Origin of the sequence: Stenotrophomonas sp. PD6, assembly GCF_049199305.1 — a bacterium.
In the GTDB taxonomy this organism is placed as follows: domain Bacteria; phylum Pseudomonadota; class Gammaproteobacteria; order Xanthomonadales; family Xanthomonadaceae; genus Stenotrophomonas.
On record NZ_JBLZQD010000001.1, the window covers coordinates 460,110 to 516,327 of the forward strand.

A 56,218-nucleotide genomic window follows, 5' to 3' on the forward strand; every position below is an offset into this window, starting at 1 on the left:
TTTCATACGCACTCACCACCACGCCCACCTGGCCATCGCGCTCGACCTGCTCGTAGCTGATGCTGGCCAGCGTATCCATGCCGTAGGCACGCAGCAGCCCGGCCTGCATGGCCTTGCTGTCCAGGGGGCGCCCCACCTCCAGCGGCAGGTAGGAGAGCAGAAGTTCATCGGCATAGCCGGTGTGGTTTTCCACCTCGATGAATGCAATGTCAGCCGCCTCGCCCTGCACGGCCCGCTGCTCGCGGGCGGCAAGCCAACGCTGGTAGATCTCTGGCGGCTGAGAGAACGCGCGAAGTGCCGGCGCGGCGCGGTCCGCCGCCTGCTGGCCGATCTGCAGTGCCTCGGGCGCCTTGTCGAAATCGCCGGTCGCGACCTTGCCGGTCAGCTCCGGGGCAATCAACAGGTCCTGCGGCCCCAGCGTGGACAGCTGCTGGGCGGCGTTGCGCGTGGTCAGGAAGCCGCTGAGCTGGCCGATCACATCCACCAGGCTGGCATCGCGGTCCAGTTCGCTCAATGGCGTGCCCACGTCCACCGCGATGACCCGGTCAGCACCCATTGCACGCACCACGTCAATGGGCACCTGGTTGGCCACGCCACCATCCAGCAGCACACGCCCGTCGATCGCCACCGGGCGGAAGATGCCCGGCAACGACATGCTGGCGCGCATCGCCATCGGCAGGCTTCCCTGTGAAAGCACCACCGCCTGCCCGGTGTTGATATCGGTGGCGATGGCACGGAACGGAATGGACAGCGCGTCGAAGTCGCCACTGACCCGGCTGCCACCGGTCGCCCGCTCGAACAGGCCGATCAGCTTTTCGCCCTGCGACATGCCACCGGCCAGCTGCACGCGTTTGCCCTGGCCACCTCCCAGGCCGATGCCGATGGGGGCCAGCTGCGCGTAGTCGTCGGCCTTGCGCTGCAACGAACGATCACGGCGTGGCAGCGTATCGCTGAACATCGTCATCCATTGGGTTTCCAGCACCACCTTCTCGATCTGTTCCGGGCTGCTGCCGGAGGCATACAGCGCACCGACCAGCGCGCCCGCGCTGGTCCCGGCGATGCAGTCCACCGGGATATGCAGTGCCTCGAGCTGGCGCAGGATGCGCACGTGGGCAATGCCACGCGCGCCACCGCCGCCCAATGCCACGCCGATGCGCGGCCGCGTATCGCCCGGTTCGCGATGGCCACAGCTGTTGCCGGTGGGCATGTTGACGGTCTCCACCGCCTGCGCGGTGCCCGCCCAGCACAACGCCACCAGCAGGATCCATCGAATGGGGTTCAGCGCCATGGGCTGCCTACCTGGATGTAGAAGGTGTCATCTTCCGGGCCCCATGCGTAATCCACACCGACATGCATGCCCAGCTGACGCGCGATCAGGTAGCGCACCCCGGCGCCTTTGGCGACCTCGCTGCTGCCGTCGGCGAAACTGTTGTGCCTGCCCCAGGTTCGACCGGCGCCGACGAAGCCGATCAGCGCCCAGCGCGGTGTCAGGTTCCAGCGCAGCTCGGTTTCCAGTACCCCCACCCGGGTGTCCTGGTAACGCGCCGAGCCGATGCCACGCAGGTCGATGTACGGCAGCCGGTAGAACGGGATGTCACCGTTGGCCCAGCGCGCATCCACGCGGCCGCCCAGCACCACGCGCGTGCCCAGTGGCCAGTAGCCGTAAGCGTGGCCGCGGTAACTCTGGAAGGCGCTGTCGCTGCCGATGCCGGGCAGGTAGGCGTTGCCTTCGATCATGCCCAGCCAGCCGCTGGAGGGGGTGAAGGTGTTGTCGCGACTGTCGTATTCCAGCGACAGCCCCAACCCGGAACTCTTCGAGCCCAACTCGCGCGGGCTGAACTGGTCCCGGTCCGACGCCACGTCGAAGCCGATGTCCAGGTCCATGTAGATCCACGCCAGCCCGACGTACAGATCGCGTGCCCCGAGCCGGCGAAAGCCCTGCTGGAACGACATCACGCCGTCTACGTTGTACTCGATTTCCAGTGGCGGTCGCAGCGTCCCCGGGGTGTGGTAACCGAGGTTGATCGAGGTCTTGGCCAGCCCGCCACGGTAGCGCCAGCGGTCTTCGTCGAAGTGCAGCGATGCCCCTGCGCCGTACGCCTCGCTGCCGTTGGAGGTACGCATGGCACCCCCGCCATACAGGTTGGGCCGGGTCACGGTGACCCCACCGTCCCCATCGCCTGCCGCAGGCGCGCTGCCGTGCGGGCGCTGGAAGAAGGCCAGCGCCACCCCGCCGCCGTTGCCCAGCGCGGGGTCGGTGATGATGATGGGCACCGGCAGGAAACCGCGATGCTCAAGCAGCCAGCGCGACATGTCGAAGCGGCCGTCTTCGGCATCACGGAACATCGCGCGCGGCGGCGGCGGGTCGGCGTTCTGTGCGGATGCCGGCGCGCCACAGGCCAGCCCGCCCAGAACAAGGGCGAAGGCTTTCATCGCACGCGACTCCAGCGGGGTGGACAGGGGCCCAGCCTAGCGTCCGCATGCACACGGGGGCATCCGCATAACTACGCAGCCCGGCCAGAAAAACTACCGGTTGCCGGTCCGGCATGGGGCCAAGGGCCAATTGCTGCCCTGGCCCGCAACCGGCGATCTTGCACCACGATGACACAGCGAGCGCCAGTGGTTGCGGTGGTCGATGACGAGGACGACGTGCGGCTCGCGCTGCGCCGGTTGCTTCGTTCGGCCGGGTTCGACGTACTGGCCTACGAATCGGGGTCGGAGTTCCTGCGGCATGCCGCCCGTAGTCTTCCGGACTGCGTTGTGCTGGACCTGCGGATGCCCGGACCCAGCGGATTCGACGTGCAGGCGGCGCTGCACGCACAGCAGTTGTCGATACCGGTGGTGGTGCTGACCGGTGACGACAGCGCCGAGAGCCGCCGGCAGGCGCTGGCGCTCGGCGCCGATGCCTATCTGTGCAAACCGGTGGATGGCGACGCATTGATCAACGCGACCCAGGCCGCGATCGAGCGCCGCGCCCGCCACCGTTCCAGTCCCACCCACAGCCGGCAGGAGCCGCCATGAACCGCCCCGGGCCTTACGGCGCTTCCTTCCGTGCCACCGCGCTGCTGGCGGTCGTGGCGCTGTGCGCTGCGCCGGAGGCGCACGCATCGTTCCTGAGCGGCGAGGCGCTGGACACCGCGGCCAACGTCATTGCCTGGCTGGCGCTGCTGGTCGTGCCGGTGGTGTTGATTGCGGTGTTCTGGATGGTGCACATCCTGCCGGAGAAGATCGCCCACAAACGCCATCACCCGCAGCTGGATGCGATCAAGACCTTGTGCCTGCTGTCGCTGCTGTTCGGCGGCCTGCTGTGGCCGCTGGCCTGGCTGTGGGCCTACACCCGGCCGGTACTGCACAAGCTGGCCTACGGCACCGACACGGTGGACCACGGCGACGGCGACGCCGCGCTGGCGCCGCTGCACGACGCGCGGATCGACGAACCCGATCCGCTGCAGCCTGCACCGGTCGATGAGACCGTCTGGCGGCAACGGGTGGCGGCGCTTGAGCAGCGCCTGGCTACCCTCGAGGGCGCACGTCCGCGCCCGCAGAGGCAGGGGGAGGAATGAGCCATGGAAGTCATCCTGCTCCTCATCTATTCCTTCTTCGTCTGGCTGATCTTCTTCAAGTTCAAATGGCTGCCGTGGAACTTCGTGTCGCAGGTGGTGGTGATCTCGCTGCCCATCTTCGCGATGACCGCGCTGATCCTCATCCTCAATGTGGTGGCCCCCTCATCGTCGGACGTGCGCGCGATCAACTACGTGGTGCAGATCGTGCCGCGCGTGACCGGACGGGTCATCGAGGTGCCGGTGGAATCCAACCGGCCGGTGCGCAAGGGCGACGTGCTGTTCCGCATCGACCCGGTGCCTTACCAGCAGCAGCTGGCGGCATTGGAAGCAAAGCTGCCGGAGCTGTCGGCCAAGCTGGACAGTGCCGATGCCTACCAGCGCGAGCTGGGCGAACAGCTGCGTGGTGCGCGCGCCACGCGCGAGGCACTGGTGGTACGCCTGCAGCTGGCCGAACGTCGCCAGCGCCAGACCGGCGAACTGGCCAGCAGTGGCGCCGGCAGCCGCTTCGACCACGAGCAGGCGCAGACCGAAGCGGCCAGCCTGCGCGCCGACCTGGTGTCCACCACCGCACAGATGGCGCAGGTGCAACAGAAACTGTCCGCCCAGACCAACGAGGGCGAACTCTCCGAGGTGGCCCAGGCCCGCGCCGGCATGGTCCAGCTGCAGGCGCAGATCGTCGAGGCGCGCTGGCAACTGGAGCAGACCGTGGTGCGGGCGCCGGCCGACGGCAGCGTGATCAACCTGCAGCTGCGCGAGGGCTCGTATGCCGCGAGCCTGCCGCTCACGCCGGTGATGACCTTCGTCGAACGCGAACAGTGGATCCTGGCCATGTTCTCGCAGAACGAACTGGGCAACGTCGCGCCAGGAAACGAGGCGGAGATCGCGCTGAAGGTCTACCCGAACCGCATCATCAAGTGCCGGGTCGATTCGGTGGTCTGGGCCTCGGGCACCGGCCAGCTCCCCATCAGCGGCATGATTCCGCAGACCGGCGCCACCCCGCTCCCGCCGGGACGCATCGCGGTACGCCTGCGCCCGGATGGTCGCGACCGCGACGTGTTCATCGCAATGGGCGCGCAGGGCCAGGGCGCCATCTACACCGACCACGGCAAGCTGATCCACATCGTGCGCCGGGTGATCCTGCGCGTGGGCAGCAAGCTGGATTGGCTGGTCCTCAAGCTGCACTGACATGACACCGTCGCGCCGCCACCATCGCCCTACCCTGTCCCGCCAGTTCGCGCTGGTGCTGGCCGTCGCGCTTGGCGGCTGCGCCACCGCGCCCGAGCCCGGCAGCGACCAGATCCGCGCCGACGCGCTGGCCACGGTCGCGATCCCGCCGAACTGGTCGGCGCAGGCCAGCCAGGCGCAGGTCGACCGCGGCTGGCTGGACGCCTTCGCCGACCCGCAGCTGACGGCACTGGTGCATGAGGCGCTGGCGCGCAACCCGGACCTGTTGATTGCCGCAGCGCGGGTCGAGCAGGCCAACGCGCAGGTCGACATCGCGCAGGCGCAGCTGCGCCCGGCGATCGGGCTGATCGGCCGTGGAGGCTCCAAGCCCATCGCCGACCTGGTGCCGCTGCTGAGCGGGCTGATGCTGCGCCTGAGCTGGGAGATCGACCTCTGGGGCCGGCTGCGCTATGCACGCAACGCCGCCATGGCCGCCAGCGACGCGCAGAGCGCCGACTACCGCTATGCCCAGCAATCGCTGGCGGCGAGCGTGGCGCGTGCCTGGTTCACCGCCACCGAGGCACGCCTGCAGTACGACATCGCCGGGGAAATGGCTGCCGGCGGCGAACAGCTGGTCGGCCTGGCCGAGCAGCGCGAACGGGTCGGTGCCGGCAGCGCCAATGAAACCCTGGCCACACGTGCCGCCGCCGGCAGCTACATGGACGCGCGGCAGCAGGCCGACCTGGCCACGCACAGCGCCGCGCGTGCGCTGGAGATCCTGCTGGGCCGCTACCCCGGCGCCACCCTGGCCGCGCCGGCGGCGCTCACCCCCCTGCCCGCCGCGGTGCCGGCCGGCATGCCGATCGACGTGCTCAACCGGCGGCCCGACCTGTACGCGGCCGAACGCCGCGTCGCCGCCGCCTTCGACCGGGTCGGCGAAGCGCGCGCGGCGATGCTGCCCACGCTCACGCTCTCGGCCGGCTACGGGCGGCTGAGCAATGCGGCGGTGCGCACCCGCGACGACCTGGAACAGACCACCTCCAGTATTTCGGCGACCGGCATCATGCCGCTTTACACCGGCGGCGCGCTCACCGGCCAGGTGCAGCTGCGTTCGGCCGAGCAGAAGCAGGCGGTGGCCGACTACGCCCGCCGTGCCCTGCTCGCGCTGGGCGAGGTCGAGGATGCGCTGACCGCCGAGCGCGTGCTCGCGCAGCGCGAACAGCTGCTTGGCGATGTGCTGGCCAACAACGAGCAGGTGTTGGAGCAGACCCGCGCATCCGAGCGGATCGGCCGCGCCGACCACCGCGCGGTGACCAGCCAGGAGATGCAGGCGCTGGCGGCGCGTTCGGCGCTGCTGGGCGTGCGCCGCGAGCGGCTGAGCCGCCGTGTGGACCTGTACCTGGCCCTGGGCGGCGACCACGCCGCGCAGGACCCGGTGGCGCCCAGCGCGCCGCCTTCCCCGTCACCGGACTGAGGTGCACATGTACTGGATGCTGCTGCTGGTTCCGCTGGCGATCGTCCTGCACCATCTGATGCCGGGCAACGCGCTGCTCGTGTTCGGCGCCACCGCACTGGCGATCGTGCCGCTGGCCGCGCTGATGTCGCGCGCCACCGGGGCGTTGGCCGCCCGCCTCGGCCCCAGCATCGGCGGGCTGTTGAATGCCACCTTCGGCAACGCGGCCGAGTTCATCATCGCGCTGGCCGCACTGCGTGCCGGCCTGCATGGCATGGTCAAGGCGTCCATCGCCGGCACCATCATCGGCAACATTCTGTTCGTGCTCGGCCTGTCCATGGTGCTGGGCGGGCTGCGCCACGGCCAGCAGCGCTACGACGCCGCCAACGCGCGCATGCAGGCCACCATGCTGACCCTGGCGGTGATCACCCTGATCCTGCCCGCGGCCTACCGCGCGGTGGTGCCCGGTGCCGAGGCGTCGCTGCAGTCGATCAGCCTGGTGCTGTCGGTGTTGCTGCTGCTGGTGTACCTGGCCACGGTGGTGTTCACCCTGCGTGGCGCCGGCGGTGACAGCGGCGGCGGGCACGACGCCGGCCATGCGCACGATGCCAGCCTGTCCAATGGCCGCGCGATGCTGCTGCTGGCCGGCACCAGCATCGGCATCATCTGGCTGAGCGAGATCCTGGTCGGCGTGGTCGAGCCGGCCAGCCACCAGCTGGGGTTCTCCGACGCGTTCACCGGCGTGTTCGTGCTGGCGGTAATCGGCGGTGCGGCCGAACAGGCTACCGCCCTGGTGGCCGCGCGCCGCAACCAGATGAGCCTGAGCCTGTCCATCGCACTGGGCTCGGGCGTGCAGCTGGCGCTGCTGGTCGCGCCGCTGCTGGTGCTGCTCAGCTACGTCATCGGCCCGCAGCCGATGAGCCTGCTGTTCGGCCCCGGGCTGGTGCTGAGCGTGCTGGTGGCGGTGATCATCACCGGCCAGGTGGCCACCGACGGCCGTGCCGACTGGCTGCGTGGCGTGCAGCTGCTGGGGCTGTACGTGATCCTGGCGACGCTGTTCTGGTTCGTGCCGGACGCGGGAACATGACCGCGCATGCGCCCCGCCCTCGCCCTGCTGATCCACCGGCATCGCTACAGCTTCCTGTTCGGTGCGCTGCTGGTGACGGTGACGCTCGGCCCGTTGCTGGAGGCACTGTCGTTCGGCCACCGGCTGATGGAATTTCTGCTCTGCGCCAGCCTGCTGGCGGCGCTGTTTCCCATCGCCCAGCGCCTGCAGCGCCATGTGCTGCTGGCGCTGGTGGTGGTGGCGCAGGTGCTGCGCTGGTGGGCCAGCGACGCCGGCGGCGCGGTGGCCATGGCCGGCGCGGTGCTGTGGGGCGTGCTGGCCACGGTCGCCGCCTGGCACGCGGTGCGCTTCTCACTATCGAGCACGCGCGTGCGCAGCGAACACCTGGCCGCGGCACTGAGTGCCTACCTGCTGTTGGGCGTGTGCGGCGGCGTGGTGTTCGCCGCCCTGTCGGCGATCAGCCCGGCATCGATGGCCGTTGCCGGCCAGACCACGCACAGCGGCCTCGGCATCGGCACCGCGATGTACTTCAGTTTCGTCACCCTGGCCACGCTCGGCTACGGCGACATCACCCCGGTCAGCCAGGTCGCACGCGGGCTGGCCACGCTGGAAGCCATCACCGGCCAGCTCTACCTGGCCCTGCTGGTCGCCCGCCTGGTCGGCCTGCGCAGCGCCGACCGGTCCCCATGACCCACCGCGCACCCGGGAGCCTGTCATGAAACATCCTTACCTGCTGCCCTCCTTCCTGCTGTTGTTCGCCAGCAGCCCCTGCTGGGCGGTCGAACCCCTGGACACCTTCAGCGTCCGCGTCGGCGGTTACATCACCGATTTCGACACCCGCGTGCGCGCCGACGGCCAGACCGGCGAAGGAACCCGCATCGACCTCAACCGCGATTTGGGCCTGGACAACAACAACGCCATCGGTGTGGTCGCGCTGTCCTGGCGTCCCTGGGAAAAGCATGAGTTCGGCCTGTCCTGGTACCGCGACAGTGCCGACGCCGAGCGCAATACCGACCGCGACATCGACTTCAACGGCGAGCACTACGCCACCCATACCCGCATCCGCGCCAAATTCGATCTGGACGCCTACGAGGGCTACTACACGTGGTGGGCCTGGGGCGACGAACGCTGGGCGCTGGGCCCGCGCGTCGGCCTGATCTGGTACCAGATGGACCTGGACCTGTCGGCCACCGCCGACGTCAACGGCAATCCGCTCAGCGCCCGCGCCGGCAACGACGTCAACGCCGACCTGCCGGCACCGACCATCGGCGGCAGCTGGCGCTGGGCGCCCGGTGAACACTGGCGGCTGAGCGCCGACGCCGGTTACTTCAGCGCCAGCCTCAACGACGTGGACGCGGACGTGACCTTCGGTCGCGGCGGCGTGGAGTATTTCCCGTGGGAGAACTGGGGCTTCTCGCTCGACTACACGGTGCGACGCATCGAAGCGGATGTGGATGCCTCCCGCCTGGACGGCAACCTGCGCTTCATCGACAGTGGCGTGCGGGTCGGTGTGATCTACCGGTTCTGATCGCCATGAGGTCGCCCGGCATGCTGCTGCGCGTCGCCCTGGGGTGCTGGCTGCTGGCCTGCAGCTTCATCGCCGGTGCCGCGCCACCGCCCGCCACGGCACGCTGGTTCAACCGCGACCTGGTGACCTTCCGCGCGCCGCTGTATGGCAACACCCCCGCGATGCGGGCGCGCGCGACCGAGGCCAACCTGGACCGGATCGTCGACCTGCCCGGCAAGGCCTCGCTGCAGACCCAGCCGGTGGCGCAGGGGGTGGTGATCCTGGCCGGTGGCCAGCTGGTCACCGTGCTGACGCCTGCCGACTGCAACACGCTGCGCAACGAGACACTGCCCGAACTGCGTGACCGCACCGTGGCGCGGATGCAGGCGGCACTGAGCGCCGCCGAACAGGCGCGCCTGCCGCAACGGCTGCTGGCCGGGGCCGCGTGGGCGTTGCTGGCCACGGCCGTCGCCGGCAGCGTGCTGTGGCTGCTGCGCTGGTGCAGCCGGCGCCTGCGGCGACGCGTGGACGGCTGGGTCCAGCAGCGCGTGCACCAGCTGCGCAGCGTGTCGGCGCGGCAGCTGCTGCTGGGGCTGGTGACCAGCGCCCGCAGCCTGGGCCGGCTGGTCGGCTGGCTGGTGGTGCTGGTGGTGCTGGAGGAGTGGCTGCGCTTCGTGTTCGGTCGCTTCCCCTATACCCAGCCGTGGTCGCAGGCGATGGGCGGCTGGATCGCCGAACGGTTCGCCCGGTTCGGCCGTGGCGTGGTGGAGGCCCTGCCCGACCTGTTCACCGCCGCCCTGATCTTCCTGGCCGCGCGGCTGGTGGTGCAGGCGGTGCGCATCGTGTTCGACGGCGTGGCCAGCGGCCGCTTCCAGTTCGTCGGCATCGACCAGCCGCTGGCCGAACCCACCCGCCGCATCATCACCGTGATGATCTGGCTGTTCGCACTGGCCATGGCCTACCCCTACCTGCCCGGCGCCGAGACCGACGCGTTCAAGGGCCTGAGCGTGTTCGTCGGCCTGATGGTCTCGCTGGGTGCGTCGAGCATCGTCGGCCAGGCCGCCAGCGGCTTCACCCTGCTGTACTCGCGCACCATGATGGTCGGCGATGTCGTGCGCGTGGGCGACACCGAAGGCGTGGTGCTGCAGATCGGCCTGTTCACCACCCGGCTGCGTACGCCGCTGGGGGTGGAGATCAGCATTCCCAACAACGTCGTGCTGTCGGGCGAGCTGCGCAACTATTCGCGCGATCCCCAGGGGCCGGGGCTGTGGCTGGAGAGTGCGCTGACGATCGGCTACGACGCGCCGTGGCGGCAGGTGCATCGGCTGTTGCTGCAGGCCGCCGCCGCCACCGATGGCGTGCTCGCCGAACCGCCGCCGCACGTGGCGCAGTCCGAGCTGGGCGAGATGGCGGTGCGCTACGTGCTGCGTGTGCGGGTGACCGAGGTCGAGCGTCGCTGGCAGGTGCGCAGCGCGCTGCACGCGCATATCCAGGATGCGTTCAATGCGGCGGGGGTGCAGATCATGTCGCCCAACTACGAAGGCGATCCCGAGCAGGCCAAGGTGGTGCCGAAGGCGTACTGGGAAGGACGCCCGGCGCCGTCCAACGACGACGCCTAAGCGCCTGTCCTCAGGGCGCGTCACCATCGGCGGTATCGACCTCGGTCCAGCTGCTGTCCGGGTCGAACAGCGTCATGGCGCGTGCTTCCGCATCGGTGTCCGGGCCGAGGTCTTTTTCATAGACCTGGCCGGCATGGCTGATGGTAAAGCTCATGACGCCGCTGTCGCCGTAGCGCGCCGGCCAGGCGACCAGCGCGAAGCCGCGCGTCATGGCGCCGGCCACGGTGTAGGGATAGGCACCGCGCGGCGCGGAGGGCCCCTGTCCCAGCAGGATTTTGTAGTGATAGCCATGCCATTCGTCGTCCGGAGTCTCGCCACCGAACAGCGGCCCCAACGGGCTCTCGCCCGCCGCATCCGCCGGCCAGTACAGGCCATCGTGCTTGCCGGGGGTGCTGCGCAGCCGGGTGGCGTATTCGGGCAGTGAATCGTTGTTGCGGTCCTGCCGCGCGTACTCGCGCTGTGCATCCTGGTAAGCCAGCACGGCCTGCACCGCTTCGCGCTCGTTGCGCCCGATGCGGCGCGCACGCAGCTCCGGCGCTCCCGCGGCCAGGTCGAAGGCCCAGCCGGCGGTCTGCTTCACCAGCGGTACCGGCAGGGTCCAGCCCTCGTTGCCCACACTGAGCAGCGCGTGGTCGTTGTCGACCGGTTTGATCGCGTGACGACGCTGGTACTGGCTGATGAAGGTGTCCACGTCCTTGCGCTCGATGTCGTCGCGCGGCACGTAGTCCTGCCAGTCGGCGCCCAGCACGACGGACACCTGTTCCGGGTGCTGGTCGCGCGCCTGCAGCGCTGTCACCAGCGCGTCGGCCGCGGCGGCGGCACTGGGATAGGCCTGTTGTGCCCAAGCCGGCGCAGCCAGCAGCAGGCAGGCCACGGTCAATGCGGAAAGACGAACACTCATGGCAGATCTCCGATCAACGACGGCGCCCGCCGCCACCACCACCACGGGGAGCGGCCGGCCGGCTCATTGGCCGCCCCTGCGGGCGCGCGGCGGCGGGACGCTGCGAACTCTGCACGCTGCGATGCCCGCGATTGGCGTCGCCCATCGACTGACCGGGATTGCGCGTGCCACTGAAGGCATTCTCAGGACGACTGCCCGGCGGGCGACCGTGGTTGGCCCCGCCCTGGTTGCGGAACGCATTGTCACCGGCCTGTGCCCGCCCCTGCGCACCGGCGGGGCGCTGGCCCAGCTCACGCTGCGAGGCGCCGGCACGATCACGCGCTTCGCGGTTGCTGGTGGCCGGGGTGTCGAAACCACGCTGCTCCAGCGACTGGCGCGCACGGTCGCGGTCGGCGGCGCGCGCATCATCGCGGCCACGGTAGCCCTCGCGCTGGGCAGCGCCATTCCGGGCGCCGTCGCGCGCGCCGTCGAAGCGTTCGCGGGTGGCGCCGTCACGATACGGCACGCCATCGCGGTTGGCCGCGTTGTGCTTCCATTTGCTGTCGTTGCGGTTGATCTGGCGGTTGCTGTTGAACTCGTTGTAGCGGTTCACGTCGATATCGATATCGCCGTGCCCCCAGTCCAGGTCGCCCCACAGCGCACCGCCCACCGCCACGCCGATACCGAAGCTGAGCAGCGCGCCACCCGGGTAGTAGTACGGCGGCGGCGGGTAGTAATACGGCGGATAGGCCGGGTACGCCCAGCTGCCGTACACCACGCTGGGGTTGTAGCTGGGCACGTACACCACCTGGGGGTCGGCCGATTCGATCACGATCGTCTGCGGGGCGGACGCGGCGGCAGGCTGGGTACTGACCTTCTGCTGTTCATTGGAATCCAGGTGGCCGGCGCTCTGTGCCTGCCGGCGCAGCCGCTGCACCGCGTCCATCACCGCATCCGGCTGGGCCAGGAACGCATCGCCCATCTTCTGTACCCACGCCGGGTCCTGCCCCAGCACCGCCAGCAGCTGCGGGAACGCGACCAGCGACTGCACGCTGGGATCCCAGCTCTGGTTGGCCACCTGGCGTACCGCGTCTTCGCCCTTGGCGTCCGGATGCGCCTTCGACCACGCCACCGCGTCGGTGACATCGCCGGGATAGCTGGACGCCATCAGCACCTGGGCCAGCAACGCGTCCGGGTACAGCGCCACCGGCGCCAGCATCTGGTCCAGCTGCTCGCGCGTGAATGCGGCTTGGCCGGTCGCCGCCTTGGCGGGCGCCGGTGCGGCGACAGCATCGGGTGCAGCCGCCAGCGACGCGCACAGCAGCGCCAGCAGCAGCGTGGGCACCTTCGCCCATGTCAGGTAGGTAAGCATGCGACCTCCACTCCAATGCGCAGTGCACCCGCGGCGCGGGGTCAGGGTTTGACGCCCGCCTGTACACCCTTGTCGACCACCAGCTTGGCCACGACCTTGCGCGCCGCGCCGTTGCTGCCGCTGCCGGCATCGGGCGCAACGCCCATGCCGTCGCCGGCACGCACCCGGCCCGGGGCCAGCCCGGCGTTCTGCTGCGGGTAGTTGGCCACCGCCGCGGCGCGCTGGGTGCTCAGGCGCTGGTTGGCGGCGGCGTTGCCGGTGGAATCGGTGAAGCCCTGCAGCACCACGGCGTAGTTGTGGGTCTGCTTGGCCTTGGCGGCGAACGCATCAAGATCGCCTCGCGCCTTGGCCGAGAGCGCGGTGCTGCCCGAGGCAAAGGTCACCTCGGCCGCGTCCAGCTGCTCATAGGTGCCGAACTCATCCATGCGCTGGTTCATCGCGCCGACCTCGGCCTTGGTCGGTGCCATGCCCGCCTGGATCTGGCGGGTGGTACGCAGATCCTCGGAGCGGAACCGGATTTCGCTTGCCGCCAGCGCGTTGCCGTCGCCGCTGCCTTCCACGGTCACCGGCAGGCCCGGCGCCAGCACGCTGGCGTCGGTCTTCTCGTGGATGACATTGGTCAGTCCTTTGGTCTTCTTGTACACCGTGTCGGCAGACACGTGCACCGCGTGCGCGGTGTGGCTCTGGTCGACGACTGTGATGGTGTCGCCCTGCACGGCCGTGATGACGCCCTTGAGCTTGGTCCTGTCCGCATCCGCCGCGGCCGCGGTCAGCGCGGTGAAGGACGCCAGCAGCAACAGCATGCGGGCAGTGGCGCGGGGCAAGGTGCGCGTGGACATGGGGCGGCTCCGTCAAGGGGATGGTGGACCACGCTAGGCGGGGTCCGGCGCACCCGCAATTGGCCCTTGGGGCCATAGCCCGGCATGGCCCCAAGGGCCAATTCCAGCGCACGTGGGCGGGGACTAGCCTGCGCCCCGTAGTGGCCGCCGCGCCCGCATCGTGGCGCGCGCTCGATTCCTTCCGTCACCTCACCGGAGCCTTGCCATGAATGCCGACCCTGCCGCCCTGCCGGAACTGTCCACGGTGCTGGCCGCCGCCTCGATGCGCGCCGACCACTGGCGCCAGCTCAATGCGTACGCGCGGGCGTGGGCCGACGGGGGCACCGACAGCGGCGGGCGGCGTGCCGCCTGCGCCAACGCCCTGGCCGATCTGCGCCCCCTGGAGCAGTGCTGGGCGTATCCGGGCGAACGCCTGCTGGCGGCATTGAGCGCCGCGCTGGACGGCAACGATGCCGTGCAGTTCGCGCGTCTGGCACGCAAGCTGTCGGCGGCGATCCTGTCGGGCGATTACCGGCGCGACGAGCAGGCCTGGAACGCCGACGAGGACGGCGACCGCACCCTGCTCGACGCGGTGCCGCCGGACCTGCTCGGTGCCCCGGACAAGCCCTACTTCGAAGTGCTGATCGTTACCCCGAACGAGCCGGCACTGTGGCAGCGCGCCCGCGACGAGATGCGCGCCCTGCGCCGTGGTGATGACGCCTTCCATTACGCCGTCGCCCACGCCGGCAGTTACGAGGACGCCGCGCTGGCCGCCATGGTCAATGCGGACCTGCAGGCGGTGGTGATCGTGGATGGCTTCCGCTACGCCTCGCTGCTCGATGTACCGGATCTCAAGCAGTACCTTGCCCGCAGCCTTGGCGATGATCCCGAACCGTCTGCGGCCGGTGCGTTGTCGACGTCGCTGGCCGGCGCCATCAAGCGCTTCCGCCCCGAACTGGACCTGTACCTGCTGACCGACCGCTCGCCGGAGCGGCTTGCCGGCAGCGACGAAGCCGCGCCCCTGCGCCGCGTCTTCCACCATGTGGAAGAGCCGATGGAAGTACACCTGGCACTGCTCGATGGCATCGCCGACCGTTATGAAACGCCCTACTTCGACAATCTGAAGAAGTACGCGCTGCGTCCGATCGGCACCTTCCACGCGCTGCCGATCGCGCGCGGCAAGTCGATCTTCGGCTCGAACTGGATCCGCGACATGGGCCAGTTCTACGGGACCAACATCCTGTTCGCCGAGTCCTCCGCCACCACGGGCGGCCTGGACAGCCTGCTCGAACCCACCGGCACCATCAAGCGCGCCCAGACCGCCGCCGCGCGCGCGTTCGGCGCCAAGCGTGCCTACTTCGGCACCAACGGCACCTCCACCTCGAACAAGATCGTGGTGCAGGCCGTGTGCAAGCCGGGCGACATCGTGATCGTCGACCGCAACTGCCACAAATCACACCACTACGGCTTCGTGCTCAGCGGCGCGCAGCCCTACTACGTCGAGGCGTTCCCGCTGACCCAGTACTCGATGTACGGCGCGGTGCCGCTGCGCACCATCAAACAGGCGCTGCTGGACTGCCGCGCCGGCGGCAAGCTGGACCGGGTCAAGGTCATCGACATGACCAACTGCACTTTCGATGGCCACATGTACAACCCGCAGCGGGTGATGGAGGAATGCCTGGCGATCAAGCCGGACCTGATCTTCCTGTGGGACGAGGCCTGGTTCGGCTTCGCGCGGTTCAGCCCGCTGCACCGTCGGCGGACCGGCCTGGGTGCAGCGGCGGCACTGACCGAACGCTATCGCAGCAAGGCCTATCGCGAGCAGTACGACGCCTGGAAGGCGCGCCGGGGCGAGGTTGACCCGGGCGATCCGACCCAGCTGGACGAACACCTGCTGCCCGACCCCGACCGGGTGCGCATTCGCGTCTACCAGACCAACTCCACGCACAAGTCGATGTCCGCGTTCCGCCAGGGTTCGATGATGCTGGTGTGGGACGAGGACTTCCATGAGGTGGAAGGCCCGTTCGAAGAGGCATTCTTCGCGCACACCTCGACCTCGCCCAACCTGCAGCTGATCGCTTCGCTCGACCTGGCGCGCCGGCAGATGGAGCTGGAAGGCTATGGCCTGACCCTGAAGATGACCGACCTGGCGCTGCGCCTGCGCCGCACCATCAACAGCCATCCGTTGATCTCGAAGTACTTCCACGTGGCCACGCCGGAAGACATGATTCCGGCCGAATATCGCGCCTCCGGGCTGCGCGACTACGGTCCTCCCAATGCCAGCTGGGTGGACACCCTGCAGGCATGGAACGAAGACGAGTTCGCGCTGGACCCCACCCGCCTGACCGTGATCTGCGGCGCGGCCGGCTTCGACGGCACCCAGTTCAAGGGCCTGCTGGCCGAGCGGTTCGACATCCAGATCAACAAGACCTCGCGCAACAGCATCCTGGTCCAGACCAATATCAACAACACCCACAGCGATGCCGCGCTGCTGATCAAGGCGCTGGCCGACCTGTCGCGCGAGATCGAATCGCGGCTGGCGCAGGAGGGCGCAGGCGGGCGCCAGGTGTTCGCCGACCGGGTGCGCGCCTTGATGACCGATGTTCCCGACCTGCCCAACTTCAGCCGCTTCCATGACGCGTTCCGCGAGGCGCCGGACGGGGCCAGCAACGAAGGCCACATGCGCCCGGCCTTCTTCATGGCCTACGAAGAGGCCAACTGCGAATTCGTGCGGCTGCACAGCGAGGAGGTGGACCGACGCCTGGCCGAGGGGCCCGAGATGGTCTCGGCCAACTTCGTGATCCCCTACCCGCCGGGCTTCCCGATCATGGTGCCCGGCCAGGTCATCACCGCCGACACCATCGCCTTCATGCGCAAGCTGGACGTCAAGGAGATCCACGGCTACCACGCCGCGCAGGGAATCAAGCTGATCAAACCCGATGCGCTGGCCGGCCTGCGCGCCGGTTCCCTGCAGTGAATCGCCGTCCCCGGACAGGAGCACACCGTCATGCAAGGCTATTTCCAGTTTCTCGCTGACAATCCCTACATTCTGTTGTTCTTCACCGTCGGCATGGCGGTGCTGGTCGGCAAGTTCTCCGTCAAGGGCTATGGCCTGGGCATGGTCGCCGCTGCGGTGGTGGTCGGCTGCTCGCTCGCCACCTGGGCCTCCACCTACGGTGTGAAGCTGCAGCTGGACAACTTCGCCAAGTCGCTCTTCTACTATCTGTTCATGTACGGCGTGGGCCTGCGGGTCGGCCCCGCGTTCTTCAACAGTCTGAAGAAGGACGGCATCACCTTCACCATCCTGGCCGTTATCTGCGCGGTGCTCGGCCTGTTGCTGGTGGTGCTGATGTCCGGACTGCTCGACCTGCCGTCCGGCGCGGCCGGTGGCGTGCTGGCCGGCTCGCAGACCATGTCCGCGGCGATCGGCACCGCCGAGATGGCCGTCGAACAGGGCGCCTACAAACTGCCACCCGGCACGACTGCCGAGCAGGTGTCGGGCATGATCGCGCTCGGCTACGGCGTCACCTACATCTGGGGCACGGTGGGCATCATCCTGATCTGCAAGTACCTGCCGCGCTGGTGGGGCGTGGATGCCCGCAAGGCGGCGCGCGAATACGAGCAGGAACACGGCGTGCGCAATGTGGACGACGCCGCACTGTCCGGCTATCGCGGCGGTGGCCTGCGCGCCTACCGGCTCGACAACGCCGGCACCGCCGGGCAGAGCATCGCCGACTTCCGCCGCAGCTACCCGCAATACCGCATCGTCAACGTGCGGCGCGGCGAAGAGACGCTGGGTGCCGATCCCGGGCTGGTGCTGCTGCAGGGCGACGTGATCGCGCTGGGCGGCCGCCTGCAGGACCTTACCGCCAACATCGGCCTGCTGGGGCCGGAGGTGGATGATCCGCAGGCGCTGAACATTCCGCTGGACCAGGCCGAGATCCTGGTGACCGAGAAGGACTTCGTCGGCAAGCCGCTCAAGAGCTTCTCCGAGGAGGACTTCGCCGGGCAGCTGCAGGTGACCCGCCTGGAGCGCTCCGGCGAGCCGATTCCGGTCGGCGCGGAAACCGAACTCAAGCGCCTGGACGTGGTGTTCGTCACCGGCCTGAAGACGGCGGTGGATCGCGCCGCCGGCCTGCTCGGCAAGATCGCCCGGCCCAGCAGCGCCACCGACCTGCTCACCCTCTCGGCGGGCATGGTGCTCGGCCTGCTGATCGGCAAGATCAACGTGCCGATCGGCGACTTCTCGGTCGGGCTGGGCAACGCCGGCGGCCTGCTGCTCTCGGGCATCCTGGTCTCCTCGGTGGTGTCGCGGCTGCGCTTCTTCGGCAGCACGCCCAACGCGGCACGCAACATCCTGGAGGACCTGGGCCTGGTGACCTTCATCGCCATCGTCGGCATCAACGCCGGCGCCACCCTGCTGGAACAGTTGACCGGCGCGATCGCGATCAAGATCTTCCTGGCCGGCTTCGTCGCCAGCACCGTGCCGCCCTTCATCACCTGGGCCGTCGGCTACCACTTCTTCAAGATCAATCCGGCCGTGCTGATGGGCGGCGTGGCCGGCTCGCGCTCGCACTCCGGGCCGGCGCGCGAGGCCGCCAAGGAGATCGACAGTACCGTGCCATGGGTGGGCTTCCCGGTCGGTTACGCCGTTTCCGGCGTGCTCTACACGGTGTTTGGTTACTTCGCGATGGTGCTGTCGCACTAGGAGACCGACATGAAGGCGATCGCATGCATGCTGGCAGCGGCCGCAGCACTGCTGCCGGCCCTGGCCCGGGCGCAGGCCACCGCGCCCGGAGACGAGCCACCCGCCGACCCGCAGCCCAGTTCCACCGAACAGGGCCAGACCCCGTTGGACGAAGCCTTCGCCCCCCGCGATCGCGCCGCCTGGATCCGCGAAACACGGCGCCAGGCATGGAAAGACACCGCCTTCGACGTGCAGGCGCGCACGTTCTACCTGGATCGCGACAAGTACGACGACAGCCAGAGCAGCGCCTGGGCGCTGGGCGGTTCGGCGGGCTTCAAGACCGGCTACTTCCGCGAGCGGTTCGCCCTCGCCGCCACCGGCTACACCTCCCAGCGCCTGTACGGCCCCGACGACAAGGACGGCACGCTGCTGCTCAAGCCCGGCCAGAAGGGCTACACCGTACTGGGCGAGGCCTACGGCGAATTCCTCATCAACGAAGACACCCGGCTGAAGCTGGGCCGCTTCGGCATCGACACCCCGTACGTGAACCGCAACGATGCGCGCATGACCCCCAATACGTTCCAGGCGCTCGCCATCCAGGGCGTCTACGGGGGCGACGACGGCGCGCCACAATGGAAGTTCGGCGCCGGCTACTTCGACAAGATCAAGGAACGAAACTCGGATACCTTCGTTTCCATGGCCAAGGACGCCGGCGCCCCTGCGTGGGTCGACCGCGGCGTGTACACCCTCGGGGCCAACTATACCCAGGGCAGGCTCAGCGCCGGTGCGATCTACTACCACAGCAACGACATCATCAGCATCTTCTACACCGAGGGCAAGTACGCCATCCCCGTGGGCGACACGGCGCGGCTCAACCTGGCGCTGCAGTATTCCGACCAGGACAGCGCCGGTGACAATCTGCTGAAGGGCGACGAATTCTCCGCCCACCAGTGGGGCGGCAAGGTGGAACTGGCCTACAAGGGCGCGTTGTTCACCACCGGCTATACGCGCGCCAGCGGCGGCACCAACATGCAGAACCCGTGGAGCGGCTATCCGGGCTACACCAGCGTGCAGGTCGAAGACTTCAACCGCAGCGGCGAAGGCGCCTGGCTGCTGCGCGCCTCCTATGCCTTCCAGTCGGTCAAGGGGCTGAGCCTGTATGCGCTGTATGTGGATGGCTCGGATCCGGACGCCCCCAACGAATACGCCAAGGACGAATACAACCTCAATGCGCAATGGGCGGTGGCTGACGGGCCGCTCAAGGGCCTGATGATGCGGCTGCGCTATGCGCACGTCACCCAGAAGGGTCCGCAGTCGAGCGACCTGGACGACCTGCGCCTGCTGGTCTACTACGACCCGCCCGGCCTCTGATCCGCGCATCGTCCGGGAGGCATGAATGGACGCATTCGCATCGCTGCTGAACCGCTATCCCGAGCTTGCCGTGTACCTCTCGCTCGCGCTGGGCCACTGGTTCGGCGGCATGAAAGTGCAGGGCTTCAGCCTGGGCGGCGTCACCGGCTCGCTGCTGGCCGGGATGCTGCTGGGCTGGGCCTTCCATGTTCCGGTCGCGGCCACCGCCAAATCACTGGTGTTCCTGCTGTTCCTGTTCGGCATCGGCTACGAGGTCGGCCCGCGCTTTCTCGCCGCGATGAAGGGCGACGGCTGGCGTTATGCCGTGCTGGCGGTCTTCATGCCGGTCGTTGGCCTGATCGCCGCGTTGGTGGTCGCCTATGCGCTGAAACTGGACCCTGGGCTGGCGGCGGGCATGATGTCCGGCGCGCTCACCGAATCGCCGGCGATGGGCACGGCGACCGAGGCCATCCAGCGCCTGCCCATCGACGAGACGCTGAAGGCACGCTACCTGGCCCACGTCGGCGTCGCCGACGCGCTGTGCTACGTGGCCGGTGCGCTCGGCGTGATCCTTACCTGCAACGTGATCGGGCCGCGCCTGCTACGCGCCCGGCTGGTCGACGAAGCGCTGGCGCTGGAGCGCACGTACGGCATCGAGCGCGTGCGGGCCGGCATCGCGTCAGCCTGGCAGCCTTTCGACACCCGCGCCTACCGAATCGCCCCCGGCACCCGCATCGCCGGGCTGCGGGTCGATCAGGCCGAATGCCTGCTGCCGGGACTGCGCCTGTTCGTGTACCGCCTCCGCCGCGGCCAGGCGCTGCTCGACGCCGGGCCCGAGACCCACCTCCACGCCGGCGATCTCATCGCCATTGGTGGACCGCGCCAGGCACTGGTGAACGTCCTCGGCGATCGCGCCGAGGAGGTGGACGACCCCGAACTGCTCGACATCCCGATGGCCTCGCACCAGGTCCTGGTCAGCAGTAGAGCCTGGGCGGGACGCCGCCTGGAGGAGATCGCGCGGGCCGATGCCGTGCGCGCGGTGTTCCTGCGCACGATCCGGCGCAACGGCCAGTCCATGCCGATCGGCACGCAGACCGTGGTCGAACGCGGCGACCTGCTGGAGCTGATCGGACCCGAACCCGCGGTGGCGCGCGCCGCGGCAGAACTGGGCGAGATCATGCACGCCTCCGATGCCACCGACTTCACGGTGGTGGGCCTGGCGATTTTTCTCGGTGCGGTCTTCGGCATCATCGCGGTGGTACCGCTGGGCCAGGTCTCGGTCAGCATCGGCAGCAGCGTGGGCGCACTGCTGGGTGGCATCGCGGTCGGACACCTGCGTGCGCGCAGGCCGCTGTTCGGCCGGGTGCCCGACAGCGCCGTCAAACTCATGCAGTCTTACGGCCTGTCCGCCTTTGTGGCCATGGTCGGGCTGGGCGCCGGGCCGCACTTCGTCGCGGCCGTGCAGGAGCATGGACTGGGCCTGTTCCTTGGCGGCATTGTCGTCACCATGACCCCGCTGTTGAGCGGCCTCTGGTTCGGCCACAAGGTGCTGAAGATCCCGTCAGTGCTGCTGCTGGGCGCGATCTCCGGCGCACAGACTTTTACTGCCGCGCTCGCCGCGCTGCAGGAGCGCTCGGGCAGCTCGATCGCCGTCATCGGCTATTCCGGCTCGGTCGCCATTGCCCACGTGCTGCTGACCACGTGGGGCACGGTGATGGTGCTTGCGTTCGCATGAGCGCGGCGCGGACCTCATAGATTGCGAGGGTCCACGTGCGCCAGTTCGGCCGCGCGCACCAGCGCGGCCACCGAGCGTACGCCGAACTTCACCATGATCCGGCTTCTGTGCACCTTGGTGGTCTTCAGCGAAATGCCCAGATCGCCTGCAATCTGCTTGTTCAACCGCCCGGCGATGATGTGCGGCAGCACCTGGCGCTCGCGCGGGGTCAGGGTCAGATAGCGCTGCTCTGCACCGTGTTCGCCACTGCGGCGGGTGCGCGCGGTGGCGTCGGCATCGATCCCCCGCAGCACCGCCTCCAGCAGCACGCCGGCATCGACCGGCTTGGTCAGGAAATCCAGCGCGCCGGCGCGCATCGCGCAGGCGCAGCTGGCCACGTCGGCCTCACCGCTGACGAAGATCATGACCGGTGGCTCGCCGCGATCGCCGAGCAGGCGCTGCAGGGCCAGGCCGTCCATCCCCGGCATGTTCAGGTCCAGCACCACGCACCCGGCGCGGCTGGGGTCGTAGTGGGCAAGGAAGTCCTCGGGTGACGCGCTGAGCGCGACCTCCAACCCGTCGGCCTTCAGGGTACGTCCCAGCGCGACCAGCACGCGGGGATCATCGTCGATGATATGTACGACAGCGCTCATGGCATCACTCCAGCAAAGGAAGTTCGATACGGAAGCAGCCCCCGCCCTCCGGCAGGTTGCCGGCATGGATATCTCCCCCATGGGCCCGCAGCAGCGTGCGGCAGATCGCCAGGCCCATGCCCATGCCATTGGGCTTGGTGGTGTGGAACGGTGCAAAGATGGTTTCAAGCCGGTCCACCGCGATGCCCGGCCCGGTGTCGCGCACCTCGATGTGGATGGTGCCGGTCACCAACGTATCGGTGCGCACGGTCAGCACCCGCCGGGGACTGTCGGCCATGGCGTCGCAGGCGTTGATGATCAGGTTCAGCAGTACCTGCTGCAGCTGCACGGCGTCGCCATGGATGCGGCTGAACGGCACGGCCAGGTCCAGCCGGTACTCCACGCCGCGGTTGATCAGATCGTTGCGGATGATGCGTATCGCGTCGTGCACCAGGTCGTTGACCGTCAACGTGCCGAAGCTGCGGCATTCGCGTCGCAGCAGACCCCGCAGGCGGCTGATGACCTCGCCGGCGCGCTGGTCGTTGTCGACGATGTCCTGCAGGATCTCCCGGATTTCCGTGACATCGCCCGGGTCGCGGCGCAGGATCCGGAGCCCGGCCTGGGCATTGCTCAGGATCGCCGCGAGCGGCTGGTTGAGCTCATGGGCCATCGAGCCGGAGATCTCCCCGATCAGGGTGACCCGCGACATGTGCGCCATGCTCTCGCGCTCAAATGCCAGCTCCTTCTCGGCCCGGCGCTGCTCGGTCAGGTCGTTGACGGCGATCACCACATACAGCGTTCCATCCAGCTGAACTGTATTGAACAGCAACTCCACGGGGAACAATGCGCCACCGCCCCGCAGCGCCGTCGCGTCGTGGCAGCGGTCATGCCCGTCGGCGGGCTTGGTCCTGACGGTCTGCGACCAGCACTCGCCCGTGGCGTCCGGCAACAGCGTCGCCACCGCCGTTCCTGCCATGCTGTCGCGCGCATGGTCGAACAGCGCTGCCGCGCGATGATTCGCGTACCGTACAACGCCCTGGCGGTCGACCAGCAGCAGCGACATGGGCAGTGCATCCAGCAGTGCCCGCAGCTGCTTCTCATCGCGCGTGCCCTCACCTGCCTTGCGGCTCAACGCGACCATTCTGGCCTCCCAGCCCTGTACCCGTGCAGGAAAACGTGCATGTGGATCCTCCGGTGACTACCCCCTTCGCAACGTGATCGCCCGCATTTGATGTTCTGCCGCGCTCAGCGTGGTGGGTTGATCACCACGTATTGCACCGTGGTGCCGCTGTAGCGGGGCTGGTACCAGGTGCTGCCGCACTGCTGGTAGGCCATGCCGTCGATCACGGTGGTCACGCAGCTGGGCGGCACCGAATTGACGATGGAGCCGATCACCGCCGAGGTGATGGCCACCCCGGCGGTCACCGCGGCAGCCGTGGCGACCGGATGGTCGTCCCAGCGGTTCCAGTGGTCGTCATGGTCGTGGTAATCGACGTTCACGTTCACATTGCGATTCACGTTGCGGTCGACGTTCCGGTCTACGTTTCGGTTTACGTTGCGCTCGACATTGTGGTTCACGTTGTGGTCGCGATTGCCCATGCCGCCCTGCGGGCGCTGCACCTGACGGTTGACGTTGGTGTGCGCGCCGGCCCGTGCCGCACCGCCGCCGCGGTGGCCGTGCTGGGCCGTGGCCGGCTGGATGCCGGTGGCCAGTATCAGCACCACGCAACCGGATCCCAGCAGCAGTGCGTTTCGAATCGTCTGCAGTGCGCGCATGTCACTTCTCCTCGCCATTGTCGGGCGCCACGGCCGCCACTTCCGCAGGAGCCAGCGTGATCCGCGCGGCGTCGGCCGGCGGACTGAACTGGAACGCGGTGGTGTCCACGGGCGTCCTGGTGTTCCAGCGCAGCTGCGCGCGGTACTGCGGCTGTGCCGGGTCATCCAGAGAATTGATGATCAGCTTGCGCGGCAGCGATGTGGCCTTGGAGATCCATATCTGCCAGTCCACCTCGTCCTGCTGGAAGGCGTACTGCTCCACCGCCTCGCCGTCCACGGTGCCGCCGCCGATATGCTGCGCACTGCGGATGGCGGTCTTGGGCGCCTTGTCGGTGCCCCAAAGGAACATGTCGGCAAGCGGCATCTCGATGCCATAGCGGTTGGCGGCGTTGTCGACCAGCTCGCCCAGCGTCGCGCTCATCCCGTCCACCTGCGCGTAGTACTTCAGTCTTGGCGAGTACACGGTCAGGGTCTTGCCGTCATAGATCAGCTGGCGCAGCTGGCGGTCGCTGCGCAGCTCCAGGAACAGCTGGTTGGGCGCCTTCACCTTGTAGGTCACCACGCCATCGAGTTCGATCTTCTGGCCATCCTGCAGTACCACCTCGGTACTCGCGTCGGAGCTCAGCGAGAACTGCTTCAGCCCACGCAGCGCAGCGCCCATGCGGTCCAGCGCCGCCAGCGCCTCCGGGTCGCGCTCAGCTGCCGCCGCGCTCGCCGAGGCCGCGGCGTTTGCCGGCGCGGCCGCCAGTACAGGTCCCGCGCCCAGCGCCAGCAGCAGGCAGGTGCCGCATCCCAGCCAACGTGCGTGTGTAGCCATGAGCGTTTCTCCAGGCAGAAGCAATGGTGGACTCAGAAGCCGGCGCTGATCGACAGGCTCCAGGGGTCGCCCTCGAAGCGGTTGCGCACGCTGAACTCGCTGATGTAACGGAATGACACGTCGACGTGCTCGCCACCGGACCACTTCTTGCCATAGGTCAGCACCGGGCCCAGGCCCAGCGAACGTCCCTTGAACCCGCCCAGCCGGTCGGCAACATCACCGTCGTCGTCCTGCACCTGCTGTATCCAGCCGCCGGCCGCGCCGAAGCCCCAGCCGCTGGCGGTGCGCTTGACCAGCAGCGCGTCGGTGCGCAGCACCAGCCCGTTCTTGTACTCGGTATCGTCGTTGCGGCTGTACCAGTCCATGCCGCCCATCACGCTGAACTCCAGCGTGCCCTTCTGGAACAGGTGGGTATAGCCGACCGCAGGCGACACGGTCCAGACATTCAGCCCGGGATTGGCCAGTTTGCCCGGGGTGTACTTGGCCGTGGGCGCATAGACGTACAGCCCGAACGAGAGGTGCTGGACCGGGTCGATGTGGTAGCCGGCGATGACCGGCGCGAAGTACACGTCAAACAGGTTGGAGGCGCTGTCCGTGGTCCGCACCTGGTTGCCCAGCGGCCCCTGCAGGTTGGCGGTGACATCGGCGGTGATGTACGGCACGGTCAGCATCGAGGCGAAGTTCCACTTGCCGGTCTTCGTCGGCCAGACGTAGACGCCGGTGGCCGCGGTCAGGCTCACGTCCGCCTCCAGCCCGAGCGACACCTGCCCGGCGATCGGTGCCGGGCGGCTGCCGCGGATCTTGCCGTCGTACTGCACATAGCTCAGTGACCACTGCATCCCCGGTTCCGGCGGAATGACGCCGACATAGGAGGTGATCTGCATGGCGGTGATCGAGCGACCCAGCCCGCCCTCCACCGCGTGCGCAGGCAGCGCGGCCACCACGGCCAGCGCGCCCAGCAGGACGGCGCACACCAGACTGTGCCGACGGTAGTGGGAGATCGATGGTCCACGCATGGCAATCACCTCGTGCTGGTCTCGCATAGGGGTCAACGCTCCACGCACCGGAAGCCAACATGGCAGGTGGAGGTGTCGATGGGCTGGGCCATGCGTGCCGCCGGCCGGTAACGCCGGCAGTAATTGGGCGCGCACAGGTGCGAGCCCCCCTTCATGACCCGCCGCGGCACCGCGCTGCGGTCATTGGGGTCATGGCTGCGTTGGCGGTCGCCGCCGCGGGGATTGTCGATCGCGCAGCAGGGTTTGCTGGGGAGCTGGTCATGCTGCTGGTACCAGTCGCTGGTCCATTCCCATACGTTGCCGATCATGTCGTACAGCCCATAGCCGTTGGGGGCGTAGCTGCCCACCGGCGAGGTCCAGCGGTGGCCGTCCTCGTCCAGGCTGTTCCAGGGAAACTCGCCCTGCCAGGTATTGGCCTGGTGCCGTCCGCGGATCGTCAAGGTGTCGCCCCAGGCGAACTCACCGCTGTCGTTGCCCCCGCGCGCGGCGAACTCCCACTCCGCCTCGGTGGGCAGGTCCTTGCCGACCCACGCGGCGTAGGCCTGCGCATCGGCGTAGTTGAGGTGCACCACGGGATGGTCATCCAGGCCATCCAGGCCGGTGAACGGTCCGCGCGGATGGCGCCAGTCGGCGCCGGCAATGTAGTGCCACCAGTTGTGCGTGTTGGACATATCCACCGGATGCGACGGCTGCACGAACACCACCGACGAGGGCACCAGCAGCGCGGGGTCCGCGCCCGGATAGTCGCGCGGGTCGGCCGGTCGCTCGGCGGCCGTTACGTATCCGGTGGCGCGGACGAAGCGCGAAAACTCGCGGTTGGTCACCGGATAGCGATCGATCCGGAACGGCGCCACCCGCACTTTGTGCGCGGGCCGCTCTTCCGGATAGTGGTCATTGGAGCCCATCAGGAACAGGCCTCCGTCGAGCTCGATCATCGTGTCGGCAACGGCACTCATGCAGTCCTCTCCGTGGCGGCGCTGTTCATCCGAACGGCGCCAGGTTGAAGGTCATTCCCGCGATCGCGAACACACCCAGCAGCCACAGCAGCCCGGCCGTGATGAGGGTCAGCGATACCGGGTAGTGGCTCTCGCCGTGGATCAACCCCTCACCGATCATCAGCTGGCGCTCGGCCCGCAGGCCCTGCATGTAGCGGAGGTGGTAGACGATGCCCAGCGTCAACAGCACCAGCCCCAGCGCCACCAGCGCCACACCGAAGTTGCGCGGCGCATGCGGGCGCAACGTGGTACCGGGCACCTCCAGCATGTGGCCGAAGAACTGGTAGATGGTGAAGCCGAAGCCGATCAGCGACAGCGCGGTGCGGATGATCGACATCAACGTCCGGTCGGCGCTCATGCGCGTGCGCTGGAACGACATGCCGGTACGCCGCGACGACAGCTCCAGCGACGCCGCGTCGGAGCTGCCCAGCGTCTGCTCGGCCTGCTTGAGGGTGATCGCGCGCTCCGAGAGCGCCCGCGCAGGATCATTTTCGGTCATGGAGGGGTCCCCAACAAACGCCGGAACAGCCGGTTGAACGGCCCGCGCAGGATCACGTACGGCACCAGTCCCAACACCACCGCGAGCACGAAGGCCTCCAGCGGGTACTTGAAACCGCCGAACGTGCGAATCTGGTAGATCAGGTCCATCACCACGCCCAGCAGCAGGATGCGCATGGTGGCGGTGACGCCTTCGCGCCAGCTGACCAGGCGGTCATGCGCGCTGCTGTGTGCCATCAACCATGCATACGGCGGCTTGCCGGCACGTGCGTCGCGCCGCCCGTCGATGAGCGCGGTGATCAGCGCCATGGTGGGCTGCAGAAAGAAGCGAAAGGTCATCGGACCGTCGGTGCGAGCGATCATGTCCGTCCAGAAGCGGCTCAGAAAGTCGATGGCCAGGAGCATTGCCAGGTTCCTTGCGACAGGTGCCCAGCTTGGCGGCCACCGTCACGGCGCACATCGGGATAGGTACTGCACCGGCATCAGTATTTTTACTGCGCCAGGCACCACCGCAGCCGGGGGTATGCTCGCTGCGCCCCCCTTTCCCTGCGCGGCGCCGTGGCATGACCCAGGAAAGCTATTCATTGATGCGCGGTGGGCTGGTGCACCGGCTGCTGCATGCCAGCGGGGCATTGCGCGGCCGCCGGCTGTCATGGTGGCTGGCCAGCACGCTGGTCGCGCTCAGCCTGCTGCCGATGCTGCTGCTGACACATGCCGCGGGCATGCTCTGGCCCCGTCCACACGCCATGGCCCTGCTCGGCGACTACGCCACCCTGGCCAGGTTGCTGCTGGCACTGCCCCTGCTGATCCTGGCCGCGCCGCGTGCCGACGCGCTGCTGCGGAATGCGCTGCGCCAGCTCAGCCATGCCAGCCTGGTGCCGCCACACCGGCAGCCGCGCCTGCAGGCGCTACTGTCACGCGTCCGCCGTTGTCGCGACAGCTGGTGGCCGGAGCTGGCCTGCATCGTGGTCGCGCTGGCGCCGCTTTACGTGCATGGGGGCGTCGTCAGCCTGCTGCCCGGCATCCCGGACTGGCGCCTGCAGGGCGACACCCTCACCCCGGCCGGCCAGTGGAGCGCCTGGGTGGGCATGCCGCTGTTCCGGTTGGTGGCGCTGCTGTGGCTGTGGCGCTTCGTGCTGTGGGCGATGCTGCTGTGGCGCCTGCCGTCGGTCGGCCTGGTGCTGCACGCCGAGCACCCGGACCGCACCGGCGGCCTCGCGTTCCTCGGCCTCGCGCAGGAGCGTTTCAGCGTCCTCGCCGCCGCAGGCGGGCTGCTGCTGGCCGGCGCATGCCTCAACCAGATCACCTACCTGGGCGAAACGCTGTACGGCCTGCGCCATCTGCTGGCCGGCTACGTGGTGGGCGTCACCCTACTGCTGGTGGCGCCGCTTCTTCTGCTCGCGCCGTCGCTGATCCGCGCGCGACGCCATGCGCTGTCCCGCTTCGACGCACTGGGCAACCGCGCCGCGAACGTGTTCGAGGAACGCTGGCAGGCCGCCAGCGAGGTCACCGCCGGTGCCGAGTCGCTGCTCGACCATAACGACGCCTCGGCCTATGCGGACTTCAGCGGGGTTTACCAGGGTGTCGTGGCCATGTCGGTGATCCCGGTGACGCGCTGGAACCTGCTGTGGATCGCACTGCCCGCCGCGCTGCCGCTGCTGCCGCTGGTGCTGCTGGCCATGTCGGTGGACGAACTGGTCGCCAAGCTGTTCGGGATGCTGGTCTGAACGAGACCCGGACAGGACCTACAGCGAGCGCGACACGAACGGCTCACCGCGCAGCGCGGCCATCACGGCCAGCGCCAGGTCATCGCCGGCGTCGGATTTGAGCACGTAGCTGCACGGCCCCAGCGCCATCGCCTGGTCGACCATCTGCGGCTCGGAATGCACGGTGATGAACACCACGCCCAGCACCGGGCGCTGCAGGCGCAACCGTCGCGCCGCCTCCAGCCCGTTGATCTCGGGCATGGCGATATCGGTCACCACCACATCGGGCAACATGCTCTGGGCCGCCTTGACCAGCGACGCGCCGTCCTGCACCAGTCCGATCACCTCGAACTGCTCCGAAAGCAAGCCACGCAGCTGGCGCCCCATGGCAGAGCCATCTTCGGCCAGCAGCACACGGACAGCATTCATGGTTCCCGCCAGGTCGACGCGTGCCCTGATGGTGTGCCGCCGCGCAGCCCGTAACAAGGGAAAAACAACCGACCCCGGGCAAGTAAATCTACTTGCCCGGGGTAAGTGTGCCAGGCGCCGTTAGTGCCGTATCAGCCCTTCCTGCTCGGCCTTGCGCACCAGTTCCAGCGTGCCGTGCACGCCGAGTTCCTGCATGATGGCGTACTTGTGCGACTCGATGGTGCGCACCGACACGCCCAGCTCGAACGCGATCTGCTTGGAGCGCAGCCCGCGCGCCACGTACTCCAGGATGCGCAGCTGCTTGTCGGTCAACATGTACTGGTGCCGGCTGGCGCTGGTAATGGCGTCGGCCGCCAGCGACGGCGTCACGTAGGTGTTGCCGCCCATCACCCCGTTGAGGGCGCGCACCAGTTCATCGCCCGCCGCGCTCTTGAGCACATAGCCGCGTGCCCCGGCGCGGATCGCCTCGGCCGCCATGCTCGATTCGTCGTGCATGGTCAAAAACACCACCGGCATGACGTAGCCTTCTTCGCGCAGGCGACGCAATGCCTGGATGCCACTCAGCCCCGGCATGCTGATATCGGCCACCACCACGTCGGGCGGGTCGCGCCGGACCGCCTCTACCAGCGCGTCTCCGGACGACACCAACTCGATCGAATCGAACTGGTCTTCCAACAGATGCTCGATGCCCTGCGCCACCACGCGGTGGTCGTCAGCGAGCACTACCCTGCGATACCGGCTCTCCGCCGTCGAATACGAAACCTGCATTTCGTCGTCTCCCGTGGCATCAATCGTCCCCTGATTGAAGTGCTCTGCGGACCGGCAGCGCGCCAGCCCTGCACAACGGCTCGACCATGCGTCCCCCATCGTGATGGCACCGTGATGCCGGCGCTACGTGTGATCGCCGTCCGCAACCGTTCAGGCCCGCAGCGTCTCGCGGGGGCTTTCGCCGAACACATCGCGGTACATGACCGAGAACCGCCCCAGGTGGGCGAAGCCGAACCGGGTGGCGATTTCGGTCACGCCGACGCTCCCCCGCGCGTGCAGCAGCGCGCTGCGGGCCAGGTTCAGCCGGGCCATCTGGTGCCAGTGGCAGGGCCCGTGACCGTAGACGTCACGGAACAGCCGCTCCAACTGCCGCTCGCCGACGCCCAGCGTGGCCGACAGCGCCCGGCTGTCATACACGCTCTCCAACTGGGTCCGCAGGTATTCCTCCGCCTGCCGCACGATCGCGTCGCGTCGGCGCTCGGTACAGCTGCTCAGGCCACGCCGTTCGGGCCCGCCATCGGCCGCCGCCACCGCGTCAATGAACACGCCGAGCAGCAGGCTGGCCTGCGCCGTCAACTGCTCGGGGGACACCAGCCCCTCCCAGTCCGCGGCCTCCTGCAGCACCTTGAACACGCCCTCGCGCAGGTTGCGTGCGTCCCGAGGCGCAGCCGGCCGGCTGCACCACCCCGCCCGTGGCAGGCGCAACTCACGGCCCAGCCGGGCGGCCGCTTCCCGCTGCAGCACCTCGCGTGGAATCAACAGCACGGCCCACTGCCATCCACCCGGACTGGGGCGCACGTTCAACTCGCTGTCCTCGGCGAACACCATCACCTGCCCGGCCGCTATCCAGCGCCCGTTCGCCCACATGGGCTGCGCGCAGGTCACCGCCAGCGCGAGCGCGATCATGCCTTGGCCGAAGCTGCCGCTGGCGAAGATGGGCAGCGTGTACGCCCCGCTGTCCAGACTGAATTCCGGAAACACCAGGCGCTGGACGCAGGCGCGAAAATGACCGGCCGACAGCAGCCGCTGCTCGAAACGCGTGTCTCGCACTACCCCCAGCAATGCATCCGCGTCGAAGCCATCGACGACGAAGCGGCTGTAGGGGGAAATCGGTTCGTCCATTGCCAACTCCCGCGGTCAGTCGGAATGTGGATAGCGCGTACCTGCTCAACCTGTTCTCATCGGCGCGATTGTGCGGCCCATGCGGCGCGGCGACAAGCCGGGTCCGTGGGCTGGCCAGATGACCGCCCGCAGCACGTTGCTCACCAGATACGCCGTCCCACCTTGTAGCCCCGCGATCGCACGATGCGCTCCGGTGGCCTACCGCCGAGGTGATTAGTGCAGGCCAGCAGCCAGGTGAACCGGGCAGACGTGATCGTCGCCCACAGTGCCCGCAGACCCGAGACTTCGTCGCGCCCCCGGCGCTTCACATCTTCTCCACTCGACGTACGCACGTTTTTAACGAACGCACTCCCCCTGCTGTTCGGGTGCCTGCTCGGCCAATGGCTCCCGACGCTCTCGGACATCACCCCCCTGCATCCGCAGGTGTTGTGGCTTCCCGGGCCGCTGCTGTTGGGCTGGTTGCTGTTCACTCCGCGCCCGCAGTGGCGCGGCTGCATCCTGGCGGCGTGTGCCGGCACCGTGCTGTCGCTGCTGCTGGTGCCCATGTCGGCAGTGCCGCGCCTGCTGGCCAGTCTCGGCGAGTTCGCCATGGTCGCGGTGGTGGCCTGGCTGCTGTTGCGGTGGCGGGGCGAGCGCGCCGGGTTGGAAGACTACCGCGACCTGACGCTGTTCATGCTTCTGGCCTGTGTGCTGCTGCCGCTGTGCAGTGCCTGGTGGTATGCACTGGCATCCGGCGGGCGCCCGGCGCTGTTGTCGCCGCAGGTCATGCGCGCGGTCGCGCTCAGCAGCAGCGTGAGCTATCTGCTGGTGGTTCCGCTGCTGGTGAATGTGGCGCGCATCGTCGAGGTACCCGAGCGCAGGCATGGATGGCACTGGCGGACCGTCGCCATGGCCGTGCTGCTGTTTTCCCTGCTGGTGATGTTGTGGACGGTGAAATGGCAGGACGGCGTGGTCACCCCATTGCTGACACTCGCCCCCATCCCGCTGCTGGTCTGGACGCTCATCGTGTTCGGCATCGCCGGTGCATCGATCTGCATGCTCCTGGTGGCGCTGCTCGGCATGCAGCTGGGCGTGGTGGGCATCGGGCCGTTCGGCTTCTGGGATGTCCCGCGCAACCTGCTCACCGGCCAGGTGTGGACGCTGTGCACCGGCTTTGCGTTGCTGTTCCTCGGCGCGTTGTCCGACCAGAAACTCTCCAACCGGATCAAACTCAATCGTGCCTATCAGCGCCTCGGCGAAGTGACCGGCCGCATGCTGGTGGTGCAGGAGGAAGAGCGCACCCGCATCGCGCGCGACCTGCATGATGACGTGAACCAGTCCCTGGCCGCGATCTCGATCCGGCTGAGTACCCTGCGCAACCAGATTCCCGCCGCCGAGCGCCCCAGCGTGGTGGAGCTGCAGGACCAGCTGCTGGCAGTATCCAACGACATCCGCTCGATCTCGCACGAACTGCATCCCAGCATCCTGCGCTTCACCGGGCTGGCCAGCGCGCTCGACGCGTTCTGCATCAAGCGCAATGCGCGCGGACGCCTGCGCCTGCGCTGCAGTATCGAAGCGCCGCCGCGCCTCACCGACGACCAGGAGCTGAGCCTGTTCCGCATCGTCCAGGAGGCGCTCAACAACGTGGACAAGCACGCGCGTGCCAGCGTGGCCGACGTGCTGGTCTGCGTGCGCGGACAGCACCTGGTGCTGCGGGTGGACGACGATGGCATCGGCATTCCGGCCGGTCGCATTGCGCCGGCGCCCGGGCTGGGACTGATCAGCATGGAAGAACGGGCACGCCTGCTCGGCGGCACCCTGCTCGTCGGCGCCAGCCCGCTGGGTGGCACGCGGATCGAAGTGCGCTTCCCGCTACCGGATGCCGCGCGCCGCGCGCCGCCCCAGTAGAACTACTGGCGCGCACCACGTAGAAAGGCGGTTGTGCGCAACGCCGGCCGACGACAGATTGCAGCCATGCGTCCGGATTGGAGTCCGCCATGGCTGCTGTGTCGAACACCTCGCTGCTGATCGTGGCAGCCCTGCTTGCGGGCTGCGCAACGGGGCCGTTGACCAGCCCGTCGCCGGCATTGATTCCCGCCGCGGCGCCGCCCCCCGCGCCGGTGCCGGAACTGCGCCCGGGTGTACCGGCAGGCTATCTCGGCCGTGCCCTGCCCGACAGTCTCGCGCTGCTGCCGCCGCCGCCCGCCAAGGGAACGCCCGGATTCGCCCGCGACCAGGCCGTGAGCCGCGCCTCGCAGAAGCTCAAGGGCAGCCCGCGCTACGCACTGGCCCGCCGCGATGCCGACCTGCGCTTTCCGCAGGTGGCCAGCACGTTCTCATGCGCGCTCGGCGTGCCGGTGGGCCAGCAGGAGACGCCCCGGCTCTACCTGCTGCTGCAGCGCAGCCTGGTCGATGCCGGGCTCGCCACATACGCGGCCAAGGACCATTACAAGCGCACGCGGCCGTTCGTGTTCTACAAAGAAGCGACCTGTTTCCCCACCGACGAGGCCCAGCTGCGTACCGATGGCTCCTATCCGTCCGGGCATACCGCCATCGGCTGGGCCTGGGCACTGCTGCTCACCGAACTGAGCCCCGCGCAGGCAGACGCGCTGCTCGCGCGCGGCCGCGCCTTCGGCGAGAACCGGTTGATCTGCAACGCGCACTGGCAGAGCGACATCCTGCAGGGGCGCGTCGTGGCGGCCGGCGCCGTGGCCAGCCTGCACGCCAATGCCGATTTCAACGCCGACATGGCCGCGGCCCGCGCCGAGATCAATGCCCTGCGCGGCAATGGCGTGCAGGCACAGGACTGCGAGGCCGAGGCAAACGCGCTGGCGGTGAAGATACCCGGGGTTGAATAGGCTGTGCCGGGGCGGCGGGCGTGGCATGCTCTGCGCCGGCATTCCGTACGCACAAGGCTCCCCCCAATGGCACAGGTCCAGATCGTTTCCGATGGCCCCAATTACCTGCACCGCATCCACAGTGGCGCGCATGCCGTGCTGGCCGATGAGCCGGCCACGCTGGGCGGCCAGGGCGCCGGCATGGCGCCGTTCGAGCTCTACCTCGCCGCGCTCGCCGCGTGCACGGCCATCACCTTGCGCATGTACGCCGAAAAGAAGGGCTGGGCACTGGGCGAGTTCCGCGCCGAACTGTCCTCGTCGCGCGACGCGGCCGGCAAGCTGCTGGTGCACCGCGTGCTGCATGCCAGCGGAGTGCTCAGCGACGCGCAGTGGCAGCGATTGCTCGAGGTGGTCGAGAAGACCCCGGTGACCCTGGTGATGCGCGAAGGCGCGGTCATCACCAGCGAGCGCGCCGCGTCGGCGCAGTAACAATGACCCGGCCCGCCGCCATGCACTGATGACGGGGGAGACATCGCGTAGCGGGCGACGAGCCAGGTCAAGGCCGTGCACTGTCCGCCACCGGAGAGCGTCGTGGCGGACAGCGGGTGCGGATGTAACCGGTGAAGCCTGATGACCTGGCCCGCCACCACCGGAGCGATGACGGGGGAGACATCCCGCGGTCGGCAACGGGCCAGGTCAAGCTGTGCCGACACCGCGGCGCACTGGCCTGGGTATCGGGCGGATCGGGGCGCTGCCGGCAAGCGGCAGCGCAGTTCAACGGGCTCGGGCCACGCCGGAGACCTCCACGCGTCGGTTGGGCGCCAGGCAGGCAATCAAGACCTGTCTGGCGAGTGGGCCGCACTGCACGAGCGGCTGCGCGCTGCCCCGTCCTTCGGCAACAATCGCCGTTGCCGGAACACCGCCCTGCACCAGCACCTCGCGCACCGCATCGGCGCGGCGCTGCGACAGCTGCCGGTTGTAGGCATCGCTGCCGATGCGGTCGGTGTAGCCGGCCACCTGGATGGTCTGCACCTGGCTGGCGCTGCGCACCTGCTGCAGCAGCGCGTCAACGCTCTGGCGGCCGGCAGGGGTCAACGCCGCACTGTCGAACCCGAACAGTGCATCCGCCGCCAGGCGCACCGGCTCGGCGGGCATCGGCGCCGGTGCCGGCGCGGGTGCCGGCGGCTGCAGCAATGCCGCGCACGCCTGGGGCTTCCAGTACCCCGCCTGGGCGATGCCCTTGCTGTCGAACTGCACCTGGAACTGGCAGGTGAAGTAGTCGCCGTTCGGGTTGCTGCGGAAGTTGAACAGGTAGTTCCATTCGCGCACCCCCCACATGCCTTCATTGAAGTGGGGCGTGCCCAGCAGCGCATACAACTGGCGCTTGCTCATGCCGCGCGCGAACAGGCGCAGGTTGTCGAGATCGACGAACATCCCCTCCTTCAGCGAGGCGCGCGCGGGATCGGGAAACTCGGGAGTATCGGCGGCGGTCGCGGCGCGCGGTGTGGCGCTGCTGGAGCAGGCGCTGAACAGCAGTACGGCCAGGCCCAGCGCCAGCGAGCGCAGCAACGCAGTGGGTTCGTGCGGGTGTGGAGCGGTCATCATGTTCCCCTGTGAACAAGGCGGCTCTGGATCGAACGGTGCCGGCGCGGCCGGCACCGTTCGGCTCACCACTGGAGGCCGGCACCGACCGATATGCCGCCTTCCCCGCGGCTGTTGGTCGAACCGCTGAACTTGTAGATCAAGCGGCCACCGTCGGAGACGCCGGAGATGCCGACCGCCACGCCCGACTCGCCGTTGTAGCTGCCGGCCGCGATCGAGGCCATGCTGCGTCCGGCCTCATAGGGCTGCGGCAGACCCGCCACGGCCATGGCCGCCGCCACGCCCGCCGATGCGCGGTTGTCGGTGCGCCGCAGGTCGCGGTCGAAGCCGTCCATGCGCTGGTCGGTGTAGGTCTTGGACCAGTCCAGCGTCTGGTTCATGCCGGCGCGCAGCTGATCCACGTTCACCGCGTCGGTGCCGGCCGTACCGGCCGCCACGTTGTGCACCGTGGTCGGGCCCGAACCGCTGCCACCCAGGGTGACGCTGTTGAAGTTGGTCGCGCCGTTGACGGTGCTGTCGTAGCGGATGGTGCCCTGCTGCGATGCCTGCAGCTGGCGCAGGTTGACCGCATCGGTGGCCGCGCTGCCATCGCCGACGTTGGTGATCTGGCGTTCCGCGCCGGCGCTGCCCACCGACACCGTGTTGTCGCGGGTGGCCACCGAACCCGCGCCCAGCGCCACGGCGTTGCCCGCAGTGGCGCTGGCGCCATTGCCCAATGCCGTGCTGTTGGCGCCGGCTGCACTCGCACCGGCGCCACCGGCCACCGAGTTGGCACCGCTGGCCGCAGGCGCTGCCAGCGCGTTGCTGTTGTTCACCTGGAACATGCCCGAGGTGCCGTTGTTGATGTTGTTGATCTGCGTGTCGGTGTAGGCCTTGGACTGGTCGATGGCATAGGTGACGCCGTTCTGCAGCTGGCCAACGTTGACCGCGTCGTACTGATCCGACCCGTCGGCCACATGGGTGACCTTGCGTTCGGCACCCGTGCTGCCCACCGCGACCTCGCCCACCGAACTGCTGGCACCGGCCGCACCGTAGGCACCGGTGTAGCCGCTCTGCGCGCCCACGCTGGCCACCGCGCCGCCGCCCAGCGCCACGCTGTTGTCGGCACTGGCGCTGGCGCCGTCGCCGATGGCCGTGCTGCCTGCCCCGCTGGCATTGGCGAGCGGCCCGATGGCGATGCTGTCCGCGCCGCCTGCACTGGCGCCGGCCTTGGTCGAGTTGACCTGCACGAACGGGCTGGGCGAACCGGGCTGCGTCTGGCTGATGCGGGTATTGAGGACGTTGAGCGAGCTGTTCACCGCGTCGAACGCACCGGTGACGTCGCCGTACGCGGTGGTGGTGGCGGCGCCGGTCGGGCTGAAGGCCGAGATGTTGAAGGTCGGTGCCGTCCACAGGCCGGTAGCGCTGTCGAACGCGGTCGTGCCGCCCAGGTAGGTCACCAGCGCTTCGTTGGTGTCCAGCAGCTGTGCCATGTTCACCGCGTCGGTGGCCTGGGTGCCGGCGGCCACGTTCACCACCTGGCGTTCGCTGCCCGCCGCGCCCACGGACACCGTGCGGCTGCGGGTGGCGGTCGCGCCAGCGCCCACCGCGATGGCGTCGTCCGCCGTGGCGGTCGCACCTTCGCCGACGGCAATGCTGTCGATGCCCGTGGCAGCGGCATCACTGCCGGTGGAGTTGACCTTCAGGTAGTGCATCGCCGCACCATTGGTCAGGTTACTGATCTGGGTGTTGAGATTGACCAGGGAGCCATCGACCGCCGCGAACGCATCGCTGGCGTTGTCGTACACGCCCTGGGCGACCGCGCCGCCGGTGGAGATGGTGCTGATCTGGAAGCTCGGCGCGGTCCAGGTGCCGGTCGCCGGGTCGAAGGCGGTCAGGCCGCCGAAGTAATCCACCACTGCGCTGTTGGTGGCCGACAGCTGGCTGCCGTTGACCGCCTCAGTGCTGGTGGCCGTGACCGCGCCGGCGGCCAGGTTGCCGATGGTGGTCGGGCCACCCCCATTGCCCAGCGTCACCCGCGCATAGTTCGGCTGGCCGGTACCGTCGTCGTCGTACGACACAGCGAAGATGTCGGCGGCGTTGACCAGCGAAATCGCCCCCTGCAACTGGGCCACGTTGACCGCGTCGGTTGCCGCGCTGCCGGCCGCCACATTGCTGATCTGCCGCTCGCTGCCGGCCACGCCCACCGACACTTCGCCGGCCGAGACCTGCGCGGCGGTCAGGCCGTAGGCGGTGTAGCTGGCCTGCGCACCGCGGTCAGCCGCACTGCGGAAGCCCAGTGCAACGCTATTGGCCTGGTTGGACGTGGCTTCCGCACCCAGCAGCACCTGGCCATTGGCGGTGCCACTGGCGCTGTCGCCGACCACCACCGAATGCCCCATGCGCGCGGCGTAATCGGCCGTGGGAACCCCGGTGGGGTCGGTTGCATCATTTGCTCCCGCGCCCGGGAACGCCACATTGGCATCCACCAGTGGCAGCTGATGCCGCGCGTTCGCGCCGATCACCACCTCACGCGAACCGTTGGCATAGGCGCCGTCGCCCATCAGCACCTGGTAGTCCTGCGCCGCGTTGACCGCCCAGCAGTCGATACTGACCACCCCCAGAACGTCCAGGCAGGAGTTGGACCACGCCGGCGACCCATCCGGCAGCACCAGGCCCAGCAGGCCGTTCGGGTTACCGTTGTTGATGTTGTAGATGTAACTGTCGGAGGTCACCCCGCCGATCAGGGTCAGGTGCGAACTGCCGCCCGTGGTGGCGCCACCCAGGCCGTTCAGCAGCGACCCCACCGGGGTCAGGTTGACCAGCGGCAGGCCCAGCACGTTGGTGACCGAATAGGTCTGCATCACGTTGGCGCTGCTGACCGCCAGGTTGCCGTTGCGCATATAGCCGTCGCCACCGAGCAGCCCCTGCGCGGTCGGCCCCACCAGTTCGCCCAGCGAACCGGTCAGCCCACCGGTGCCGATGATCAGACCGGCGCCCGGATCCGCCGGTGCCGGCGCCTTCGGGTTGCCCGGCTGCAATGAAGCCGGCACCACGCCGACACTGCCGGTGCTGCCACCCAGGGTGGTGCCGAGGTTGCCCACGACCGTGCCCACGCTGCTCACCGTGCTGCCCAGCCCGCTGCCCAGGTTGCCGAGCAGGCCAGCGTCGCCCAGCGTGCTGCCGACCGAGCCCAGGGTGCCGCCCACGTTGCCCAGCACATCGCCGACACTGCCCAGCACGCCGCCCAGCAGGCCCTGGCGCGAGGTATCCAGTGCCGTGGCCTGCACGCTGATATCGGCGTCGACCACTTTCGGGTTGCGGTCCGCCGCCGCGACCTGCACGGCCACGTTCTGCAGGCTTGCATTGCCGGCCACACCGGACTGCAGAGAGGTCCGCGTCGCGTCGTCGACACCGTCGCTGGCCGGCTCTTCCTTGCCCACCGCAACGGTCGAATCCACGACGGCACCCACAGTGGCATGCGCGCCGCCTGCGGCAACCGCCGCAACGTGTACGGCAGCGGCCGGTGCCGTTGCCGTGACAGGCGTTGCCTGCAGCGCGGTCCGCACCGTCGTTTTCAGGGCCGCGACGGGGGTGGACGCGGCCAGCGCGGCGACCGGCGCGGACGGCACTGCGATGCGCACCGGCAGCGCCGTCTGTGCCTTCGCCGCCACGTTCGCGTGGATCGGCGGCACGGATGTCGTCACGGCCCCAACATTCACCTGCACGCTGGCATCGGTCGCCAGCTGCGGCACAGCTTGGGCGCTGTGCAGCACCGTCGCCAGCGCCACGTTGGCGTCCACCTGCACCGGCAGCGGTGCGTACTTGTCGGTCAGTGCCTCAAGATCGGCCAGGGTCTGGTTCTGCGCCGCCAGCGCCGAACCACTGCCCAGCGCGAAGGCCAGCCCGATCGACAGCACTGACAGCGGCACTTTGAGGTGCACCACGACCGGGCCCGCCGCGAGGCTGCCACGGGCCGTGGCGATTTCCGAGACAACCACCAGGGCATTCAGCCGGTGGCTCCAGACCAGTCGAAAGATGCGGTTCATCAGATATTCCCCCGTGAACGTACGTTGTGGACTGCGCGTCCGTGCCCTTGGGCAGGTGGACTCATTACAGTCCCGGCGTCGACACGCGGGCACCTCATTCCGGCAGCACGAACGTGCGTTCCGGCAAGACAACGGGGAAAACCGGCAGCGGCATGGGCAATTCCGGCAGATTGCCGGAAAGGTGCATTCAGGACATACCGCCGCAGCGGTGATTCAGGCCGGGCTGCTGATCGACGCGGGCGCACGCATCAGCGTGTCGCGCGGAAGCTCACCGAACACGCGCCGATAATTGTCGGCAAAGCGCGACAGATCCCACAGGCCGCAGCTGAGCGCTACCGCCTTGACCGATTTACGGTTGGCGTCGGCCATGGAAAGTCCACGGCAGGCCGCGCACAGCCGCAGCATGGACAGATACCGGTTGGGCGAGGTGCCAAACAGATCTTCGAAGGCGTAGCGCAATGCCCGCTCGCTGACCCCGGCCGCGTCACATATTTCATGCATATAGATATAGCGGCGCAGATTCTGCCGCATGAAATTCTCCGCACGCTGCGCGATCAGGTAATGCGCGCGCCGTGCCCGCGTACTGCCCGGGCGTTCCTGGCCATCGCCGCTGAGCAGCGCCTGCACATGGTCGTGCAACAGCGATTCGACCGCGTCGGCCGGCATCCCGCTGCCGGCGGCATCCAGCCAGGTCGGCAGCTGCGCATACCGCTGCGCCAGCCGCGAGGTGCCGTCTTCGTTGTTGGCCTGGAACAACGAAAGCGCCTGCCCAGACGGCAGGCTGCTGCGCAGGCTCAACTCGGTGAGCTTGCGCTGCACGCGGCGCATGGGCGTCAGCATCAGGCTGAGCCGGGTGCCCGCACTGAAGGCGAACTCGCTGATGCCTTCCGGCAGCACGGTCAATGCCATGCCTGCACTCAGCGTCACCCCATGGCACCAGCTGTGCGCCTCGTCGGTGGCATGCACGAATCCCAGCAGGCACCAGTCCTGCGGCAGCATGAAGCGCCCGCGGAACTGGAAGCCGCAGGTCGCCGTACAGAACAGGGATTCATCGTGGACCTGGGAGTGGATCGCCGCACGCGGCCCGTTGCCATCCAGCAGCACCAGTTCCAGCTCACAGACACGCAGCACGCCGCCCAAGGTTGCCAGGTCAAGTGATTTGAGTGCTGCCTCTGCACTGCCTTCCACTGCACTATCTGCCATGACAGTGATTTCCCAAGGGTGGCTTGCTTGCCGGGCGAAGGCGCGTTATCCGAAAACCGTCACCGCGCTGGAGCGCAGTATGCAACAACTTCACTGGCCAAATACAAGTTATTTACGACAGATAATCCGACGCCGGCTTTTCCTCACATTTTTGGCAAACAACGCATAGATAAGCGTCAATGATTCGTCGTCACGCCGATTTCACCCGACAACAACGCAATCTTCATTTAGTTTTCCATACACCACGGCAACACGGAATACTAAAGTTGAGAACGGTCCTGCCGATTTTGTGCATTACCTGCGCCTGCGCGGGTTGAGGATTATCCAACGCAGTGCTGGCAGTTCCTTGGCGGAAACCAGACTGCTAAACGGGGGAATGCAATGGAAATGCTGGATACGTCGCGCGAGCCTGCCCACCGCCACGTGCGGGAGCGGCCGCTCCGCATCACGATGCCACCTGTCCCCTGTTGACCGGATCGGGTCCAACGGGTCGATGCCCGTTGGGCCGGCGGCCGTTATTGGCCGCAAGCCCGTGCAGGGACCGCACGGGTGAACGGGTGGCCGCCGGTGGAACCGGGCCGCGCCGCCCCACGCTGGCATCTCGATGTATTGACTGGAACAGGGAGAAGACCGTCATGAATACCTCCATCCGCAAGTTCATTGCAGAAGAAGAGGGCGTTACCGCGCTCGAGTACGGGCTGTTGGCCGCCGTGATCGCCGGCGTGCTGGTCGTGGCTGGCAAGAACGGGCTGACGGAGATGTTCACCGTGCTCTTCACCAAGCTCAAGGACCTGGTCAGCACCACCATCGGTGGCGCCGGCACCACCACGACCTGATCGTTCGGCGCCAGGCCAAGCCTGCACCGATCCGTCTGCGGGCCTGTCGCCCGCGGCAGCGGTGTCGCTTGGCCTGGCGAGGGATTTGGATGCATCACGCAACTCTGGAGGGGGTACCGGATGTCCCTGTTGCCGCTGTTGGCCGTGCTGTTGAGCCTGCGGATCGCGATCAGCGATCTGTACGCGCGACGCGTGCCCAATGCATGGCTGGCGGTTGCCGCTGCGGCGGCGGGCGCGTGGCTGCTGGGCAGCCAGATCACAGGGGCCGCCACACCCTTGCTGCCGCATGTCGGCGGCGCGGCAATCGGCCTGGCCGCGCTGCTTCCGTTCTATCTGGTGGGATGGATGGGCGCAGGCGACGTCAAGTATTTCGCGGTGCTGGGCTTGCTGCTGGGCTGGCAGGCACTGCTGCCGTTGTGGCTGATCAGCAGCCTGCTGGCCGGCGCGCATGTGCTGGGCCTGCTGCTGACGCGGCAACTCGCCGGCGCGCTGCCCCTGCGGCTGCAACTGCTGCGCGACCGTGCGGTCCAGCAGTGGCAGCGCCGCCCGATGGCGCGCGACATGCGCGGTGCGCGCCAGGGCCGGGTTGGCATTCCGTACGCCGCGTACCTGGCCTTCGCCACGCTCGCGCTGGTGCTGTGGCAACTGCAGGGAGATCGCTCATGACATTCGCATCGCGCGCACGTGGTGCGGCCACCATCGAATTTGCCCTCATGCTCATCTTCGGGCTGCTGCCGCTGCTGATGCTGACCTACACCGGCGTGATGATCATGGCGGTGCAACAGACGTTGTCACTGGCGTCGGCCGAAGGCGCGCGCGCCTCGCTGCGTTACGCCACCCCACCGGAGCGGCGCGTGGCCGCCTGCCAGGCCGCCAAGCGCTCCATGCAGTGGCTGCTCACCTATGCCGGGCAACAACCCGACTGCAACGCGGCCGCCGCGCCGCCGATCGTCGTGTCCGCGCCCGCGCCCTGCAGCGGGATGGCGAGTGCGCAGTGCATGCAGATCTCGGTCAGCTACGACTACGGCGCCAAACCCTTCCTGCCGGGGACCGGCCGCGTGTACGGCTGGGTCATCACCGAACCGATCCGCAGTACCGCGGTGGCCCAGCTCGACCTGGGGACACCGTGATGTGCAGCGTCCTTTTCCTGGAGACCGTCGCATGCTCAAACTGACCCGCGTCGCCGCCGCCGCCTTGATCGCGCTGGCCCTGGTGCTGGCCCTGATCGCGCTTGCGGTCAGCCGGCACACCGCGCAGACGGTGGCCGCCCCAGCGCCCAGCGTCGCCGGGCAGCCACAGCAGTGGCCGGTGGTGGAAGCGGCCACCCTGCTGCCGGCCGGCCGCCCCATCGCCGCCGCCGACCTGCGTGTCGGTACGGCGGCGCAGGCGCATGCCGGCGGCTACAGCACCGTTGCCGAAGCGACCGGCGCGGTACCGGTCCGCGACATCGCCGCCGGCACTGCGCTGGACAGTGCGCTGATGGCGCAGGGGTATTCGCTGCGGCTCAATCCGGGCGAACGCGCACTGGCGGTGCCGGTGGACGAACTGGTCGCTGCGGGCAACCGGATTCTTCCCGGCGACTATGTCGATGTCTTCCTCAACCTGCGCGCGCCCAGCGGCATGAATACCGACGGTCAGGCCCAGGCCCGCCTGCTGCTGTCGCGCCTGCGCGTGCTCAGCTACGGCACCGCCGACAGCGCCCCTGGCCAAGCCGCGGTCGCGGCGCAACCGGCGGGCAACGGCGACAACGACAGCCGCGCCAGCGACATCCAGGGCGGCAGCTCCACCTCCACCGGCAACAGCGCACAGGCCCCTGCGCGCAGCGCGGTGCTGGCCGTTCCGGTGGCCGAGGCCAACCGCCTGCTGCTGGGCGCGCAGCAGGGCAAGCTGTTCCTGGCGCTGCGCAACCCGGCCGATGACGGCCTGCCCGACCAGGCACTGTTCGCCAGCGCCGCCGCGGTGCTCAGCCCACGCCGCGAGCTCAGCCCGGAACAGCGCCTTGCGCTGGCGACCCCCGAGAACGATGCGTTTGCCGGCATCGATGCCGACGCGCTGGCCGGGCGCCGCGGTCCCCGCTCGTCGGCAGCGGCGCCAGCACCTGCCCTTCCGGCACGACGCGCGGCACCGCGGCCGGATCGCGGCATCGAAATCATCCGCGGCGATGTTTCCTCCCACAGCGGCTCGCGCTGAGCCTTCGCAGAGTGCTTCCATGACGTCATGCCACGCTCCATCGCACCGCACCCTCCACCGGCGCCCGCTGCTGGCCCTGCTGCTTGCGTGGGCGGCGTGCCCGGCGCTGGCACTGGCCGCGCCCGACCTGGTGCTGCAGACCCGCGAGCAGCGCCCGTGGACGCTGCCAGCCGACCTGGAACGGGTGGCCATCGCCGACCCCGGCGTGGCCGACCTGGTGATGCTGCGTGGACCCCGGCAGGCGCTGCTGGTCGGCAAGACGCCTGGCACCACCACGCTGCTGCTGTGGCACCGCCAGCAGGGCGAGCCGCAACGGCTGCAGGTGGAAGTGCGCAGCGCGGTCCAGGGCGCGCTTCCAGCGCACGACGACCTGCAGCTGACCGTGCAGGACCAGCAGGGCCTGCTGCAGGGCAGCGCACCGAGCCTGCTGGCGCATGAAGACAGCCGCAAGGCGGCGCAAGCCACGCTGGGCACCGGTGGGCAGTTGGCCGACATCTCCACCGTGGCCAGCGGGGGTGTGGTCCAGGTCGAAGTCAAGGTGGTCGAATTCAACAAGACCGTGCTGCGCCAGATCGGCATGAGTTTCGCCAACCGCAACAACGGCTTCTTCTACGGCATCACCCGCCCCGGCGGCAGCCTGCCCGGCGCGGGCACCTCCGGCGACGGCGGCGCCGACCCCAGCGTGGTCACCAACCCGCTGTCATCGGCGTTTGGCCTGGTGTTCAAGTCGCTCACGCACGGCTGGGACGCCAACATCGACCTGCTGCAAAGCAACGGCATGGCGCGCGTGCTGGCCGAACCCACGCTGGTGGCGCTGTCCGGACAAAGTGCCAGCTTCCTGGCCGGCGGCGAACTGCCCATCCTGGAACCGCAGGGACTGGGCACCACCACCGTCACCTTCAAGCCGTTCGGCATCGGCCTCACCGTCACCCCGACCGTGCTCGGCTCGGGCCGCATCGCGCTGAAGGTCGCCCCCGAAGCCAGCGACCTCAACTACGCCGCCGGCATTGCCTACAACGGGGTGCAGATTCCGTCGATCACCACCCGCCGTGCGGACACTACGGTGGAACTCGGCGATGGCGAGACGTTCGTGATCGGCGGCCTGGTCAGCAACACGGTCAGCTCGAACGTGGACAAGATTCCGCTGCTCGGCGACCTGCCGATCATCGGCTCGTTCTTCCGCAACCTGAACTACAAGAAAGAGGAGAAGGAGCTGGTGATCATCGTGACGCCGCGACTGGTGCAGCCGCTGGCCAAGGGCACCACCGTGCCATTGCCCGGCGACCGCGAAGCACGTCCCAACCTGCCGGTCTGGGGCGCCTGGCTGCTGAGCCCGGCGTCGTCGGACCAGCTGCCCGGCTTCTCACGCTGAACGGCATGCAAGGACGCACCTACCCATGTCAGCCTCCCTCCAATTGCTGCACCCGACGCCCCCGCCCATGAACCTGGTGCTCTACGCCCCTGCGCGCGACCTGGCCACACTGCTTGAGGCACGCCTTCCCGTGGGCATGCGCGTGCAGTGGCAGGACAGCGCCGCGCCCATCGATGCGCTCGACGCGCAGCGGCGCGGCACCCCCTGCGTGATCCTGCTGGACTATCGTCGCGAGGCGGCCGGCCTCTCCAGCGAACTGGCCCGCCACCTGCAACGCAGCCATCCGGACCTTCCCCTGGTGGCGGTCGGCTCCACCGCGCCGGACCAGGTCGACGGCATCGTGGCGGCGGTGCGCATGGGATTGCGCGACATCCTGGACCTGGAGTCGACCACCAGCGACATCGACGCCGTGCTGCGCCGGGCAGGTGCAGCGCCCCACCCGGTGCGCAGCGTGCCGGCCGACGCCGTGCACAAGGCGCGGCTGGTGTTGCTGCTGGGCGTGCGTGCCGGCGTCGGCAGCAGCACCCTGGCGGCCCACCTGGGCGTGCTGGCACAGCAGCTTGGCCACCCGGGCGCCGCCGATGGCAGCAGCGCGGAACCACCGCCGCCTTCCAATGCCACGCTGCTGCTCGATCTGGGCCAGCCCGCCGGCGACGCCGCGCTGTACCTCAATCTGGACAGTCAGTTCCACTACGACGACGCGCTGCGCAATGCCAACCGCATCGATGCCACGCTGGTGCGCACCGCCATGACCCGGCATCCGGGCGGCTTGACCCTGCTCGGTCAACCGGCCGGCAGCGAAGGCGGCTTGATCGCCGACCCGGCGGTACTGGTGCAGCGCCTGCGCGGGGTGTTCGAGACCGTCCTGTGCGATCTGGGCGGCGTGCCCGTACGCCAGGTGCCGCGCTCCCTGCTCAACAGCGCCGACGAAATCTGGCTGGTTGCCGACCAGGCGATCAGCACGCTGGTGTCGCTGGACCAGGTACTCAAGCAGCTCGATGCGCTGGGCGTGCGCGATGCGCGCGTGCAGTTGGTGGTCAACCGCCACGAGGAGGACGGCGGACTCAGCCCCGCGCAGATCGCCGCCCGCTTCTCGCTGCCGCTGCTGGCCACCCTGCCCGACTGCCACCGGCTGCGCGCCAGCGCCAACCATGGCCATCTGCTGCTGCAGGACGCCCCGCGCGATCCGTACCTGCGCGCCCTTACGCCGCTGCTGCTGCACCTGGACGAGGCCGCCGCGCGCGCCCTGCCCCGCAGCTGGCGGGAAAAAATCGCTCTTGCCCTCGGGGGACTCCAATGGAAGTCAAAGTGATGCCGTTCGCCGCGCCGTCTGCCGGCGCCGACAGCCCCGGTTCTGGTCAACGCCCTGCGCCGGACCCGCATCTTCCCTTTGCCCAGTCGGACGAGTACCAGAAGGTGCTGGTAGCCGCCCACGAGCACCTGCTCAACAGCATCGAGGACGAACGCATCGACATCGACGCGTGGGCGCCGGACACGGTGGCGCGTTACGTGCACACCCAGACCGCGATCTTCGTGCAGGAATGGCGCATTCCGGTCAATGAATCGGAGATGGAGATCGTCGCCGGTGCGCTGGTCAAGGAGCTGACCGGCTTCGGTCCGCTCGACGACCTGCTGCACGACCCCAGCATCGAAGACATCCTCATCAACGGCTACAAGGACATCCACGTGTCCCAGGGCGGGCGGCTGGTGCGCGCGCCGCAGCGCTTCAGCGACGACAGCCATCTGCTGCGCATCCTGCGCCGCATCCTGGCGCCGCTCGGCCGGCGCCTGGACGAATCCAACCCGATGGTGGATGCGCGCCTGCCCAATGGCGGTCGCCTCAACGCCATCATCTCGCCGCTGGCCGTCGATGGCCCGATGGTGTCGATCCGCAAGTTCCGCAAGGACCCGTTCACGCCCGATGAACTGCTGCGCATGGGCACCTTCGATGCGGCCATGCAGGCGCTGCTGCACGCGATGGTGCTGGGCCGCTGCAACATCCTGGTGTCGGGCGGCACCAGCTCGGGCAAGACCTCGCTGCTCAACGCGCTGGCCAGCTACATCCCGGCCGACGAGCGGGTCATCACGGTGGAAGACACCGCCGAGCTCTCACTCAACCATCCGCACGTGGTGCGCCTGGAGAGCCGCATCGGCGGGTCCGACGGCCAGGGTGCGGTGAGCATCCGCGACCTGGTGCGCAACAGCCTGCGCATGCGCCCGGACCGCATCGTGGTCGGCGAGGTGCGCGGCGCCGAGGTGCTGGAAATGCTGCAGGCGATGAACACCGGCCACGACGGTTCGATGGCCACCATCCACGCCAACTCCCCGCGTGATTGCCTGTACCGCATCGAGATGCTGGCCGGCTTCGCCGGCTTCCAGGGCAGCGAGGACAGCCTGCGCCGGCAGATCGCCAGCGCGATCGATTTCATCGTGCAGATCTCGCGCCTGGGCAGCGGGCGACGCGTGCTGGTATCGATCACGGAAATCACCGGCGTCGGCGACAACATGATCAGCACCCAGGAGATGTTCCGTCACGAAGTGCAGATCGACGCCGACGGCAGGGAACGCAACCGCTGGATCGGGCTGGGCTTCCACCCGCATTCGCACAAGCTCGAACCGTTCCGCCAGCAGCTGCGCGACGCGCTCGACGGAGGCTACTGAGCATGACCACGGTGCTGTTGCTGTGCAGCGCGATGCTGGTGCTGGTGGCCGTGGCCATCGAGCTGTGGTGGGGCGCGGGCCGCCGCGAGCGCCAGCGCGTGTCGCTGCAGCATGCCGAACAGCGCCTCGCTGCCGCCCCCGCCGTACCGACCCTGGCCGGCACCACGCCACGCCCTCCGGCTGCGGCCACCGTTGCCGCCACGCCAAGCGGTCTGCCCTGGGACGATGTGCTGCAGCGCGCCGCCCTGCGACCGGGCTGGGGGTTGCCGCTGCTGTGGTTGGCCGCCGGCCTGCTGCTGGCCTGGATCGCGGCAGCCCGCATTGGCACCGGCTGGATGTGGCCGATCACGCTGGGGCTGTATGCACTGGTGCTGGGCCTATGGATCTCGCGGCGCATCCTTGGCCTCAAGCGCAAGCTGCTGCGCCAGCTGCCGGACTTCCTCGACAACCTGGTGCGCCTGAGCGCGCTCGGCAACAGCCTGCAGATGGCCTTCCAGGTGGCCAGCCAGCAGGTGTCCACGCCCTTGCGCGCACTGCTCGACGACACCTTGTCGGGCACCCGCAGCGGGCTCGACCTGGACCGCGCCCTGAGCCAGGCCGCCCGCCCCTACCGGCTCGATGCGCTGGAGGTGTTGGCCGTGGTGCTCGGCGTCAGCATCCGCATCGGCGGGCGCTCGGACCAGATTCTGCAGCGCATGAGCGACTTCATGCGCGATCTTGAACAGGCCCAGCAGGAACTGATGGCCACCACCTCGGAGACCCGCATGTCGGCGTGGGTGCTGGGCCTGCTGCCACCGCTGTGCGGCCTGCTGATGGCGATCGCCAGCCCCGACTTCTTCCAGCCTGTGCTGCATGCGCCGCTGGGGCACAAGATTCTCGGTGGCGCCCTGGCGCTGGAGCTGGTCGGCGCCTTCCTGCTGTATCGCCTGGCGCGCTCGCTATGAACGCCACCACGTTGTGGACGGCCGCCCTGCTGGTGCTTGCCGCCGGCCTGGCCCTGCTCGGCATCGCCGGCCTGCTGCTCAGCGGGCGCCAGCAGCGTACCGCCGCCACGCTGCAGAGCGCGTTGCGTGGCCGCGACGGCACTCCGCCCGCGCCTGCTGCGACCGCCGCCGCCGAGACCGGGCCGCGCGGGCTGGCCTGGCTGGCCGCGCTGGGCGAGCGCTTCAACGGCGGTCGCATCGAAGCGGCGCTGCTCGCGCCGGAGGACCGCCTGCTGCTCGACCAGGCCGGCTGGAATACCCGCGCCGGCACCACCGCCTTCCTCGGCCTGCGCGTGCTGCTGGCAGTGCTGTGCCTGGTGCTGGCACTGCTGCTGTTCGACACCAGCGGCGTGCAGCGCGTGTTCGTCATGCTCGGCGCGCTGGCCTTCGGCGTGCTGCTGCCGAAGTTCGCGCTGCGCAGCTGGGCCTCCCGGCTGCGCCAGCGCGCCACCGCCGAACTGCCGCTGCTGATCGACCTGCTGCGCCTGCTGCAGGGCGTGGGCTTCAGCATGGACCAGAGCCTGCAGACGCTGGGCGAGAAACTGCGCGGCGCGATACCGGTACTGGGCCGCGAGATCCAGCAGGCCAATGTCGCCTACATGCATGGGCGCACTCGCCAGCAATCGCTGCGCCGTCTCGGCGAATCGTTCGACGACGAGGACCTGCGCAGCCTGGTGCAGCTCATGCTGCAGGTCCACGAACACGGCGGCGCGGTGCAGGAACCGCTGCGCCAGTTCAGCCTGCGGCTGCGCGAACAGCGCCGCGCCACGCTCAAGGAACGGGTCGGCAAGCTCTCGGTGAAGATGACCGTGGTGATGATGCTGACCCTGCTGCCGGCGCTGATGCTGGTGTTGTCCGGCCCGGCGATCATCGCCCTGGCCGATGCCATGACCAAACTGGGCACCTGACCATGCGAAATCGCGCCGCTACGCTCACCGTGCTGTTGGCTGCCGTTGCCCTGTGCAGCGCCTGCCATTCCACCCGCAATGCCTACCGCCCGGATCCGGTCAGCCTGGCCGGACCGGAAACGCCGCCGCAGGACGACAAGCGCCTGTATCTGGAGCTGATCGGACAGATGCAGCGACAAGGCGCGTACTACGCCTCGCTGGCCCATGTGGATGCTTACCGCCAGCGCTACGGCGACAGCCCGGCCTTGCGTCTGCTGCAGGCCGATGCACTGCGCGAGACCGGTCAGCTGCCGGCGGCGCGGTCGTTGTATACCAGCCTCGCCAATGGCCCACAGGCCGCCGCGGCCTGGCACGGGCTGGGTCTGATCGCGATACGCGATGGCGACGACACCCAGGCCGAGCAGGCATTGGCGCGTGCCGTGCAGCTGCAGCCGTTGAACACCGATTATCTCGGCGACCTCGGCTTCGCCCGCCTGCGCGCAGGCCAGCTGGAACAGGCCCGCGAACCGCTGGCCAAGGCCGCCGAGCTGGGCCCGGGCAACACCAAGGCCAATGCCAACCTGGCGGTCTGGGCGCTGCTGCGCAACGACACCGCGATGGCCGAGCGCATTCTCGGCAGCGCCGGGTTGCCAGACACCACGCGGCAGGAGGTGATGCGCCTGGCCCAGCAGCTGCGGCAGCCGCCGCAGGTGCGGGCGCCCGCCGCGCCGCTGCGCGGTACCACCGCCAGCACCGCCGGGGCGCGTGCCCCCGCGCCTGCCACACGCAGTGACGACAGGCTCGCCCCGCCGATGCTGGAACGCTTCGGTGGCTCCGATTCCGCACACGAGAACACGCCATGACTGCTTCGGCCCGCTGCTTCTCTGCCTCCCCCGCACTGCTCTGGCTCGCCCTGCTCGCCGCGTCGGCGGCAAGTGCCCAGCAACGCCCGCTGACCGGACAGATGCTGGGTGAGCCGGTTGCCCCACCGACCGCGCCGGTCGTGGCGCCCGCCGCCCCGTCGGTGGCGCCGCCGGTCGTTGCCCCGGCGCCGGTGCAACTGGCCCTGCCCGCGCGTCCCCAGATCGGCGACACCACCCGCGCACTACTGCAGTTGCAGGCCAGCGGCGAACATGCCGGCGCCCGGCTGCCGATCCTCGGCGACCAGGCCTCCGCCAGCTACGCGCGCTACCTGCAGAGTTTCAGTCACCCCATTCCCGAGTACCTCGAAAAGAGCGTGCGCAAGGACGTCTCCGGCGGCAGCAGCGGCAGCGGGGAATAGGCCGATGAGCGCCCGCCCGCTCCACCCCGTGCAACGCCCCTGCCCGCGACCACGCCGGCAGCGCGGTGGTATGTCGGTGACGATGATGCTGCTCATGGTCGGGCTGGTCGGCATGCTGGGCCTGGTCGAGATCGGCTACCTATACTGGGCCAAGCGCGATGTGCAGAAGATCGCCGACCTGTCCGCGCTGGCGGGTGCCCAGCGCCTGGACCTGTGTACGGCCGACCGCGCCGACAACACCGCCGCGCGCAGCAACGCGCTCAGCGCGAACCGCTTCCCCGGGACGCTGCACGTGCAATGCGGCGACTGGAATCCCACCCATGCCAGCGAAGATCACTTCCTCGCCACTGCGGCCGCCGCACCGGTGAACGCGGTGAAAGTAGTGGCCGAGCGCTCCGTGCTGCCCTTCTTCGGCCAGAACCAGAGCCTGCCCACCGTGCGCGCGCAGGCCGTGGCCACCCGCGCACCGCCGCTGGCGGTGTTCAGCGTCGGCTCGCAGCTGCTGCGGGTCAACGGCAATACACCGCTGGGCAGCGTGCTCAAACTGGTCGGCGTAGACCTGGATCAGACCACGCTGCTCGGCTACGACGGACTGGCGCAGGCGAAGATCACGCCCAATGGCCTGCTCAAGGCATTGGGCATCCCGGTGGATGCGAACATCAGCGTGGGCGATTTCAACGCGCTGCTGGCCGCGCACAAGGTCTCGCTCGGCCAACTGCTCGACGCCACCGCCAGCGTGCTCGCGCAGAGCGGTGCCGCCACTGTGGACCTGCGCGCCCTGCGCAACGCGCTGGCCACGCAGCTGGACATCGACACGCTCAACGTGCAGCTCGGCAGCGATGCCGCCGGCAGCGGCCTGTTCGGCCGCATCGTCGCACCCGATGGCCCGGCCAGCGCCGCGCTCGAGGCACAGGTGAACGCGTTGGACCTGCTCACCACCAGCATCAGCATCGCCAACAGCGGGCGCGCGGTGGCGGTGAACCACCTGGACGTGCTGGGCGTGCAGGCCAAGGCGGCCGTGATCGAGCCGCCCTCCATCGCCATCGGCGGGGTCGGCGCGCGGGCGTACAACGCACAGGTGCGGGTGAACCTGGACATCGACAGCAACAACCTCGCCTTCGGGCTGGGCAAGGTGCTGGGCGTGCTCGGCATCCGCCTGCGGCTGCCCATCTATGCCGACGTCACCAATGCCATGGGCACCGTGACCAGCCTGCAGTGCGCGGCCCAGCCGGCCACGGCCACCATCCAGGTGGATTCCTCGGTGCTGCGCGCCTGCGTCGGCAAGGTCGCCGACAGCGACAAGTTCTCCACGAAGAACGTATGCGACGCCAGCCTGCAGAACGAACAGCTCCTTACCCTGTTTGGCGCGCCCCTGATCAACGACCGCATCCAGCTCAACGCGCTGACCCATAGCGAAAGCCTGACCCTTGCTGCCGGCGAGACCAAATCGACCTGGATCAACGGCGCGCAGATCGGTACCGCCGTCAGCGACCTGGTGCAGCAGCTGCTGCGCGTGCTCGGCGGCATGCTCAACCCGGCGGCCAAGGGCATGGACACCAGCAGTACCTCCGGGCAGCTGGCCGACCAGTTCCTCAAGGCGTCCAACCCGGGCAACGGGCTGTACGACGTAGACAAGACCATCGCGCTGCTGCGCAACGGCTCGTCGGCACAGGGCATTCCCGCCTTCGGCGACTGGACGGTGCACAACGGTGTGCCATATGCCTGCGGGCTGCTCGGCCTGGTCACCTGCTACAAGGATGGCTCGGCCTGGGACGGTTACCGCGCGACGGTCACCGGCCAGGGCCTGGGCGTACTGGACGGCCTGCTCGGCACCCTGCTGGGGGGTCTGGTGATCAACCGCTGCAGTGGACTGGTCAGCACCCTGCTGGCGTACAACACCTGCGTCAAAGGCAACCTCACCTCCTACCTGCAGACCGCGCCGGCCGGGGTGCTGGACGCCTACCAGGGCAGCGGCAGCGTGACCGACCCGGGCACCAACGCGGTGGCCTGCAGCGGACTGCTGTGCACCCTGCTGCGGCCGGTGCTGGAAGGCCTGCTCAAGCCCCTGCTCAACGGCGTGGGCACCCTGCTGACCAACACCCTGGCGACGGTCCTTGGGCTGGAACTGGGACGTACGGACGTGCACCTGCAGGCCACGGCGTGCAATCCTGCCCAGTTGGTTTATTGAGTTTGAAACTCAGGTCACGCGGGCGGATGCGGCCGCTCCCGGGACACGCTAGACTGCCGTGGGGACTGGTTTTTCCAGACGATTTTTCACCGCTGATCCGTTCTTGGATGATCTGATGATGCGAGAGAAGAAAGGGAGTGTGTCCATCCGCCGTTGCCTGTTGCTGGGCGGCATGCTGGTGTCGTTGGTCGTCGTGCCGCCCGCGTTCGCCAAGCGCGCGCCCAAGGATGACAACGAGGACGCCGCGCGGACTGCGCCAGCCGTGCGCAACACCGTGGAAGAACTGCGCCAGCTGATGGATTCGCAACAGCTCACCGAGCTGCGCACCACCTACAACGGCAGCTACGGGGCCAGCCTGCTGTTCAACACCGGCACGCTGCAGTACTACGTGTCGCTGTTCCATGAGAAGGAATTCTGGCGCGTCATCAAGACCGATTCGGTCGAGAACGCCGAGAAGGTGTACCGCACCTTCGTGGGCCAGACCGAGGAACTGGCGCAGGTATATATCGACACCACCCGCCTGGAGGCCGGCAAGCGCTACACCGAGAACCTGGTGGCCTACAACGAACAGCGCCTGCGCAGCCTGCAGCAGGAAGCCGACCTGCAGCGCCAGCAGGCCCAGCAGGTGAGCAGCTCGATCCAGCAGGCCAAGCAGCAGGCGGTCTCGCTGAGCACAGACCTGCGCAGCTCGCACACCCAGCTGGACCAGCTCAACCAGCGCATCCAGGCGCTGCAGGCGCAGCAGGGCAACCCGGAGCTGTCGCTGCCGGTGCCCGAGTCCAGCACCCCGCAACCCTCGCCCACGCCGCCGTCGCCGGCAGGCCACGCGGGCACGCCGTAACGGTTGCGCCGGCGGGTAAAACCGATTGGTTTAAACCGACTGGTTAAATCCGATTGGTTTAAAACCGACTGGTAAAACCGACTGGCAAAAACCGACTGGGTAGAGCCGACTGGGTAGAGCCGACTGTTAGTCGGCTGTTCCTCACGATCGCCCGGATGCCTGGTTGCCGACTAACAGTCGGCTCTACCCCGTCGGCTCTTCCGTCCCCATTCCCCCAAAAATGACCCGACCACCCTGCCCGCCTTCGAGGCGGTGGCCAACTATCTGATGACGCGGAATACCCCATGACCCCGAGCGACACGCCGTTGATCTTCTACGTGAAACTGCAGGTCAAACCCGAACGGGTCGACGCATGGCTCGAGGCCGTTCATACCCTGATCGACCGGATGGCCGAAGAGCCGGCGTTCATTTCCTGCGACCTGCACCGCGACGCGAACGATCCCACCCTGTTCACGCTTTACGAGCGCTGGAATGAGGCCTCGGTGCAGGGTTTTCTGGACCATCAATCCACCGACTACCGCGCCGCCTACGATGCACTGCTGCCGGAGCTGCTGCAGAAGCCCCGCGAGCCGCAGGTACTGGAGTTGCTGCAGAGTTGGGGTTGACGCGCGCGTGACACAAAAAAACGGCGGCCCAAGGGCCGCCGTTTTTTTCGCTGGTAGAGGCGACGGTCAGGCCGCCGCGGCCACCTGCTCGCTCTGGCGCTTCACCAGCGCGTTGAAGCGCGCCAGCGAGCTCAGGTGGTGGTGGATCGAGGCCAGCCAGCCGTTGCGGTGCCAGGCCACGATCACGTCGTCCGGCAGCGCGGAGAACTTCTCGACATCGACCACGTGGAAGCCGTTCACCGACATCTTCTCGCCGGTGTTCAGGGTCACATCGATGCTGCGCTCGACCAGCAGGTCCTGGGCCAGCAGCGCGGCGCTGAACTGACGGGTCATTTCGTGTTCGCGGGTGAAATCGGCGCAGAACTTCATGGCGTTGTCCACCAGCTCGGTGGCCTTGCCGTCGACGAACAGCGGCTCGCCTTCTTCGCTCGTGCCCTGGTTGACCTGTTCCGAATCGGCATCCAGCGCCAGCAGGAAGTTGCCGTCCTCGTCGGACTGCATGAACACGAACGGATACCGGCGCAGGTAGGCCGGCGCGTAGGTGTCGTCGGCCCACTTGCCGTCGTTGACGAACAGGTTGCTGCGGGCCAGGCCCACGGCCACGATCGGCGCAGCGTCCTGGCCGGTGAACAGGATGGGGAAATGCTGGGCCGCCATGCCGAACTCGCCGATCACTGCGGGGATGGCATTGGTTTCGGCCGCAAAGGCCAGCGAGCCGCCGCGCAGGCGCCAGTTGGCGTGCTTGTCCGATTGCAGCGGCAGCGGCTGGCGGTAGAACAGCGGGCCGGAAGCCTGGGTCGGAGCGGCGGGCGGAGTAGTCGTTTCAGCAGTCATGGAATAGGTCAGGTACGACGCGCCAGACAGCCCGGGCGCGAAAGCGGGCACCGCATAGATCGGCCACTATAGCGTGGCTTTTTGACGATTGCCCGTCAGCCGCCGTCGCGGGGCTAGAGCTCGGTGAATTCGCTGCACTGCGGCAACGGCGCGTCGGGCTGGTAGCCCTGCCCGCTGAAGCGCAGGGTGCGCTGGAATGAACAGGTGCGGTCGGTCTCGGTGCGCAGGTCCTTGCGGGTCAGCCGGCCCATGGCCAGCGAGTCGCGCTCCCGCGACACCCCCGCCGGGTAGCGGGTTGCCCGGGTCGTGTAGCGCAGCACCGGCATGCCCTCCCCGTCCGGCGCCAGGGTCAGGTCGGCGCTGAAGCTGTATTCGTCGTGGCAGGCGCCGGCACGCTGTTGCATGTCCTTCTCGCTGAAGCATGCCCGGATCATCGCGTTCCCGTCGGAGGGCACCGTCAGCACGCTGTCGATCTGGATGCCGTCGTCTTCGTGGTAGATACGGCTCAACGACAGCTGCGAGGCACTGGCGCCGCCGCCGGAGTACATCGTGTTCGTTTCGCCTACCACCCCCACCAGCACGTTCTCCAGCGCCGCCTGCTGCGGATCGCGGGGCGGCTGGGGCGCGCCGATCCCGGGCGTCATGCGCACCAGGTACGGCCAGGGCCGGTAGTTGCGCACCTCGTCGCCCGCCGTCAGCAGCGGCACATAGCGGAAGCGCGGGGTGGCCTCACCCGCCACCTGCTGCGCCACTTCCAGCTGCGCGGCGCCCTCGTCGCCCTGCCGCGCAGTGCGCACGCACCAGAGGTGGTCTGCGGTGCACAGCCACGCCGACGTCGCCTCGCTGCTGTCCCCACCCTCGTCCTTCGGCCCGGTCTGTTCTGCGAGCGGCTCCAGCCGGTTGCCGGCACGGTCGCGCTGTACCGGCTCCGGCACGGC

The 56,218-nt window shown here is 68.6% G+C and carries 51 protein-coding genes (2 of these 51 only partly in view); 30 read left to right on the plus strand and 21 right to left on the minus strand.

What is annotated here, in order from left to right; translation table 11 throughout:
* Nucleotides 1–1,288 carry the 5' portion of a patatin-like phospholipase family protein gene (locus ACOZHM_RS01820; protein WP_421567237.1) on the minus strand. 971 nt of this gene lie to the left of the window's left edge, so only the first 1,288 of its 2,259 coding nucleotides appear in the window; the start codon lies at nt 1,286–1,288; its stop codon lies off the left edge, out of view.
* Complete coding sequence (locus ACOZHM_RS01825) at nt 1,279–2,433, minus strand: BamA/TamA family outer membrane protein (RefSeq protein WP_421567238.1); 1,155 nt, start codon at nt 2,431–2,433, stop codon at nt 1,279–1,281. Before ACOZHM_RS01825 ends, ACOZHM_RS01820 begins: the two co-directional genes overlap by 10 nt.
* Before the next feature lie 168 nt (nt 2,434–2,601).
* Here ACOZHM_RS01825 and ACOZHM_RS01830 point away from each other — a divergent pair, with 168 nt between their 5' ends.
* Genes ACOZHM_RS01830 through ACOZHM_RS01865 form a run of 8 tightly spaced genes read left to right on the plus strand, consistent with a single transcriptional unit; the run spans nt 2,602 to nt 10,372 of the window.
* Complete coding sequence (locus ACOZHM_RS01830) at nt 2,602–3,021, plus strand: response regulator transcription factor (protein WP_421567239.1); 420 nt, start codon at nt 2,602–2,604, stop codon at nt 3,019–3,021.
* Nucleotides 3,018–3,563, plus strand: coding sequence for a DUF3302 domain-containing protein (locus ACOZHM_RS01835; RefSeq protein WP_421567240.1), 546 nt, complete (start codon nt 3,018–3,020; stop codon nt 3,561–3,563). Before ACOZHM_RS01830 ends, ACOZHM_RS01835 begins: the two co-directional genes overlap by 4 nt.
* Before the next feature lie 3 nt (nt 3,564–3,566).
* Nucleotides 3,567–4,748 (plus strand): HlyD family secretion protein, encoded by a 1,182-nt coding sequence (locus ACOZHM_RS01840; protein WP_421567241.1) that lies wholly within the window; start codon nt 3,567–3,569, stop codon nt 4,746–4,748.
* Nucleotide 4,749: 1 nt separating this feature from the next.
* A complete protein-coding gene (locus ACOZHM_RS01845) occupies nt 4,750–6,201 on the plus strand; it encodes an efflux transporter outer membrane subunit (RefSeq protein ID WP_421567242.1) in 1,452 nt (483 codons plus the stop codon).
* Nucleotides 6,202–6,208: 7 nt separating this feature from the next.
* On the plus strand, nt 6,209–7,267 hold the full coding sequence (gene cax, locus ACOZHM_RS01850; protein ID WP_421567243.1) for a calcium/proton exchanger: 1,059 nt from the start codon (nt 6,209–6,211) through the stop codon (nt 7,265–7,267).
* Between the two features lie 6 nt (nt 7,268–7,273).
* Nucleotides 7,274–7,936: a potassium channel family protein gene (locus tag ACOZHM_RS01855; RefSeq protein WP_421567244.1), complete on the plus strand. Its 663-nt coding sequence runs from the start codon at nt 7,274–7,276 to the stop codon at nt 7,934–7,936.
* 25 nt (nt 7,937–7,961) lie between these two features.
* A complete protein-coding gene (locus tag ACOZHM_RS01860; RefSeq protein ID WP_421567245.1) occupies nt 7,962–8,774 on the plus strand; it encodes an outer membrane protein in 813 nt (270 codons plus the stop codon).
* A 20-nt stretch (nt 8,775–8,794) separates the two neighbouring features.
* Nucleotides 8,795–10,372 carry a mechanosensitive ion channel family protein gene (locus tag ACOZHM_RS01865; protein ID WP_421567246.1) on the plus strand — a complete coding sequence of 526 codons (1,578 nt, stop codon included), beginning with the start codon at nt 8,795–8,797 and terminating at the stop codon, nt 10,370–10,372.
* Between the two features lie 10 nt (nt 10,373–10,382).
* On the opposite strand, the gene ACOZHM_RS01870 is transcribed toward ACOZHM_RS01865, so the two are convergent.
* Genes ACOZHM_RS01870 through ACOZHM_RS01880 form a run of 3 tightly spaced genes read right to left on the minus strand, consistent with a single transcriptional unit; the run spans nt 10,383 to nt 13,463 of the window.
* Nucleotides 10,383–11,273, minus strand: a complete 891-nt coding sequence (locus ACOZHM_RS01870) for a DUF2950 domain-containing protein (RefSeq protein ID WP_421567247.1) — start codon at nt 11,271–11,273, stop codon at nt 10,383–10,385.
* A 13-nt stretch (nt 11,274–11,286) separates the two neighbouring features.
* Nucleotides 11,287–12,624: a DUF3300 domain-containing protein gene (locus ACOZHM_RS01875; RefSeq protein ID WP_421567248.1), complete on the minus strand. Its 1,338-nt coding sequence runs from the start codon at nt 12,622–12,624 to the stop codon at nt 11,287–11,289.
* A 41-nt stretch (nt 12,625–12,665) separates the two neighbouring features.
* A complete protein-coding gene (locus tag ACOZHM_RS01880; protein ID WP_421567249.1) occupies nt 12,666–13,463 on the minus strand; it encodes an OmpA family protein in 798 nt (265 codons plus the stop codon).
* A 205-nt stretch (nt 13,464–13,668) separates the two neighbouring features.
* Between ACOZHM_RS01880 and ACOZHM_RS01885 the strand changes: the two genes are divergently transcribed.
* Genes ACOZHM_RS01885 through ACOZHM_RS01900 form a run of 4 tightly spaced genes read left to right on the plus strand, consistent with a single transcriptional unit; the run spans nt 13,669 to nt 21,214 of the window.
* Entirely contained in the window at nt 13,669–16,419 is a 2,751-nt protein-coding gene (locus ACOZHM_RS01885; protein ID WP_421567250.1) for a hypothetical protein, read from the plus strand.
* A 30-nt stretch (nt 16,420–16,449) separates the two neighbouring features.
* Complete coding sequence (locus tag ACOZHM_RS01890; RefSeq protein WP_421567251.1) at nt 16,450–18,150, plus strand: aspartate:alanine exchanger family transporter; 1,701 nt, start codon at nt 16,450–16,452, stop codon at nt 18,148–18,150.
* 9 nt (nt 18,151–18,159) lie between these two features.
* Nucleotides 18,160–19,500, plus strand: coding sequence for an OprD family outer membrane porin (locus tag ACOZHM_RS01895; RefSeq protein ID WP_421567252.1), 1,341 nt, complete (start codon nt 18,160–18,162; stop codon nt 19,498–19,500).
* 25 nt (nt 19,501–19,525) lie between these two features.
* Nucleotides 19,526–21,214: a hypothetical protein gene (locus tag ACOZHM_RS01900; RefSeq protein ID WP_421567253.1), complete on the plus strand. Its 1,689-nt coding sequence runs from the start codon at nt 19,526–19,528 to the stop codon at nt 21,212–21,214.
* 14 nt (nt 21,215–21,228) lie between these two features.
* Here ACOZHM_RS01900 and ACOZHM_RS01905 read toward each other — a convergent pair whose 3' ends face one another.
* The 8 genes from ACOZHM_RS01905 to ACOZHM_RS01940 form a co-directional block, all read right to left on the minus strand.
* Entirely contained in the window at nt 21,229–21,846 is a 618-nt protein-coding gene (locus ACOZHM_RS01905; RefSeq protein ID WP_421567254.1) for a response regulator transcription factor, read from the minus strand.
* 4 nt (nt 21,847–21,850) lie between these two features.
* Nucleotides 21,851–22,966, minus strand: coding sequence for a sensor histidine kinase (locus ACOZHM_RS01910; protein WP_421567255.1), 1,116 nt, complete (start codon nt 22,964–22,966; stop codon nt 21,851–21,853).
* A gap of 104 nt (nt 22,967–23,070) precedes the next feature.
* Nucleotides 23,071–23,601, minus strand: coding sequence for a hypothetical protein (locus tag ACOZHM_RS01915; protein ID WP_421567256.1), 531 nt, complete (start codon nt 23,599–23,601; stop codon nt 23,071–23,073).
* Nucleotide 23,602: 1 nt separating this feature from the next.
* Nucleotides 23,603–24,418 carry a DUF2092 domain-containing protein gene (locus tag ACOZHM_RS01920; RefSeq protein ID WP_421567257.1) on the minus strand — a complete coding sequence of 272 codons (816 nt, stop codon included), beginning with the start codon at nt 24,416–24,418 and terminating at the stop codon, nt 23,603–23,605.
* A gap of 32 nt (nt 24,419–24,450) precedes the next feature.
* Nucleotides 24,451–25,434 (minus strand): SphA family protein, encoded by a 984-nt coding sequence (locus tag ACOZHM_RS01925; RefSeq protein ID WP_421567258.1) that lies wholly within the window; start codon nt 25,432–25,434, stop codon nt 24,451–24,453.
* Between the two features lie 32 nt (nt 25,435–25,466).
* On the minus strand, nt 25,467–26,390 hold the full coding sequence (locus ACOZHM_RS01930; protein WP_421567259.1) for a formylglycine-generating enzyme family protein: 924 nt from the start codon (nt 26,388–26,390) through the stop codon (nt 25,467–25,469).
* Nucleotides 26,391–26,415: 25 nt separating this feature from the next.
* A complete protein-coding gene (locus ACOZHM_RS01935) occupies nt 26,416–26,928 on the minus strand; it encodes a DUF202 domain-containing protein (RefSeq protein WP_421567260.1) in 513 nt (170 codons plus the stop codon).
* Nucleotides 26,925–27,332: a hypothetical protein gene (locus ACOZHM_RS01940; protein WP_421567261.1), complete on the minus strand. Its 408-nt coding sequence runs from the start codon at nt 27,330–27,332 to the stop codon at nt 26,925–26,927. Before ACOZHM_RS01940 ends, ACOZHM_RS01935 begins: the two co-directional genes overlap by 4 nt.
* Before the next feature lie 158 nt (nt 27,333–27,490).
* Between ACOZHM_RS01940 and ACOZHM_RS01945 the strand changes: the two genes are divergently transcribed.
* On the plus strand, nt 27,491–28,654 hold the full coding sequence (locus ACOZHM_RS01945) for a hypothetical protein (RefSeq protein WP_421567262.1): 1,164 nt from the start codon (nt 27,491–27,493) through the stop codon (nt 28,652–28,654).
* Nucleotides 28,655–28,672: 18 nt separating this feature from the next.
* Here the strand turns inward: ACOZHM_RS01945 and ACOZHM_RS01950 are convergent, their stop codons facing one another.
* The 3 genes from ACOZHM_RS01950 to ACOZHM_RS01960 form a co-directional block, all read right to left on the minus strand.
* Nucleotides 28,673–29,062, minus strand: a complete 390-nt coding sequence (locus tag ACOZHM_RS01950; RefSeq protein WP_421567263.1) for a response regulator — start codon at nt 29,060–29,062, stop codon at nt 28,673–28,675.
* A gap of 120 nt (nt 29,063–29,182) precedes the next feature.
* Nucleotides 29,183–29,830 carry a response regulator gene (locus ACOZHM_RS01955; protein WP_421567264.1) on the minus strand — a complete coding sequence of 216 codons (648 nt, stop codon included), beginning with the start codon at nt 29,828–29,830 and terminating at the stop codon, nt 29,183–29,185.
* 150 nt (nt 29,831–29,980) lie between these two features.
* Nucleotides 29,981–30,952 (minus strand): helix-turn-helix domain-containing protein, encoded by a 972-nt coding sequence (locus tag ACOZHM_RS01960; RefSeq protein WP_421567265.1) that lies wholly within the window; start codon nt 30,950–30,952, stop codon nt 29,981–29,983.
* A 423-nt stretch (nt 30,953–31,375) separates the two neighbouring features.
* Between ACOZHM_RS01960 and ACOZHM_RS01965 the strand changes: the two genes are divergently transcribed.
* The 3 genes from ACOZHM_RS01965 (at nt 31,376) to ACOZHM_RS01975 (ending at nt 34,257) form a co-directional block, all read left to right on the plus strand.
* A complete protein-coding gene (locus tag ACOZHM_RS01965) occupies nt 31,376–32,839 on the plus strand; it encodes an ATP-binding protein (protein ID WP_421567266.1) in 1,464 nt (487 codons plus the stop codon).
* Nucleotides 32,840–32,928: 89 nt separating this feature from the next.
* Nucleotides 32,929–33,789 (plus strand): acid phosphatase, encoded by an 861-nt coding sequence (locus tag ACOZHM_RS01970; RefSeq protein ID WP_421567267.1) that lies wholly within the window; start codon nt 32,929–32,931, stop codon nt 33,787–33,789.
* A gap of 66 nt (nt 33,790–33,855) precedes the next feature.
* Nucleotides 33,856–34,257, plus strand: a complete 402-nt coding sequence (locus ACOZHM_RS01975) for an OsmC family protein (RefSeq protein WP_421567268.1) — start codon at nt 33,856–33,858, stop codon at nt 34,255–34,257.
* A 285-nt stretch (nt 34,258–34,542) separates the two neighbouring features.
* On the opposite strand, the gene ACOZHM_RS01980 is transcribed toward ACOZHM_RS01975, so the two are convergent.
* From ACOZHM_RS01980 to ACOZHM_RS01990, 3 genes are all read right to left on the minus strand, one after another.
* Nucleotides 34,543–35,370, minus strand: a complete 828-nt coding sequence (locus ACOZHM_RS01980; RefSeq protein ID WP_421567269.1) for an OmpA family protein — start codon at nt 35,368–35,370, stop codon at nt 34,543–34,545.
* Nucleotides 35,371–35,435: 65 nt separating this feature from the next.
* Nucleotides 35,436–39,398: a YadA-like family protein gene (locus ACOZHM_RS01985; protein ID WP_421567270.1), complete on the minus strand. Its 3,963-nt coding sequence runs from the start codon at nt 39,396–39,398 to the stop codon at nt 35,436–35,438.
* 213 nt (nt 39,399–39,611) lie between these two features.
* Nucleotides 39,612–40,601: a helix-turn-helix domain-containing protein gene (locus ACOZHM_RS01990; protein WP_421567271.1), complete on the minus strand. Its 990-nt coding sequence runs from the start codon at nt 40,599–40,601 to the stop codon at nt 39,612–39,614.
* Between the two features lie 635 nt (nt 40,602–41,236).
* On the opposite strand from ACOZHM_RS01990, the gene ACOZHM_RS01995 reads away from it, so the two are divergent.
* The 14 genes from ACOZHM_RS01995 (at nt 41,237) to ACOZHM_RS02060 (ending at nt 54,446) form a co-directional block, all read left to right on the plus strand.
* Nucleotides 41,237–41,437 (plus strand): Flp family type IVb pilin, encoded by a 201-nt coding sequence (locus ACOZHM_RS01995; protein WP_421567272.1) that lies wholly within the window; start codon nt 41,237–41,239, stop codon nt 41,435–41,437.
* Between the two features lie 120 nt (nt 41,438–41,557).
* Nucleotides 41,558–42,103: an A24 family peptidase gene (locus ACOZHM_RS02000; RefSeq protein ID WP_421567273.1), complete on the plus strand. Its 546-nt coding sequence runs from the start codon at nt 41,558–41,560 to the stop codon at nt 42,101–42,103.
* On the plus strand, nt 42,100–42,567 hold the full coding sequence (locus ACOZHM_RS02005; RefSeq protein WP_421567274.1) for a TadE/TadG family type IV pilus assembly protein: 468 nt from the start codon (nt 42,100–42,102) through the stop codon (nt 42,565–42,567). Before ACOZHM_RS02000 ends, ACOZHM_RS02005 begins: the two co-directional genes overlap by 4 nt.
* A 31-nt stretch (nt 42,568–42,598) precedes the next feature.
* Nucleotides 42,599–43,627 carry a Flp pilus assembly protein CpaB gene (gene cpaB / locus ACOZHM_RS02010; RefSeq protein WP_421567275.1) on the plus strand — a complete coding sequence of 343 codons (1,029 nt, stop codon included), beginning with the start codon at nt 42,599–42,601 and terminating at the stop codon, nt 43,625–43,627.
* Nucleotides 43,628–43,646: 19 nt separating this feature from the next.
* Nucleotides 43,647–44,999: a type II and III secretion system protein family protein gene (locus ACOZHM_RS02015; protein ID WP_421567276.1), complete on the plus strand. Its 1,353-nt coding sequence runs from the start codon at nt 43,647–43,649 to the stop codon at nt 44,997–44,999.
* Nucleotides 45,000–45,024: 25 nt separating this feature from the next.
* A complete protein-coding gene (locus tag ACOZHM_RS02020; RefSeq protein ID WP_421567277.1) occupies nt 45,025–46,311 on the plus strand; it encodes a fimbrial protein in 1,287 nt (428 codons plus the stop codon).
* Nucleotides 46,296–47,660 carry a CpaF family protein gene (locus tag ACOZHM_RS02025; protein ID WP_421567278.1) on the plus strand — a complete coding sequence of 455 codons (1,365 nt, stop codon included), beginning with the start codon at nt 46,296–46,298 and terminating at the stop codon, nt 47,658–47,660. Before ACOZHM_RS02020 ends, ACOZHM_RS02025 begins: the two co-directional genes overlap by 16 nt.
* Before the next feature lie 2 nt (nt 47,661–47,662).
* On the plus strand, nt 47,663–48,604 hold the full coding sequence (locus ACOZHM_RS02030; RefSeq protein WP_421567279.1) for a type II secretion system F family protein: 942 nt from the start codon (nt 47,663–47,665) through the stop codon (nt 48,602–48,604).
* Complete coding sequence (locus tag ACOZHM_RS02035; protein ID WP_421567280.1) at nt 48,601–49,551, plus strand: type II secretion system F family protein; 951 nt, start codon at nt 48,601–48,603, stop codon at nt 49,549–49,551. Before ACOZHM_RS02030 ends, ACOZHM_RS02035 begins: the two co-directional genes overlap by 4 nt.
* 2 nt (nt 49,552–49,553) lie before the next feature.
* Nucleotides 49,554–50,393, plus strand: coding sequence for a Flp pilus assembly protein TadD (locus ACOZHM_RS02040; protein WP_421567281.1), 840 nt, complete (start codon nt 49,554–49,556; stop codon nt 50,391–50,393).
* Nucleotides 50,390–50,812 (plus strand): DUF3613 domain-containing protein, encoded by a 423-nt coding sequence (locus ACOZHM_RS02045; RefSeq protein WP_421567282.1) that lies wholly within the window; start codon nt 50,390–50,392, stop codon nt 50,810–50,812. The genes ACOZHM_RS02040 and ACOZHM_RS02045 overlap by 4 nt, the downstream gene beginning before the upstream one ends.
* Nucleotides 50,813–50,882: 70 nt before the next feature.
* On the plus strand, nt 50,883–53,000 hold the full coding sequence (locus ACOZHM_RS02050) for a TadG family pilus assembly protein (RefSeq protein ID WP_421567476.1): 2,118 nt from the start codon (nt 50,883–50,885) through the stop codon (nt 52,998–53,000).
* A 118-nt stretch (nt 53,001–53,118) separates the two neighbouring features.
* Nucleotides 53,119–53,841: a DUF2968 domain-containing protein gene (locus tag ACOZHM_RS02055; protein ID WP_421567283.1), complete on the plus strand. Its 723-nt coding sequence runs from the start codon at nt 53,119–53,121 to the stop codon at nt 53,839–53,841.
* 284 nt (nt 53,842–54,125) lie between these two features.
* Nucleotides 54,126–54,446 carry a putative quinol monooxygenase gene (locus ACOZHM_RS02060; RefSeq protein WP_421567284.1) on the plus strand — a complete coding sequence of 107 codons (321 nt, stop codon included), beginning with the start codon at nt 54,126–54,128 and terminating at the stop codon, nt 54,444–54,446.
* A 66-nt stretch (nt 54,447–54,512) separates the two neighbouring features.
* On the opposite strand, the gene ACOZHM_RS02065 is transcribed toward ACOZHM_RS02060, so the two are convergent.
* Nucleotides 54,513–55,280, minus strand: a complete 768-nt coding sequence (locus ACOZHM_RS02065; RefSeq protein WP_421567285.1) for a SapC family protein — start codon at nt 55,278–55,280, stop codon at nt 54,513–54,515.
* 113 nt (nt 55,281–55,393) lie between these two features.
* Nucleotides 55,394–56,218, minus strand: partial view of a hypothetical protein gene (locus tag ACOZHM_RS02070; RefSeq protein WP_421567286.1) — the 3' portion only. The gene runs 78 nt beyond the window's last position; only the last 825 of its 903 coding nucleotides appear in the window; its start codon lies off the right edge, out of view — the gene reads right to left on this strand; the stop codon is at nt 55,394–55,396.

Bases quoted from the DNA above. Each gene is read 5' to 3' on its own strand.
- ACOZHM_RS01835 (WP_421567240.1), top strand. From the start codon at position 3,018: ATGAACCGCCCCGGGCCTTACGGCGCTTCCTTCCGTGCCACCGCGCTG.
- ACOZHM_RS01825 (WP_421567238.1), bottom strand. From the start codon at position 2,433: ATGAAAGCCTTCGCCCTTGTTCTGGGCGGGCTGGCCTGTGGCGCGCCG.
- ACOZHM_RS01945 (WP_421567262.1), top strand. From the start codon at position 27,491: ATGACCCAGGAAAGCTATTCATTGATGCGCGGTGGGCTGGTGCACCGG.
- ACOZHM_RS01830 (WP_421567239.1), top strand. From the start codon at position 2,602: ATGACACAGCGAGCGCCAGTGGTTGCGGTGGTCGATGACGAGGACGAC.
- ACOZHM_RS01890 (WP_421567251.1), top strand. From the start codon at position 16,450: ATGCAAGGCTATTTCCAGTTTCTCGCTGACAATCCCTACATTCTGTTG.
- ACOZHM_RS01860 (WP_421567245.1), top strand. From the start codon at position 7,962: ATGAAACATCCTTACCTGCTGCCCTCCTTCCTGCTGTTGTTCGCCAGC.
- ACOZHM_RS01875 (WP_421567248.1), bottom strand. From the start codon at position 12,624: ATGCTTACCTACCTGACATGGGCGAAGGTGCCCACGCTGCTGCTGGCG.
- ACOZHM_RS01990 (WP_421567271.1), bottom strand. From the start codon at position 40,601: ATGGCAGATAGTGCAGTGGAAGGCAGTGCAGAGGCAGCACTCAAATCA.
- ACOZHM_RS02005 (WP_421567274.1), top strand. From the start codon at position 42,100: ATGACATTCGCATCGCGCGCACGTGGTGCGGCCACCATCGAATTTGCC.
- ACOZHM_RS02025 (WP_421567278.1), top strand. From the start codon at position 46,296: ATGGAAGTCAAAGTGATGCCGTTCGCCGCGCCGTCTGCCGGCGCCGAC.
- ACOZHM_RS01910 (WP_421567255.1), bottom strand. From the start codon at position 22,966: ATGGTCGCGTTGAGCCGCAAGGCAGGTGAGGGCACGCGCGATGAGAAG.
- cpaB (WP_421567275.1), top strand. From the start codon at position 42,599: ATGCTCAAACTGACCCGCGTCGCCGCCGCCGCCTTGATCGCGCTGGCC.
- ACOZHM_RS01855 (WP_421567244.1), top strand. From the start codon at position 7,274: ATGCGCCCCGCCCTCGCCCTGCTGATCCACCGGCATCGCTACAGCTTC.
- ACOZHM_RS01840 (WP_421567241.1), top strand. From the start codon at position 3,567: ATGGAAGTCATCCTGCTCCTCATCTATTCCTTCTTCGTCTGGCTGATC.
- ACOZHM_RS01940 (WP_421567261.1), bottom strand. From the start codon at position 27,332: ATGCTCCTGGCCATCGACTTTCTGAGCCGCTTCTGGACGGACATGATC.
- ACOZHM_RS01920 (WP_421567257.1), bottom strand. From the start codon at position 24,418: ATGGCTACACACGCACGTTGGCTGGGATGCGGCACCTGCCTGCTGCTG.
- ACOZHM_RS01905 (WP_421567254.1), bottom strand. From the start codon at position 21,846: ATGAGCGCTGTCGTACATATCATCGACGATGATCCCCGCGTGCTGGTC.
- ACOZHM_RS01980 (WP_421567269.1), bottom strand. From the start codon at position 35,370: ATGACCGCTCCACACCCGCACGAACCCACTGCGTTGCTGCGCTCGCTG.
- ACOZHM_RS02065 (WP_421567285.1), bottom strand. From the start codon at position 55,280: ATGACTGCTGAAACGACTACTCCGCCCGCCGCTCCGACCCAGGCTTCC.
- ACOZHM_RS02000 (WP_421567273.1), top strand. From the start codon at position 41,558: ATGTCCCTGTTGCCGCTGTTGGCCGTGCTGTTGAGCCTGCGGATCGCG.
- ACOZHM_RS01885 (WP_421567250.1), top strand. From the start codon at position 13,669: ATGAATGCCGACCCTGCCGCCCTGCCGGAACTGTCCACGGTGCTGGCC.
- ACOZHM_RS02020 (WP_421567277.1), top strand. From the start codon at position 45,025: ATGTCAGCCTCCCTCCAATTGCTGCACCCGACGCCCCCGCCCATGAAC.
- ACOZHM_RS01935 (WP_421567260.1), bottom strand. From the start codon at position 26,928: ATGACCGAAAATGATCCTGCGCGGGCGCTCTCGGAGCGCGCGATCACC.
- ACOZHM_RS01900 (WP_421567253.1), top strand. From the start codon at position 19,526: ATGGACGCATTCGCATCGCTGCTGAACCGCTATCCCGAGCTTGCCGTG.
- ACOZHM_RS01880 (WP_421567249.1), bottom strand. From the start codon at position 13,463: ATGTCCACGCGCACCTTGCCCCGCGCCACTGCCCGCATGCTGTTGCTG.
- ACOZHM_RS02030 (WP_421567279.1), top strand. From the start codon at position 47,663: ATGACCACGGTGCTGTTGCTGTGCAGCGCGATGCTGGTGCTGGTGGCC.
- ACOZHM_RS01870 (WP_421567247.1), bottom strand. From the start codon at position 11,273: ATGAGTGTTCGTCTTTCCGCATTGACCGTGGCCTGCCTGCTGCTGGCT.
- ACOZHM_RS02050 (WP_421567476.1), top strand. From the start codon at position 50,883: ATGTCGGTGACGATGATGCTGCTCATGGTCGGGCTGGTCGGCATGCTG.
- ACOZHM_RS01845 (WP_421567242.1), top strand. From the start codon at position 4,750: ATGACACCGTCGCGCCGCCACCATCGCCCTACCCTGTCCCGCCAGTTC.
- ACOZHM_RS02045 (WP_421567282.1), top strand. From the start codon at position 50,390: ATGACTGCTTCGGCCCGCTGCTTCTCTGCCTCCCCCGCACTGCTCTGG.
- ACOZHM_RS02040 (WP_421567281.1), top strand. From the start codon at position 49,554: ATGCGAAATCGCGCCGCTACGCTCACCGTGCTGTTGGCTGCCGTTGCC.
- ACOZHM_RS01950 (WP_421567263.1), bottom strand. From the start codon at position 29,062: ATGAATGCTGTCCGTGTGCTGCTGGCCGAAGATGGCTCTGCCATGGGG.
- ACOZHM_RS01895 (WP_421567252.1), top strand. From the start codon at position 18,160: ATGAAGGCGATCGCATGCATGCTGGCAGCGGCCGCAGCACTGCTGCCG.
- ACOZHM_RS02015 (WP_421567276.1), top strand. From the start codon at position 43,647: ATGACGTCATGCCACGCTCCATCGCACCGCACCCTCCACCGGCGCCCG.
- cax (WP_421567243.1), top strand. From the start codon at position 6,209: ATGTACTGGATGCTGCTGCTGGTTCCGCTGGCGATCGTCCTGCACCAT.
- ACOZHM_RS01960 (WP_421567265.1), bottom strand. From the start codon at position 30,952: ATGGACGAACCGATTTCCCCCTACAGCCGCTTCGTCGTCGATGGCTTC.
- ACOZHM_RS01970 (WP_421567267.1), top strand. From the start codon at position 32,929: ATGGCTGCTGTGTCGAACACCTCGCTGCTGATCGTGGCAGCCCTGCTT.
- ACOZHM_RS01975 (WP_421567268.1), top strand. From the start codon at position 33,856: ATGGCACAGGTCCAGATCGTTTCCGATGGCCCCAATTACCTGCACCGC.
- ACOZHM_RS01985 (WP_421567270.1), bottom strand. From the start codon at position 39,398: ATGAACCGCATCTTTCGACTGGTCTGGAGCCACCGGCTGAATGCCCTG.
- ACOZHM_RS01925 (WP_421567258.1), bottom strand. From the start codon at position 25,434: ATGCGTGGACCATCGATCTCCCACTACCGTCGGCACAGTCTGGTGTGC.
- ACOZHM_RS01915 (WP_421567256.1), bottom strand. From the start codon at position 23,601: ATGCGCGCACTGCAGACGATTCGAAACGCACTGCTGCTGGGATCCGGT.
- ACOZHM_RS02060 (WP_421567284.1), top strand. From the start codon at position 54,126: ATGACCCCGAGCGACACGCCGTTGATCTTCTACGTGAAACTGCAGGTC.
- ACOZHM_RS02035 (WP_421567280.1), top strand. From the start codon at position 48,601: ATGAACGCCACCACGTTGTGGACGGCCGCCCTGCTGGTGCTTGCCGCC.
- ACOZHM_RS01995 (WP_421567272.1), top strand. From the start codon at position 41,237: ATGAATACCTCCATCCGCAAGTTCATTGCAGAAGAAGAGGGCGTTACC.
- ACOZHM_RS01955 (WP_421567264.1), bottom strand. From the start codon at position 29,830: ATGCAGGTTTCGTATTCGACGGCGGAGAGCCGGTATCGCAGGGTAGTG.
- ACOZHM_RS01930 (WP_421567259.1), bottom strand. From the start codon at position 26,390: ATGAGTGCCGTTGCCGACACGATGATCGAGCTCGACGGAGGCCTGTTC.
- ACOZHM_RS02055 (WP_421567283.1), top strand. From the start codon at position 53,119: ATGCGAGAGAAGAAAGGGAGTGTGTCCATCCGCCGTTGCCTGTTGCTG.
- ACOZHM_RS01865 (WP_421567246.1), top strand. From the start codon at position 8,795: ATGCTGCTGCGCGTCGCCCTGGGGTGCTGGCTGCTGGCCTGCAGCTTC.